Annotated in this window: 39 protein-coding genes, 3 pseudogenes and 1 riboswitch; of the genes and pseudogenes, 11 read left to right on the forward strand and 31 right to left on the reverse strand. The window is 66.1% G+C overall.

From position 1 onward, the window contains the following. The first annotated feature begins 477 nt into the window (after positions 1 to 477). Positions 478 to 609 carry a hypothetical protein gene (locus OC159_RS15935; RefSeq protein ID WP_265502157.1) on the forward strand — a complete coding sequence of 44 codons (132 nt, stop codon included), beginning with the start codon at positions 478 to 480 and terminating at the stop codon, positions 607 to 609. Between the two features lie 512 nt (positions 610 to 1,121). On the opposite strand, the gene OC159_RS15940 is transcribed toward OC159_RS15935, so the two are convergent. Next, positions 1,122 to 1,547: a MerR family transcriptional regulator gene (locus tag OC159_RS15940; RefSeq protein WP_265502158.1), complete on the reverse strand. Its 426-nt coding sequence runs from the start codon at positions 1,545 to 1,547 to the stop codon at positions 1,122 to 1,124. 78 nt (positions 1,548 to 1,625) lie between these two features. Between OC159_RS15940 and OC159_RS15945 the strand changes: the two genes are divergently transcribed. Continuing rightward, positions 1,626 to 3,863 carry a heavy metal translocating P-type ATPase gene (locus tag OC159_RS15945; protein ID WP_265502159.1) on the forward strand — a complete coding sequence of 746 codons (2,238 nt, stop codon included), beginning with the start codon at positions 1,626 to 1,628 and terminating at the stop codon, positions 3,861 to 3,863. Positions 3,864 to 3,920: 57 nt separating this feature from the next. On the opposite strand, the gene OC159_RS15950 is transcribed toward OC159_RS15945, so the two are convergent. From OC159_RS15950 to OC159_RS15975, 6 genes are all read right to left on the reverse strand, one after another. Continuing rightward, positions 3,921 to 5,282 carry a PepSY-associated TM helix domain-containing protein gene (locus OC159_RS15950; protein ID WP_265502160.1) on the reverse strand — a complete coding sequence of 454 codons (1,362 nt, stop codon included), beginning with the start codon at positions 5,280 to 5,282 and terminating at the stop codon, positions 3,921 to 3,923. A 56-nt stretch (positions 5,283 to 5,338) separates the two neighbouring features. Further along, positions 5,339 to 5,707 carry a hypothetical protein gene (locus tag OC159_RS15955; RefSeq protein ID WP_265502161.1) on the reverse strand — a complete coding sequence of 123 codons (369 nt, stop codon included), beginning with the start codon at positions 5,705 to 5,707 and terminating at the stop codon, positions 5,339 to 5,341. A 104-nt stretch (positions 5,708 to 5,811) separates the two neighbouring features. Further along, entirely contained in the window at positions 5,812 to 5,937 is a 126-nt protein-coding gene (locus OC159_RS15960) for a hypothetical protein (RefSeq protein WP_265502162.1), read from the reverse strand. 124 nt (positions 5,938 to 6,061) lie between these two features. Further along, positions 6,062 to 6,826, reverse strand: coding sequence for an ABC transporter ATP-binding protein (locus OC159_RS15965; RefSeq protein ID WP_265502163.1), 765 nt, complete (start codon positions 6,824 to 6,826; stop codon positions 6,062 to 6,064). Then, entirely contained in the window at positions 6,823 to 7,878 is a 1,056-nt protein-coding gene (locus tag OC159_RS15970) for a FecCD family ABC transporter permease (protein ID WP_265502164.1), read from the reverse strand. The genes OC159_RS15965 and OC159_RS15970 overlap by 4 nt, the downstream gene beginning before the upstream one ends. Beyond that, positions 7,875 to 8,879: an ABC transporter substrate-binding protein gene (locus OC159_RS15975; RefSeq protein ID WP_265502165.1), complete on the reverse strand. Its 1,005-nt coding sequence runs from the start codon at positions 8,877 to 8,879 to the stop codon at positions 7,875 to 7,877. The genes OC159_RS15970 and OC159_RS15975 overlap by 4 nt, the downstream gene beginning before the upstream one ends. Before the next feature lie 152 nt (positions 8,880 to 9,031). After that, positions 9,032 to 9,247, reverse strand: a riboswitch (cobalamin riboswitch). 157 nt (positions 9,248 to 9,404) lie between these two features. On the opposite strand from OC159_RS15975, the gene OC159_RS15980 reads away from it, so the two are divergent. Beyond that, a complete protein-coding gene (locus OC159_RS15980; RefSeq protein WP_265502166.1) occupies positions 9,405 to 9,605 on the forward strand; it encodes a hypothetical protein in 201 nt (66 codons plus the stop codon). A 311-nt stretch (positions 9,606 to 9,916) separates the two neighbouring features. Here the strand turns inward: OC159_RS15980 and OC159_RS15985 are convergent, their stop codons facing one another. Next, positions 9,917 to 12,112 (reverse strand): methyl-accepting chemotaxis protein, encoded by a 2,196-nt coding sequence (locus tag OC159_RS15985; RefSeq protein WP_265502167.1) that lies wholly within the window; start codon positions 12,110 to 12,112, stop codon positions 9,917 to 9,919. A 206-nt stretch (positions 12,113 to 12,318) separates the two neighbouring features. After that, positions 12,319 to 12,696, reverse strand: a complete 378-nt coding sequence (locus OC159_RS15990) for a glucose dehydrogenase (RefSeq protein ID WP_265502168.1) — start codon at positions 12,694 to 12,696, stop codon at positions 12,319 to 12,321. Between the two features lie 164 nt (positions 12,697 to 12,860). Here OC159_RS15990 and OC159_RS15995 point away from each other — a divergent pair, with 164 nt between their 5' ends. Beyond that, positions 12,861 to 13,049 carry a DUF3008 family protein gene (locus OC159_RS15995; RefSeq protein WP_265502169.1) on the forward strand — a complete coding sequence of 63 codons (189 nt, stop codon included), beginning with the start codon at positions 12,861 to 12,863 and terminating at the stop codon, positions 13,047 to 13,049. A 202-nt stretch (positions 13,050 to 13,251) separates the two neighbouring features. Here OC159_RS15995 and OC159_RS20225 read toward each other — a convergent pair. From OC159_RS20225 to OC159_RS16085, 19 genes and pseudogenes are all read right to left on the reverse strand, one after another. After that, a pseudogene (locus OC159_RS20225) lies at positions 13,252 to 13,701 on the reverse strand (transposase); the annotation flags it as partial. After that, positions 13,698 to 13,886: pseudogene (locus OC159_RS20230) on the reverse strand (transposase); the annotation flags it as partial. The pseudogenes OC159_RS20230 and OC159_RS20225, both read right to left, overlap by 4 nt. A gap of 562 nt (positions 13,887 to 14,448) precedes the next feature. Continuing rightward, positions 14,449 to 15,579, reverse strand: coding sequence for a metal ABC transporter permease (locus OC159_RS16005; protein ID WP_265502170.1), 1,131 nt, complete (start codon positions 15,577 to 15,579; stop codon positions 14,449 to 14,451). Further along, positions 15,579 to 16,706: a metal ABC transporter permease gene (locus OC159_RS16010; RefSeq protein WP_265502171.1), complete on the reverse strand. Its 1,128-nt coding sequence runs from the start codon at positions 16,704 to 16,706 to the stop codon at positions 15,579 to 15,581. The genes OC159_RS16005 and OC159_RS16010 overlap by 1 nt, the downstream gene beginning before the upstream one ends. Position 16,707: 1 nt before the next feature. Further along, on the reverse strand, positions 16,708 to 17,502 hold the full coding sequence (locus tag OC159_RS16015; protein WP_265502172.1) for a metal ABC transporter ATP-binding protein: 795 nt from the start codon (positions 17,500 to 17,502) through the stop codon (positions 16,708 to 16,710). A gap of 51 nt (positions 17,503 to 17,553) precedes the next feature. Continuing rightward, on the reverse strand, positions 17,554 to 18,534 hold the full coding sequence (locus tag OC159_RS16020; RefSeq protein ID WP_322626738.1) for a metal ABC transporter solute-binding protein, Zn/Mn family: 981 nt from the start codon (positions 18,532 to 18,534) through the stop codon (positions 17,554 to 17,556). Positions 18,535 to 18,871: 337 nt separating this feature from the next. After that, entirely contained in the window at positions 18,872 to 19,333 is a 462-nt protein-coding gene (mntR, locus tag OC159_RS16025; protein WP_265502173.1) for a manganese-binding transcriptional regulator MntR, read from the reverse strand. Between the two features lie 1,661 nt (positions 19,334 to 20,994). After that, entirely contained in the window at positions 20,995 to 22,164 is a 1,170-nt protein-coding gene (locus OC159_RS16030) for a hypothetical protein (protein ID WP_265502174.1), read from the reverse strand. Beyond that, the gene (locus OC159_RS16035; protein ID WP_265502175.1) at positions 22,158 to 22,775 is read right to left on the reverse strand and encodes a hypothetical protein; all 618 of its coding nucleotides are present in this window, start codon (positions 22,773 to 22,775) and stop codon (positions 22,158 to 22,160) included. The genes OC159_RS16030 and OC159_RS16035 overlap by 7 nt, the downstream gene beginning before the upstream one ends. After that, complete coding sequence (locus OC159_RS16040; RefSeq protein WP_265502176.1) at positions 22,772 to 23,662, reverse strand: vWA domain-containing protein; 891 nt, start codon at positions 23,660 to 23,662, stop codon at positions 22,772 to 22,774. Before OC159_RS16040 ends, OC159_RS16035 begins: the two co-directional genes overlap by 4 nt. Then, entirely contained in the window at positions 23,659 to 24,597 is a 939-nt protein-coding gene (locus OC159_RS16045) for a VWA domain-containing protein (RefSeq protein ID WP_265502177.1), read from the reverse strand. The genes OC159_RS16040 and OC159_RS16045 overlap by 4 nt, the downstream gene beginning before the upstream one ends. Further along, positions 24,594 to 24,941 carry a hypothetical protein gene (locus OC159_RS16050; RefSeq protein WP_265502178.1) on the reverse strand — a complete coding sequence of 116 codons (348 nt, stop codon included), beginning with the start codon at positions 24,939 to 24,941 and terminating at the stop codon, positions 24,594 to 24,596. The genes OC159_RS16045 and OC159_RS16050 overlap by 4 nt, the downstream gene beginning before the upstream one ends. Then, positions 24,938 to 25,762 carry a DUF58 domain-containing protein gene (locus OC159_RS16055; protein WP_265502179.1) on the reverse strand — a complete coding sequence of 275 codons (825 nt, stop codon included), beginning with the start codon at positions 25,760 to 25,762 and terminating at the stop codon, positions 24,938 to 24,940. The genes OC159_RS16050 and OC159_RS16055 overlap by 4 nt, the downstream gene beginning before the upstream one ends. Continuing rightward, the gene (locus OC159_RS16060) at positions 25,756 to 26,724 is read right to left on the reverse strand and encodes an AAA family ATPase (protein ID WP_265502180.1); all 969 of its coding nucleotides are present in this window, start codon (positions 26,722 to 26,724) and stop codon (positions 25,756 to 25,758) included. Before OC159_RS16060 ends, OC159_RS16055 begins: the two co-directional genes overlap by 7 nt. A 114-nt stretch (positions 26,725 to 26,838) precedes the next feature. Beyond that, on the reverse strand, positions 26,839 to 28,128 hold the full coding sequence (locus tag OC159_RS16065) for a PQQ-dependent sugar dehydrogenase (RefSeq protein ID WP_265502181.1): 1,290 nt from the start codon (positions 28,126 to 28,128) through the stop codon (positions 26,839 to 26,841). A gap of 427 nt (positions 28,129 to 28,555) precedes the next feature. Further along, entirely contained in the window at positions 28,556 to 30,130 is a 1,575-nt protein-coding gene (locus OC159_RS16070; protein WP_265502182.1) for a GMC family oxidoreductase, read from the reverse strand. Positions 30,131 to 30,141: 11 nt separating this feature from the next. After that, positions 30,142 to 30,663, reverse strand: a complete 522-nt coding sequence (locus OC159_RS16075) for a Twin-arginine translocation pathway signal (RefSeq protein WP_265502183.1) — start codon at positions 30,661 to 30,663, stop codon at positions 30,142 to 30,144. Between the two features lie 57 nt (positions 30,664 to 30,720). Beyond that, positions 30,721 to 31,116 (reverse strand): VOC family protein, encoded by a 396-nt coding sequence (locus OC159_RS16080; protein WP_265502184.1) that lies wholly within the window; start codon positions 31,114 to 31,116, stop codon positions 30,721 to 30,723. Between the two features lie 90 nt (positions 31,117 to 31,206). Beyond that, positions 31,207 to 31,497, reverse strand: coding sequence for a ribbon-helix-helix domain-containing protein (locus OC159_RS16085; protein ID WP_265502185.1), 291 nt, complete (start codon positions 31,495 to 31,497; stop codon positions 31,207 to 31,209). A gap of 150 nt (positions 31,498 to 31,647) precedes the next feature. Here OC159_RS16085 and OC159_RS16090 point away from each other — a divergent pair, with 150 nt between their 5' ends. Together OC159_RS16090 and OC159_RS16095 are read left to right on the forward strand one after the other, a co-directional pair. After that, entirely contained in the window at positions 31,648 to 31,833 is a 186-nt protein-coding gene (locus OC159_RS16090; protein ID WP_265502186.1) for a hypothetical protein, read from the forward strand. Positions 31,834 to 31,878: 45 nt separating this feature from the next. Next, complete coding sequence (locus OC159_RS16095) at positions 31,879 to 32,184, forward strand: hypothetical protein (protein WP_265502187.1); 306 nt, start codon at positions 31,879 to 31,881, stop codon at positions 32,182 to 32,184. 320 nt (positions 32,185 to 32,504) lie between these two features. On the opposite strand, the pseudogene OC159_RS20235 reads toward OC159_RS16095, so the two are convergent. Then, positions 32,505 to 32,811, reverse strand: a pseudogene (locus OC159_RS20235) (CoA transferase). A gap of 349 nt (positions 32,812 to 33,160) precedes the next feature. On the opposite strand from OC159_RS20235, the gene OC159_RS16100 reads away from it, so the two are divergent. Both OC159_RS16100 and OC159_RS16105 read left to right on the forward strand, forming a co-directional pair. Next, positions 33,161 to 33,730: an FCD domain-containing protein gene (locus OC159_RS16100; RefSeq protein WP_265502188.1), complete on the forward strand. Its 570-nt coding sequence runs from the start codon at positions 33,161 to 33,163 to the stop codon at positions 33,728 to 33,730. Then, positions 33,727 to 35,136, forward strand: coding sequence for a hypothetical protein (locus OC159_RS16105; RefSeq protein ID WP_265502189.1), 1,410 nt, complete (start codon positions 33,727 to 33,729; stop codon positions 35,134 to 35,136). Before OC159_RS16100 ends, OC159_RS16105 begins: the two co-directional genes overlap by 4 nt. 150 nt (positions 35,137 to 35,286) lie before the next feature. Here OC159_RS16105 and OC159_RS16110 read toward each other — a convergent pair whose 3' ends face one another. Then, a complete protein-coding gene (locus OC159_RS16110; protein WP_265502190.1) occupies positions 35,287 to 36,450 on the reverse strand; it encodes a mandelate racemase/muconate lactonizing enzyme family protein in 1,164 nt (387 codons plus the stop codon). Between the two features lie 178 nt (positions 36,451 to 36,628). Here OC159_RS16110 and OC159_RS16115 point away from each other — a divergent pair, with 178 nt between their 5' ends. Further along, a complete protein-coding gene (locus OC159_RS16115) occupies positions 36,629 to 37,537 on the forward strand; it encodes a LysR substrate-binding domain-containing protein (protein WP_265502191.1) in 909 nt (302 codons plus the stop codon). Here OC159_RS16115 and OC159_RS16120 read toward each other — a convergent pair. Next, a complete protein-coding gene (locus tag OC159_RS16120; RefSeq protein ID WP_265502192.1) occupies positions 37,534 to 38,433 on the reverse strand; it encodes a LysR family transcriptional regulator in 900 nt (299 codons plus the stop codon). The genes OC159_RS16115 and OC159_RS16120 overlap by 4 nt on opposite strands. Positions 38,434 to 38,606: 173 nt before the next feature. Here OC159_RS16120 and OC159_RS16125 point away from each other — a divergent pair, with 173 nt between their 5' ends. Together OC159_RS16125 and OC159_RS16130 are read left to right on the forward strand one after the other, a co-directional pair. Further along, the gene (locus OC159_RS16125) at positions 38,607 to 39,569 is read left to right on the forward strand and encodes a tripartite tricarboxylate transporter substrate binding protein (protein ID WP_265502193.1); all 963 of its coding nucleotides are present in this window, start codon (positions 38,607 to 38,609) and stop codon (positions 39,567 to 39,569) included. A 12-nt stretch (positions 39,570 to 39,581) separates the two neighbouring features. Next, entirely contained in the window at positions 39,582 to 41,603 is a 2,022-nt protein-coding gene (locus tag OC159_RS16130) for a tripartite tricarboxylate transporter permease (protein ID WP_265502194.1), read from the forward strand. Positions 41,604 to 41,778: the final 175 nt, after the last annotated feature.

Below are 41,778 nucleotides of genomic sequence, written 5' to 3' on the forward strand. Positions count from 1 at the left end.
GGCCAGATCCAGATGCGGAAGATCGACCGCTGGGAAAACGCTTTCTCAGCCTCTCGAGCCGATGTCTCTTGACCCCGCGGCCTGACTGGAGCCAACCTCACATGCCCGGAGCCCGCTGCTCGGCAATTTCCACCACATTCGCGACACGACCAGTAGACTGGCCGCCGGTGTCACCGTCAGACTGGTGGAATGCTGCGGCGGTCAGGCGGCTGTGTATGCGTCGCCGCAAGCCATTCCGACCCCGGTAACAAGACCTGTCACGGGATGTCACGGCTGTTGATCTCTCGCTGCCGCACGGCCGATATGTCGGAGACGCCGGACTTTCTAACGTCGCCGCGCCCGAAGATATCGGATATGGCGGCGCAAGCCGCCGAAAGCGTGCGGCTCGCTTGACGTTCTGGATTGGCTTAACAGTCCGTCAGGGGCGTCCGGTCCCAGATTCGGCGGACGCTAGAAGGCGCAGAAAGCCCTTGCCAGATGTCGCTGTTGGCAGAGGATACGCTGACGGCCACGACAGAGGCGGAAGGATCGGCCTGCGCCGACGCGAAGCGCAACGCCTATATCCGACCGACCGCGCCCGCTATGAAGCTGATGATCGTCGGCTGGTGATATTCCGGGCGTTTCTGGATTGGCCGTGGAGGACGCGACGTCCAAGGGACATACGCGGGGTCGCGAAGAAGACAGGGTATCCGAGTAACGCGCCGCAGCCGCCATCAATATCGCGGGCAGCGCATTCATGGGTCGCATCGGCCCATATTCATCTGCCCGGGCTGTCCGCAAGAAGGCGCCATTGCGAAGATCCGGCCAACGGATGCCGAAGCGGAGACTGTCGGCCAGGAAGGGTTTCGCTGCTGCGCCCATTGCGGATGGCGCCGAAGGCCTCGATCGCAGTCTGGAGCAGGACGATGCGTTCCTGAGGTCGGGACCAGATTGTTTGGCTCTCGCCGAAATCGGCGGGCATCCCATCTGCGATCAGCAGCTCGGTTGCTGGCTGACGGTGCGACGAGTCGCAACATCCCGCACGGTACTCCGCCGGCGGTTGTCTAGAGGTCCTGTACAGGCCCGATGTCGGTGGCAGGCGGTCGCGGACTGTCGATCCCGCTCGATATGGCCGGCATATGTCAAACTTCCCCATGATCCGAGTGAAGGCAGTTTTGGTGGTCGCTGAGAACCTCGATGACCTTGCAGTCCGAGATCGTGCCGCAGGCGCATTGATCCAGCATGCGCTCCAGCTCTTGCTGCAAAGCCTGGAGGCGGATGATGCGGTCGCGGACCGAGACGAGCTGGCGCTTGGCGATGACGTCTGCGGCAGCGCAGGACATTTCCGGTCGGTCCGAAAGGCTGAGAAGTTCCCGGATGCAATCGAGCGGAAATCCAAGCTCGCGGGCATGGCGGATGAAGGCAAGCCTTTCCTGCGCCTTCAGGTCATAAAGCCGCTGATTGCCTGCGCTCCGGTCCGCCTCTGGCAAAAGGCCGATGCTCTCGTAATAGCGGATCGTCGGCACCTTGACGCCGGTGGTCCCGCTCAGTTTTCCGATGCTCAGCATGAGAAACCCCTTGAACCTCTAGTTGCTAGAGATCCTATCTTCCTGGCTGAGTAAAGGAAAGGCTTGGCGGGAAGCGACATGACAGGCGAGACAACGGAACGGCGGGAATGGACGGTCACGGGGATGGACTGCGCAGCCTGCACCACGAAGGTGGTGCGGGCCGTCGAGCGGCTGCCGGGCGTCAGCGAGGTCAGGGTTGCGCTGATGACGGAACGGCTGTCGCTGAACCTCATGCCGGACATCACGCAGCCCGAGGCCATCGAGGGTACGGTACGGAAGCTGGGCTTCGGGATTGCGCCGATGGGGCAGGCGGCCCCGCGCAAGAAGGTCTTCGTGCTGCCGGGTGCGGCACCGACCCCGGCGGCAGCGGATGGCGAACACGAACATCCTGATCCGGCGTCGGGCGATGACCCTGCTGCACCTGCAGCGCGGGACAGATCGTGGCATCAGACGGCGAAGGGGCGGCTTGTCAGTCTGACGGGCGCGCTGCTTGCCATCGCGTGGCTCATCGAGTTGATGACCACTGGCGAGGCCGGATACTGGTCCTTCGTCGCCGCGTGCCTGATCGGCGTGGCGCCATTGGCGAAGCGGGCCATCGAGACCCTTCGCATGGGCCAGCCCTTCACGATCGAAGGGCTGATGACCATCGCTGCCGGCGGCGCGCTGCTGATCGGCGCCGCAGAGGAAGCCGCGCTGGTCGTCTTCCTCTTCGCGGTCGGAGAGGTGCTGGAGGGCGTCGCGGTCGGGAAGGCCCGGCAAGGCATCCGAGCGCTGGCGGACCTGGTCCCCAAGACCGCGCTGCTGGAAATCGGGAAGGGTACCCGGACCATCCCGGCCGCATCGCTGCAGATCGGGCACGTTGTCCGCGTGCGCCCCGGCGACCGCATCCCTGCGGACGGGGAGATCCTCGAGGGCACGAGCGGCATCGACGAAAGCCCCGTGACCGGAGAGAGCATCCCGCGAAACAGAGGCGTCGGGGAGCCGGTCTTCGCAGGCTCCATCAACACCGAGGCTGCCCTGCGGATCAGCGTCACCAAGGAGCCGAGCGACAACACCATCGCCCGTATCATCCGGCTGGTGGAAGAGGCCGAAGAGGCCCGCGCGCCCACCGAACGGTTCATCGACCGGTTCTCGGGCATCTACATGCCTGCCATCATTGCCCTGTCGGCGCTGGTTATTTCTGTTCCGCCGCTGGTTTTCGATCAGGACTGGACCACCTGGATCTATCGTGGGCTGGCGCTGCTGCTGATCGGCTGTCCCTGCGCGCTGGTGATCTCGGTCCCGGCCTCCATCGCCTCGGCGCTTTCGGCGGGGGCAAGGCGCGGGCTTCTGATGAAGGGCGGTGCCGTCATCGAGGCGGCGGCGAAAGTCACCCATGTCGCCTTCGACAAGACGGGCACGCTGACGCGCGGCGTGCCGGTGGTGATCGATCTTCTGCCCGCTGCGGGCGTCGAGCAGGAGGAGCTTCTGGCCGTCGCCGCCGGGGTGGAGGGCGGTTCAAGCCATCCTCTGGCGCAGGCGATCCTGCGCCGTGCAGAGGCCGCCGCCGTGCCGGTGCCAGAGGTGCGTGCTGCGCGTGCGCTGCCCGGACGCGGCGTCGAGGCCATCGTGGACGGGGAACCCGCATGGGTTGCCTCACCCTCGTATGCCGCGGAAGCCGGCGGCCTTGCCGGGACGGATCTGCCTCAAGCGACTGCGCTCGAGAATGAGGGAAAGACGGTCGTGGCAGTGTTCCGCACGGGCCGACCACTGGGGTTGATCGCGCTGCGGGATGAACCGCGCGACGATGCCGACGCGGCGATCCGGCAGCTGAGCGCGATGGGCATCGGTGCGACGATGCTGACGGGCGACAACCCCCGCACGGCCGCCGCCATCGCCGGAGGTCTCGGGTTCGACTTCAGGGCGGGCATGATGCCCGAGGACAAGCTGGCTGCGATCCGCGATTTGAACCGCGCCGGCAGCGTGATGATGATCGGCGACGGCATCAACGACGCCCCCGCGCTGAAAGAGGCGCGGATCGGCATCGCGATGGGATCGGGCACCGACGTCGCGCTGGAAACCGCCGATGGCGCGATCCTGCGGGACCGGGTGTCCGACGTGCCCGCGCTGATCCGGCTTGCGCGGGCGACAATGGCGAACATCCGCCAGAACGTGGCGCTGGCGCTTGGGCTGAAGGCGGTCTTCCTGGTGACGACCATTTTCGGCATCACCGGCCTCTGGATCGCCATCCTGGCCGATACCGGCGCGACGGTTCTGGTGACGTTGAACGCCCTTCGCCTGCTGCGTTACAACCCCACCGGGCCGCAAGTCCGTTGATGCCATGCCTCTGAAACGGCCGAGGGCTTGGCGGGGTGCCTTCGCAGCGCCGGATCGTCAGGATTGGCACCGTGGGTTCGGACTGGTCCGGCGCGTGCGCCCGATGTCGACGGCAAGGAAGAGGCCCAGACTGATGCCCAGCACCGGCAGCGCCCAGCCTGCAAGGCAGGCCAGCGCTACGCAAGTCAGGCGCGTCCTGACCGGTAGCCGCGTCCAGCCGGACGTCAGCGTCTCTGGAACAGCCGGTCTGCGCTGCCACCAGAGGAGATAGCCGTAGGCGATCGTCACCATCAGCGCGACAGCAATGGCCGCCATCAGGATCTGGTTCGGCAGTCCGAACAGCACGCCCATGTGCAGGTCGATCCCCCAGCGGATCAGCTTCGGCACCAGGGTGAAGCTGTCAAAGTTGGCGCGGTCGGTGGTGGCGAAGGTGGCGGGGTCAAGTGCGACCGTGTCCACCTGCGTCGGCCAGCGGCGATCGTATTCGCGCACGGCCCAGGCCTGTTCCGGCTTGGGCAACCGTATCTCCATGAAAGGTGAGTCGATCCCCGCGGCACGGGCGGCCGCCGCGACGGCGTCCAGATCCCACATGCGATCCTCTCGGACCGTCAGGTCGGCCGCCTCATGATGTCCGTGTCGATGCGGGGCTGTCTGGTTGCCCATGTCCAGCGACAGGCTGACGGACGGCGTCACCAGGCCGAGCGCGCCGCGCAGGCTGTCGATGCGGGCACCTGCCGCCTGCGACCAGGTCAGGCCGGTCACCGACAGGAACAGCATGCCGGCCGCCGTCGCGATGCCGATCGTCGCGTGGATCCAGCGCCGCCGCTGTGCCCCCGGCATGTCGGCAACCCGGCGCCGCCGCCGCGGACCGGTTGCCCAGATCACGACGCCACCCAGCACCACAACCCAGAGCCAGGACGCCGCAAGCTCGCTGTAGTAGCGACCCCAGTCGCCCAGCATCAGGTTCCTGTGCAGGTGGTCCAGCGCCATCCGGAAGGGCAGGATGCCGCTTGTGCCATAGGTGCTCAAGTCGCCCTTGATGGCGAGCGTGGCGGGATCGACGAAGACCGTCCGGTTCTCGGACGGCCCGAGGTTCGGATCAGAGAAAAGCACGCGCGTCGTATCCCCCATCGCGGGTGCAGGGCGGACGGCCGAGACGTAAAGCGCGCCGTCCAGATAGGCGCGAGCAGCCCCGGCCTGCGCCGCCAGCGGCTGCGCGGGATCGACGCTTTCGGTAAAGAGCGCGTCGGCATACAGACGTTGTTCGATCTGTGGTGTCAGGACATAGAGCAGCCCGCTGAAGGCGGCGACGAAGATGAACGGTCCGACGAACAAGCCGGTATAGAAGTGCAGCCGGATCAGGAAAAGACGCAATGCGGTCGTTGCCGTCCTGCCGGACGGCGGGCGAGCGACGCTCATGGAAGATCACCTGTCTGAAGGCGCCGCGAAGGGCGCAGGGAAGCCGTGAAAGAGGATCAGCCTTCGCGGGCAGGTGGTCCGCGCAGCGGTGTGGCAGGGTTCTTCGGGCGCAGGCCCGCGCGCCTGACCTGGGGGAGGATTATGCTGGCCAGAACCCGCCGTTCGATCGCGATCGGGGGAGGGTCGGCCGAGGGTAGATCAGTTCCGGCCACCAGGTGACAGAGCGCGCAATGTAACACCTGCTCGTGTCCGTCCTGATCGTGACGGCACAGGTCCGCCACGGATCCTCCTGACAGAAGAAACGCTTCCAGCCGCACTTCGCCTGCGGACGGCACACCGCGCACCGCAGTTGCCGAAGCAAAGGCGACACCGACCATTGCCAGCACCAGCAGGCAAAGCATGCGGAGGGGGATCGGGCGGCTCATGCCGGCTTATCCGCATGATCCCGAACTTACGCAAGTCGCATATTCGCGGCATTGTGGCCGGCGCAGCGCACCGCAGTCCTGAACGAAAGGTCCGGGTCGTGCCATCACTGGTACGTTGCGTCGGATTGATCCATCGTCTCACGTTCCGGACCTGAAGGCTTCGGAAAGCCGGCGCTTTTGGTCGTGCCGACCAACATCTCCATGGCGATGGACAGCGGGAACTCCAGCATGATGCCGGAAGTATGGTTTTGCAACCTGTTCCCCGAGCGGTGGCATCTAAAATGGCAGATCTTGAATATCGTGGCTAGGAATGCGTGACATTTTCAGCGAAGGGCAAGCCGCATCTGCGCTGCGTCAGCCGATGGGCTGGAACCGCATCAGGCGGCTGCCATCGTGGGAATCGATCAGGACAGTCGCCTGCACGCCGAAGACGCGCGCCAGGATGTCGGCCCGCAGAACCTCTTCCGGCGGGCCGATTGCCGTCAGGACACCATGCTGCAGCACCGCCAGGCGGTCGCAGCGCATCGCCTGGTTCAGGTCGTGCAGCGCGATCACCGTCGAAAGGCCAAGATCCGCAACCAGGTCCAGAACCTCCAGCTGGTGGCGGATGTCCAGATGGTTCGTCGGTTCGTCCAGCAGCAGGATCTGCGGGTTCTGGGCAAGCGCACGAGCGATGTGGGCACGCTGGCGCTCTCCGCCGGACAGGGTTGACCAGTCCCGGTCGCCAAGATGGGCCAGGTCCACGCGGGCAAGTGCGCGCGCGACATGCGCCTCATCGGCGTCGGACCACGGCCGAAGGGCATCAAGCCAAGGCGTGCGCCCCAGTCGGACGGCGTCGCGGACCGTGATGCGGTCCGCCGTCTCGGCGTTTTGCGCGACAAGCGCGATGCGGCGCGCGATCTGCCGCCGCGGCATCTGGTCCAGTCGCCGACCGTCCAGCGTCACCTGGCCGCTGTCAGGTCGCACCAGCCCCGCCAGCAGCCGAAGAAGCGTCGACTTGCCTGACCCGTTGGGCCCGATCAGGCCGAGGATCTCGGCCGGTGCAAGCGTCAGGTCGATGCCGTCGAGCAGGGAGCGTCGCCTGACGCGCAGGCCAATGTCATGTGCCTGCAAGGTCACGGCGCGCACCTCGCGCGGACCAGGATGACGGCGAAGGCGGGCGCGCCGATCAGGGCGGTCACCACACCGATCGGCAGCGTCTGGCCCGGAACCAGAATTCGCGCGACGACGTCTGCCACGATCAGGAACACCATGCCGATCAACGCCGTCACCGGCACCAGCCGCGCGTGTCGGCTGCCGACAAGAAACCGCGCCGCGTGAGGAACGACCAGACCGACAAAGCCGATGGCGCCTGTGATCGAGACCATCACGGCGGTCGCGGCGGCCGTGGCCAGGACCAGCGCCGCCTGCACTCGCCCTACCGGCACGCCAAGCGAGGCCGCTGACTGCGTCCCGAAGGTGAACGCGTCCAGCGCCCGTACATGCCAGAATGCCGTGCCCACCGCGATGACCACGGCCGTCAGTGCCAGACCGACATCCTCCCACCGGACACCCGAGAGGTTCCCCAGCAGCCAGAACATGATGCCGCGGGCCTGTTCGGCATTGGCGGAACGCGCGATGATGAAGCTGGTCAAGGCATTGAACAGCTGCGACCCGGCGATTCCTGCCAGAACGATCTGCGCCGCGCCACGTGCGCTTGTGCCGCCGCCGGACAGCCGCGCCAACCCGACCACAAGACCGAACGCCGCCAGCGCGCCAAGCAGCGCGCCAGCGGACATGGGAACAAGACCCCCGCCCAGCCCGGCAATAACGACCAGCACCGCGCCGGTCGAGGCCCCGGCGGAAATGCCCAGCAGGTACGGGTCGGCCAGTGCGTTGCGCAGCAAGGTCTGCAGAACCAGCCCCGAAATCGCCAACCCGGCCCCGCAGGCCCCTGCGACCAGCGCGCGCGGCAGGCGATAGGACCAGATGATCCCTTGGTCGATCGGGTCCAGCGCATAGCCTGCGCCCAGGATCTGGTTCGCCAGCGCCTGCCACACGGTACTCAGCGGGATCGGTGTCTCGCCCATGGCAGCGCCCAGCAGCGGCGCCGCCACGATCAGCAGCGGCACCCACAACCATGGCGGGGCCCGCAGCCGGCGCGCCGCGTGCACCCCGACATCGGCGGTCATCTCGACAGCCCGTTCATGGCATCGGCCAGCGCTTCAAGCCCGTCGATCAGGCGGATGCTGGCGTGCATCGCCTCGGCATCAAGGATGACGATGCGGTCCTTCTTCACGGCGGTCATCTGGCTGGTGACCGGGTCCGATCTCAGGAACCGCAGCTTCTCGTCGACATCGTCGGCGGGGAAGCGGCGGCGGTCCATGCGTGCAATAACCAGAACCGACGGATCGGCGCGGGCGACCGTTTCCCAGCCCACCGTGGGCCATTCCTCGTCCGAGGTGACGACGTTGCGCAGCCCCAAGCGTTCCAGCATCCAGGCGGGCACGCCCATGCCGCCGGCCATGTAGGGGTCGAGCTCCATCTCGGCGGAGGAGAACCATACGGCAGCCGAGGCGTCCGGAATGTTCATGGCGCCAGCCCGTTCGACCACGGCCGCCTCGCGCGCCTGAAGATCCGCGATCAGCGCGCTGCCACGGTCCTGCGCATCCATGATGATGGCCATCTGACCGATGCTGTCCCACAGGGTCTGGATGTCGAACGGCGCGATCCGGGTGCCGTCAGAACCGACAAGATTGTCCTTGCCGTGACAGTCGGTTGGCATGACATAGGCAGTGATGCCCAGATCGGCGAACTGTTCTCGGGTACCGACAGCGCCCTGTGCACCGATCATCCATTCGAACATGGTGGGCACGAAACCGGGCCGCTTGTTCACGACGGACTCGAAGCTGGGCGTGTTGTCGCTGATCCGTTCGACACCAGCGTCCTGGTCCTGCAGTTCGGGCAGAACAGCGTTGAACCACAACGAGTTTCCTGCCATCCGGTCCGCCTGGTCGAGCGCGTAGAGGATCTCGGTCGTGGTTTGCCCGATCGAGACGACGTTGTCGGGGCGGGCAGGGAAGATCAGTTGGTGGCCGCAGTTGTCCAGGGTCAGGGGATATTCGGTCGGTTGCGCCCCGACGGCAGAAGCTGCCGTCAGGGCCAGTAGCGCAGCGAGAATTGGGCCGGTCATCGTGATCGTCCTCCATGACAGGAATGACGGGAACGAAGAAGGCGCACCAGCGAGATCGGGCGGAACCCGTCATCACGCTGCATCTGGCGGTCATGCTGGACAGGGACCGGACTACGGTTCATGCGATCTTTCTCCGGGGCACCCCGCCCGGGTTGGTTTCGGTCATGATGGCAGGTCTCCTGACTCGCGGGTCGCGGCCTTCCCCGCCTTCCCGGCGCAGGCGCGCCAGTGGCATCGTGGGGTCGGCTACCGCCTACAGTTGCGGGGGCAGTCGCGGATTCGGCGCCTGATGGCTACACCTGACCGCGTTCCCTTTTCACCCGCTCGGAGCCTTGGCCGACGCGGGAACCATCATCCCCGCGGATGACGTCGAAAGCGTGAGAAGTCAAGCCTGTTCGCGATGTGTGGCGCAGAGCATCTCGCAGCCGGGCGCTGCGCACCAGGCCGGATGGGATGTGCCGGCTGCTTCCCATACCGCTGGGTAATCCTTGACCCGGATCAACCAAGCCTCAAGGAGAAGCAGCCATGTATGCCGAGAGGGAAGGAAATATTGAAGACGTTGCTGTCATCGACCTCGACAGCCAATCACGGGATTTACTGTTCGCGGCTGAAGCCTGCCCTGTGGGGCGAGGAGCCGCCTCCGTCATCGTGTCGACCCAGACCCGGACGATGGTGCTGGTTTGCATCTGGCACCCAGATGGCTGGCGTCCGAACGATCAAGAATGACATGCAGGCTTCTCGGGACTCACCGAGCGGAGAGGCACGCGAAGCTTGACTTCTTTGATCGGACGTCGCGCAACGATACTGGCATCTGCGGAAGGTTGCAGCAGGATGGATCATGTTCCGGCCCCGCGAAGATGGCGCAGCGTTGCCGGTCCTTGAGCCCGCCGAACATCATTTCCGATATTCCGTAGCGCTGCAAGTCTTGCTGTCACCATTGCTTGCCCGGTTCTCGGCTGGCGATGCGGTGCTCGCTATTTCAACGATCCTCGCCGCCAGCCCCATACTCTCCTGCCCCGCAGCGATTGTATGGCTGGTCAGAACTCGACCAGCCGTGGGCGCGCCGCGGAAGATACGGGCCTCGCTTGCGTTCGCCGTGGAGCAAGGTCGTCCGAAGTCATTGCCCGTGGCTGCGGCGTCGGAACGTGTCGCTCTGCCGTGCCGCCGAAGTTGAAGGCGCGGATCTCTCGCGTCAGTTCCTCGGCCTGCTGGCGAAGCGAGACAGAGGCGGCAGTCGCTTCCTCGGCCACCGCCGCGTTCTGCTGGGTGACCTGATCCAACTGGTTCACGCCGGTGTTGATCTCGGACAGGCCGATCGACTGTTCACTGACGGCGACCGAGATCCCTGCGATCTGTTCCGACACGGCAGCCGCCTTGTGAAGGATTTGGTCGAGGCTCTGACCGGTCCGCCCGACAAGCGTCGATCCCGTTCTCACCTGCTCGGCACTTTCCGAGATCAGCGTCCTGACTTCGCGCGCGGATTCGGCGGCGCGCTGTGCAAGGCCACGCACTTCGGACGCCACCACGGCGAAGCCGCGGCCGGCGTCGCCAGCCCGTGCGGCCTCGACTCCGGCATTCAGGGCCAGAAGATTGGTCTGGAAGGCGATATCGTCGATGACGTCGATGATCCGGGAAATCTGCTCGGACGAGCGCTCGATCCTCTTCATCGCCTCGACCGCATCGCGAACGACCGTGGCGCTGTCGAGCGCGATGCTCCGGTTCTGGCTGCTGGCTTGCTCGGCCTCTCGGGCACGTTCGGCCGTCTGGCGCAGGCTCTCGTTCATCTGGTTCAGTGCGGCGGCCGACTGCTCCAGCGTGGCGGCCTGCGTCTCGGCGCGACTCGAGAGGTCGCCGGCGGCGTTGCTGATCTCGTCGGCGCCTCCACGTACCTGTTCGGCCACGCCGGCCATCCGCTGAATTGTTCCGGACAGGCGGGACGCGACGCTATTGAAGGACTGGCGCAGCGAGTCGTAGGCCTGCGGGAAGGGGTCGCTGTCCGGACTGGGAATGTGGTGCGTCATGTCGCCCGCTGCCAGCCGCTCCAGCCCTTCGCCGATCTTGCTGACCACACGCGATTGGCTTTCCGCCTCGGCCTTTGCGGCGGCCGCCGCTTCCTCCCGGCTTGCCAGGGCGGCCGCCTCGAGCCGCCGTGCCTCGCTGGCATTATCGCGAAAGACCGCCACCGCAGAAGCCATCGCTCCGATCTCGTCCCGGCGGTCCGCGTGCGGGATCGGGGCCTCAAGCTCTCCCTTGGCCAGCCGCTTCATGGCCAAGGTCATCGCCTCGATCGGCCGTGACACGACCTGCGCCCCCAGCCATAGCAGCACCAACACCGCGGCCAATGTCGCCCCTGCCAGCAGCATCGTGTGATTTCGGGTCGCGACGGCATGCGCCATGACCGTCGCCCGCGGCACGGTCATCACGATCGTCCAGGCATCTTCGATGCCGGCAAACCGAACGGTGCTGGTCAGCAGAAGAGCCCTTTCTCCGTCGATCGTGATGTCGTGCAGCGCGCCGTCGCCCGCCAGCCACCCCTGTTCGTCCCGTGAGAGAGGCTGTCCCAGCCGTGCCGCATCGCGGTGCGTGATCCATGTTCCGGATTGACCCACAAGGGCAATCCTACCGTCGCCAAACGGCTGGAACTGCGCGAGCCTATCCGTCAAGCTCTGGATCAGCATGTCGCCGGTCATGACCCCGACCTTCCGACCGTTGTGGCTGACCACGCTGCTGAGCGTGACCATCAGCGCATCCTTGCCCTCGACAGGATAGGTGTAGGGCGGCGTGAGCGTCGAAGCCTCTTCCCGCAGCGGGCGTTCATACCACTGCAGCTTGTCCGAGGGTCGAGACATGTCCAGCACCTCGACCGCGACGTTTCCGTCAGTGTCGATATAGAACCAGGGGGCGAAACGGCCCCTTGGATCGGCCAGTCTCTCTCCGATGCGATCACGGTCGCTGCCGATCGCATTCGGTTCGAACACAACCGCCATGCCCAAAAGCCTTTCGTCCGTCGTCAGAACGTTTCTGGCGATCTGCTCCAGAACGGCTCGGTCGCTCCCTGCGGCCAACGCTCCCTCGACGGCAGCGACGCCGGCGTTGAGGACGCCAAGAACCGTGTTCACCTCTTGCGCGACTGTGACGTTATATTCGCCCAGCAGTGCCCGCGCGCGCGCTTCCGCTTCCTGCACAGAGGCGCGAGTCATCAGGTAAAGGGTCATGGCGCTGACGACGATCACCGCGCAACTTGTCAGGGCGGCTGATGCAAGCGCCAGCTTCGTCCGGATGGTTGATGGCCCTATCTGCATTCTCTCTCTCCATGCGTGTCTTGACGCAGGAGCTAGCAGAAACTTCTTTCGGTACCGTTACCGCGACTGCCTGGTGGCAGCACTGCCTCGATGAGGCAAGTCCGGAACCAGTCAGACGCCCGGCACGCGCAAAGGTGTCAGATCGCAGGATTCGCACTCTGCCGGCGCAGCACCGGGATCAGTGCAAGGACCAGCAAGAGAACCACTGCGGGCGCGACGAGGCGCGGAACCTGGTACCAAGGGTCCATGCCGACTTCCCAGATCGCCCAGGCCACCGTGCCGAAAAATGTCAGAAGATATATCCACACCGCTGTCATCGACCGCCGAAACAAGAAGATCGCCGTCAGCAACAACCCGATTCCGGCGAAGATGTAGTACCAAGACCCACCTAGAACAGCGAGCCAGATGCCTCCGGCGAAGATCGGCGCCCCGAAGACCAGGACGACCACGCCAAGCGCAACGGGCAGCCAGCCGCCGCGTGTCCGTCCGTACCCGATGCTGTTCTTGCGGCTCATCCTGCCTCCGTCCTGTGGCGCATGCCCGGTGTGCCGGGTGTCACGACCAACAAACCTTATGAGGCGGCTTATGTTCCCACGTCCGCCTTTGGAACCTCACCTGCCGCGGCGCGGTTGCACCGAATGGCGGCGGGTGTGCCGTCGCGAGATGTGGGGAAGACAACATGCCAGCGAAATCCAAGGCACAGCAGAAGGCCGCCGGGGCCGCATTGGCGGCCAAGCGCGGCGACATGAAGAAAAGCGACCTGAAGGGTGCCTCGAAGAGCATGGAGAAGTCCATGTCCGAAACGGAACTGCACGACATGGCCGCGACCAGCCGCAAGGGCAAGCCCGAGCACAAGTCCGACAGCTGACTAGGTCATGTTGACAAATGGCGGCTTCAGAGGCGGTTTGAGGTGATGTCGATGAAGCCTGGGAAGCTCTTGGCGGTCTTGTCGTAGCGGGTAGGCGACGCGGCGGGCGTTTTCGAGCTTGTTGAAGCACCGCTCGACGAGGTTCCGCAGCCGGTAGGGCTTGCGGTCGACAGCCACGCAGCTTCCGTGACTTCCGCATGGGTGTCACGGGCACGACGTTGCGCGCCTCCATGGTTTCGCGAACCTTGTCAGAGGCATGGTCGCGATCGGACAGCAGGACGCAAGGTTCCGGCAGGTTGTCGTCTAGGACCAGATCGAAGCCCAGATGGTCCGACGTCTGGCCCGGCGAAATGTCCGACCTCAGGGGGAGGCCTGCACCGTTGACCCGGAGGTGGATCTTGGTCGTGAAGTGGAAGGTGGTCCAGAACGCAATCGAGTGGATCGTCTTCCCACCGGACGCTCTCGAACGGCCGAAACCTTGTCTCGGAGCCCCCCTTTTGCGCCCGCTGCCTGATGATGGGCGCGGACCACGGTGCTGCCGATCATCTGAAGGGCGTCGGGAACCAGCCCGCTTTCGTTTGATGCGCCCATGATCTGCTCCCGGAGCCCCGCGAGCGTCCACCGCCAAAACCGGCGGTGGACGCTGGACCACTTGCCGAACTTCTCGGGCAGGTCGCGCCAAGGCGATCCCGTCCGTGCGATCCAGAGAGTGCCATCCAGAACAGGACGGTTGTTCAGGGGTTTGCGGCCGTTCGGCGCGCGGACGGCCAGGATGGAGCGTTCATGGAACGCCCACTCCTCGTCCGGCATCAGGTCTCGTGCCAAGCTGATCTCCATCGCAGAGACCAGCTTGAACCATGATCAGCGCGATCTGTGGACACCTTTTGTCAACACAGCCTAGTCGCCGCACTTCCGGCCGCCATTTTGGGCCGTCAACTGGATCTGCAAACCGTAAGTCGACCCCTCGCTGCCTCTCGAACGGCTACTTGGGTGATGCGGACCATGCGCTTTTCTGCTACGACGTGAAGACCATTGTGACTCCGAGACTGCGGACCGGAATCGAGCACCTCCGGGCACGCCACGTGCTGGGGCGGCGGCGCTCGACCTGCTTCGGATCGAAGCAAGGGTGCAGAGGACTGTGGAAGGCTTCTCCTCGTAGCGTTGACGGTGTCGCTGCAGCATGATGCAGACGCAAGCCGCGTCAGGCTGCTGCTGGCCCAACCCCCGACCCATGACACATCCCGGTGACGAACGACTTCGGCGTCGATGCACAGATCAACGGTGAGGCTGGAATCGCCAGCACCCGGGATCCGCCAGGAGTGGCGATCACCGGTGTCGTTCGATAGGGCACCGTCGGCTGTCGGCAAGCCGTTCCCCAAAAGGGCAACGGCGTGCCGATTCAACCGCGCCAGGGTTCAAGGATCGACCGGGCTTCAGCGCGTCCCCTGGGGGTCAGGACCAGCAGGTTGCCCCTGCGCGCAATCAGGTCCTTCGTCAGCCCCTCGGCGATGACATCACGCGCGTGGCGGGCGGTCCAGCCGAGGTGGGTCTCCAGCGCGCGGGCCACGTTCTCTTCCTTCTGATCGGCGCTGTCTTCGTGGGAGTAGAGGTGGACCGCGACGGTCCGCAGTGCATTCGCCTGACGTTCGCTGCGCTGGCGGTGCAGCCGCGCGATTACGCCGTAGCGGGGGCCAAAGAGGAAGGCCAGGGCCAGGAACACCCCCGTCATCACCGCCATCATCCCGCCGATCGACACGTCCAGGACGACCGCCAGGTGATAGCCGCTGATGCTGGAAGCGATGGAAATGACCGCGCCATAGACCAGCATCAGCCACAGGCGGTCGGTCAGAAGGTAGGCCGCGGACGGGGGCACGGTCACGAAGGCGACGAACAGCACTGCGCCTACGGCATCGAATGCCGCAACGGCCGTCGCGCTGGTCAGGAACAGCAGCGCATAGAAGATCACGGCAGGCGCAAAGCCGAGCGCCGCCGCAAGCGCCGGATCGAAGGTGGTGATCTTCAGCTCCTTGTAGAGCAGCGTCACGAACAGCAGGTTCACCATCGTCATCATGAACATCGCGATCAGGGACTGCGGGATCTCGTATCCCAGCAGCACCACCGTATCCAACCAGACAAAGCCGATCTCGCCCAGAAGCACCGTGTGCTGGTCGATATGGACATCGCGGGCATAGAGATTCAGAAGCAGCACCCCGACCGAGAAGAGCACGGGGAACACAAGGCCGATGGCCGCGTCGTACCTGACGCGGCGGGTGCTGAAGAGCAGCTCGGTCAGAAAGACCGTCAGCACCCCTGTCATCGCCGCGCCGACGATCTGCATGGGGCCACTTGCCGCGCCCGTCACAAGCCACACGACCACGATGCCGAAGATGATCGAGTGGCTGATCGCGTCCGACAGCATGCTGTTGCCGCGCAGGACGAGGAACGTCCCCACCAACGTCGAGGCGCAGCCGACGAGGGCTCCGGTAAGGATGATCATCAGCGAGATGTTCATGAAAAAGGCTTCGATCATCAGCTGTTCTCACGGGATGCGTCGTCGATCCGCCGCGCCTCGGACAATCCCGCCGGCGTCAGTTCCCAGTGCGGCGTCGTCTCGGGTTCGTGCGTCACGGGCGCCACCAAACCGCGGCGTTCCAGCCGCTGCATCGTGCCGCGCGTGGGCGTGCCGTGAAAGGCGTCAAGCGCCCCAAGTTCGGTCGGATAGCCCTGGTTGCCATGCTCGGCCGCGAGGCCATAGAGCGTCGAGAGGACCTGCCGACCGGCGAGGCTGCGGCGGTCGCGGCGTCGCCTCAGGCTGGCCCAGACCAGCCCCCGGCCGGGCGCGAGCAGCAGCGAGACGAGGACGATGACCGAGATTGCAAGGACGATCAGCGGCCCCGTCGACAGCCCCCGCGCCGTCGCGCTGATGACCGCACCCGAGACCCCGGCAACGATCCCGAACAGGGCGGCGAGGACGACCATGGCGCCCAGGCTGCGCGTCCACTGCCGGGCCGCGACGGCGGGGGCGACGATCATCGCCGTCATCAGGACCACGCCGACCATCTGCAGCCCCACCACGACCGCCAGCGCAACCATGATGGTCATCGTCACCTCGAGCGCGACAACCGGTAGTCCTAGAGATGTCGCAAAGCCCGGATCGAACGAGACGAGCTTGAACTCTTTCCAGAGCAGCGTCACCAGGGCCAGCGCCGCCGCCGTGACGGCGCCCATGATCCACAGGTCGCTGCGCAGGATCGCCGCAGCCTGCCCGAAGAGAAACGAGTCGAGCCCACCCTGCGACGCGTTGCCACCGCCCTGGATATAGGTCAGCAGCACGACGCCTACCGCGAAAGACACGCTGAGCGCGATGCCGAGCGCGGCGTCCGTCTTCAGCCGGCTCATCCGCGTCAGCACCAGGACGACCAGCGCGGCCACGGCACCGCTGACCAGCGCCCCGGCAAGGATCGTGCCGATATCGCGCGACCCGGCGACAAGGAAGCCGATGCAGATGCCGGGCAGGGCCGCGTGGGACAGGGTGTCGCCCAGCAGGCTCTGCTTGCGCAGTACGGCAAAGCAGCCGAGGACGCCGCTGGAGATGCCCAGCAGCGCCGCCCCCATGGCGACCGTCTGGATCGTATAATCACCCAGCAGCGCCAGCATCCTAGACCGCGTCCCCGCTGGCCGGTGCCGCGTCATCTGCAAAGGTGTTGCGCTCGATCAGCGCGATCTGCCCGCCATAGGCCTTGCGCAGGTTCTCGGGCGTGTAGACCTGGGATACCGGCCCTTGGGCGACCGCCCGGACGTTCAGGATGACCATCCAGTCGAAATATGATCGCACCGTCTGCAGGTCGTGATGCACGACGATCAGCGTCTTGCCCTGCGACCGGAGGCGGTGAAGGATGTCGACGATGGCGCGTTCGGTCGTGGCGTCGACCCCTGCCATCGGCTCGTCCAGGAAATAGATGTCGGCCTGCTGCACCAGGGCTCGCGCCAGGAACACGCGCTGCTGCTGGCCGCCGGACAGCTGGCTGATCTGGCGTTCGGCGAAGTCCTGCATTCCGACCTGTTCAAGCGCCTGGAAGGCCGCGTCCCGTTCTCTCTTGCCCGGGCGGCGCAACCAGCCGAGACGGCCATAGAGACCCATTCCCACCACGTCCAGCGCAGTGGTCGGAAAGTCCCAGTCGACCGAGGATCGCTGGGGCACATAGCCGACGCGAAGGCGTTCGGCGGCATAGGGACGTCCGAAGATGCGGACATGGCCGGCTGTCGGCTTGACCAGGCCCATGACCGACTTGATGAAGGTGCTCTTGCCGGCGCCGTTCGGTCCTACGATGGCTGCCATGACGCCGGGCGGGATGTCGATGTCGATATCCCAAAGCACCGGTTTGCTTTCATAGCTGACCGTCAGGTCCTCGACATGCAGGGCCAGCTGCGGTTCATGGAGCGGTTCAGTCACGTTCGATGGTTTCCTTGAAGAGGCCGCGCGTGCCGACGCGATGCGGGACGGTCAGCGCGCCTTCGTCACAACGTTCCATTCTTCGGCCCAACCGGCAAGCGCCACGGGAAGCTCTGGCAGGGTGCCGCCAAGCGCCTCTGTGATCGTGCGCGTGTTCTCGAAGATCATGCCGATATAGGTGCCGCCAGGGGTGCCGTCCTCTCCCATCGCGTCGGAATAGAGCTGCCCGCCGATTTTGACATCCGTGCCCTGCTGTCGGGCGGCGTCAATGACCGACTGGACGGTGCGGGGGTTGATCGTGCTTTCGACGAAGAGCGCCGGCACGCCTGTGCGTGCCACGAGATCCGCGCTGGCCCGGATATCGGCGATGCTGGCCTCGGATTCGGTGCTGATGCCCTGGATGCTGGCGACGCGGATGCCATAGGCTCTTCCGAAATACGCAAACGCGTCGTGCGCCGTCACAAGTGAACGCTGGCCTTCCGGAATGGTGGCGATTGCCTGTTCAGCCCATGCGTCCAGCGCCGTCACCTGCGCGGCGTAGCGTCCGGCATTCGCCGCAAACAGGTCCGCGCAAGCGGGTCGCACCTCACCCAGGGCCTCGGCAATGGTTGGCGCGATCCGCGACCACAGGCCGGCATCCATCCACAGGTGCGGATCGACACCATAGGCGCCTTGGGTCTTGATCAAGTCCGTTTCGTCGATCGAGGTCGACGCGACCGCCACGGTAGGCTTGCGCTCGGCGAACTTTGCCAGGACCTCTGCCAACTGCCCCTCGAGCGAGTAACCAGAGTAGAAGATCACATCGCCCGCCTGGAACGTCCGCACGTCCGAGGCGCTGGCCTGGTAGAGATGCGGATCGACGCCCGGCCCCATGATCGTCATGACATCGACGCAGTTGCCGCCGACATTCTCGACAATGTCACCGATCATCCCGATTGTCGCAACGACTTTGACCGGCTTGTCCTGCGCGGACGCGGCACCAGCCCACAGGCCGAGGCCAATCATGGAAAGGGTCGACAGCACGTGCTTCATCCGTAAGCAGTCCCTAAATACTTGCGTCACGACTAATCAACTTAGCAAGTGCTATAAATCGGCTGACCATATGTCAAGCGCCGTCAGGACAACGCCCTGTGAGCCACGACTGTGGGCGTTGCCGTTGCTTCCTGCCTCGTGCGACTATGCGGCTTGGGTCGCTCGGCCGGCAGAATTCCGTGACCCGCGAGGACACCGGATGCGCAGTGGCAATGGCGTCCGCCGCATCGGGCGGAGGCACGGCGTCGTGCCGACCAGCCTTTGCGGCAGGCGCCAGGCCAGAACCCCATTCGGATCAGCGATGCGGATCTGCAATGCCGCAGGCAGATGCCTCCGTTCAGACGGTTCTGGTCGCAACGAATTGGGCAAATGCCTTCAAGGTCTCGGCGCTGACATGATGCTCCATGCCCTCGGCATCGTGTCGGGCCACCTCGTCACTGATGCCAAGGGCACGCAAAAAGCCCTCGACGATCTCGTGGCGACGCTGACATTCCGCAGCAAGAGCCTCGCCCGTCCGGGTCAGGAACACGCCACGATAGGGCTTCTGCTGGATATATCCATCTTCCGCCAGACGCTTGAGCATTCTTGCAACGGTCGGCTGCGCCACCCCAAGGCGGCGGGCGATTTCGACCTGGCGTGCCTCGCCCTCGCGGCTGATCAGCTCGGCGATCAACTCGACGTAGTCCTCGCACAGCTCTGTCCTGCGGGCGTTTCGGGTCTTTTGGAACCCTTCGGCATGACGTTCTGCGTCGATGCCTGCGTCTTCGGGGCTCGGCGATTGGGAAACGGGCTTGGTCATGTGATGCAGGCAATTCGCAAGGAATTTTTTTGGGATGCACCGGGATATATAGCCTGTGCTATGAAATCGCAATCTCCACGGATTCCCCGCGGAAAGTCGAACTCCTCACGGCCGGCGGTTCTGCCCAGAGGCGGCGGCGTGGTTCAGGCAGTCCACACGGCGACAGAACGCCGCAACCATCTGGGCCTGAACGATGCCTATCCGTCGCACCTCGACCGGGTTGCGTGACGGTCTGATGCAGCTCCGCCTTGTCTCGCGCGCCTTTGGATGGTCGACAGCGGCGCTGATGCTGTGGCCGCTGTTCGGCGCGGAAGGATCAGGTTGTCAGCGGCATTCGGACCGGCAGAGGACAACCACCTTTCTGGGGTGCGGCTGTGGCGGGGGCAGATCGCTCACCACCTGTTGCGCACCCTACCGCACGCTGACGTTGGTGACCGGAAACCCGCTCCGGGCCGTGCGCCCCGAGCAGGATCAGCGCGGATGAGATCGGCAGCCCCATCACTGACGTCATCGGTCACATGGTCAGCAGGCCGCGGCAGCAGCAACGGGTGACATCATCAGCGTTCGTCAGCAGGATTGCCGGAAGGTGGGCGCGGCAATCGCCGGCCACCTGTTCGCATCGTCCGCTTACCTGGTCGATAGCGATGTCGCGTAGCCGCTCGACAAGGGCCAGGATCGAATTGCTTGACCAGCGCCAGGTCGTCCTCGTGCCGAATTAGGGAGCCGGTTCGTGCGCTGATGCCCCGGGTGCTGCCATCCACTTCGTCGGCGGCGATGGCGAGAGCGCCACCGATTGCGTCGTTATCGCCTGTCGCGCGGGCGATCATGGCCCTCGGCGTCATCGGGCTCACCCCCGGGATAGTCAAGATGCCGTCAGGTATGCGCCCGGACGATGCCGCGACGAAAAGCGCATCTCTCTGGGGACGACCTCTCAGAGGCACGGCACCGGTTTCGCCGTCGCGACGTCGTATTCATCCCTGCGCGACAGCGGCACTCGCGGAGTCTCCTGAGACAGCTCACTGCCGCTGCATCCGGCGCTTCGATCTGGATCACGACCGCGTGCAGGCGAAGGCAGCCTTGAGATCAGGGTGAAGGCTGAGCCACCTTCGGCGTCGGCGGCCGGGTCGCTTTCGTTGGTCACGGACGCGTCGCAGCATAGTGTCCTTCACCACCCGGATGAGGCCGTTTCTGTGAACCGACTCACGGTCCCTTGGCGGCGGAGGAGCGTTTCCGGTCCGGGAAATCCACCTCGCCCATGATGGTGGAGGTGTCGCGCATGGTGAAGGCCATGGCCACCGGCATCTAGAACAGAAAACTGGTGAAGAGGATAACACGGCGAGGAGTCCCGTGACATCCAATTCGCGTCGAGGCTGCAGTTTGACGTCCAGGTCTGGTGATAGCTGCGACCGATATTCGTCTTGCATGTCGGACCGGCTGATCGCGCCTCCGTTGCCTGGCAGCCCCGTCTCGACGCATGCGGATGTCTCTGTGCCCCGTCCGGTTGCAGCAGGGCCAGTGTCCACCGTTTCCGCAGGTGCCGGATCGGTGTCGACAAGGTCACATGCGCCTGCTGGTGATCCAATTCCGCCGCGGTTGGGCAAACCCATGGCGGTTTATCTGGACGCCGAGCTTCACTGGCGTCTTGCAGCGCTGCCAGCCGATCAGGTGGCGCCGCTCCGCGAGGCAGATATGAAATCCGCCGCCCACTGTTGTGGATCGATCGAAGTCTGGCGGCTCGAGAAGATGCGATCATCCAGTGCGCGCAGCAGGGCCTGCTGACGACCGACAGGACCACCTTGCCATGCGGCCTGTCGGTCGGCCGCAGCGCGGAGCTGCTGCAGATCGCCCGTCCGGGCGGCTGACTGCAACGCCTCCAGGTGCGGGCTGCGGCGCATGCGGCGCAGCATCATCGGCACGCGCCCTTGCAGGCCCACCACAAGTGCGATCACCAGCCCTAGGCCGAATAGACCCGCCATCGCAAGTTGAACCTCTGGCCCCTCGGCCTGACGGTCGCCGAAGTTCGATCCGAAGCCGGCATAGCCGAAGGGGATCGGCTTCAAGGGCGCAACTTCAAGCTGGCGGTCGCGCGTGTTGAACCACTCCAAGGCGGCGGCGGGCAGGACGCCGGGTTCGCCGGTGCGGGGCCGCAGCTGCCATTCCCAGACCACCCGAGAGACGGGCCCGTCCGCCGTGGGGACCGTTTCACGGATCTCGGGCTGGGTGAAGCTGATCAGCCAGGGCTGCCGGATGTCGGGGCGCGGCGGCAGATGGTGGGCCAGCGCGCCGAGCGCCTCGATGGTGACGCGGCGGGTCAGGACCTCGTCCTTGGTCAGCCGGCCCGGCTCGGCCGACAGCTCGTCCGTCAGCACCAGGGCGCGGGCGGTCAACGGGCGGCCCCGGCCCGGAAACGGGCGCACCGCCAGCCGGGTGGGGGCCGAGGTCACGCGAACCTCCTCTCGGACGCCGTCGTTGCGGATGTTCGTCAGGTCGTGGTTTATCGGCGGGATCGTCAGCTCACCCGGGGCGCGCGGGAAGAGCGCGATGTCCCGCTCGAAGATCTGGATCATCCGGCCGCCGATGCGTTCCTTGAACCAGCGGTCCCGGTCGATCTGCATCCAGTCGTAAGCCTCGGAATCCGGAAACACCAGCTCCTCGAGCGAGACGGTCAGGTCGTATTCGCCGCGCAGCTTCAGGTGCACCATCTCGGCCACCACGGGGTTTCCATGATCGTGCAGGACCGTCAGCCGCGCCTCACCGGGGGCCAGCGGGACCTCGGCGCTAAGCGGCAGGGCCAGAAGCACCAGAAGCGCCAGGGCGAGGCGGATCACCACGGGTCGACCTCCTCGGGACGGATCAGGCCCAAGCGGGCGCGGCGTTCGTATTCGGCCGCGATACGCAGGCGCAGGAATTCGCCGGGGTCGTCTGCGATGGTTTCCAGCCAGGCGTCGCTTGCGGCCAGGCCGCGTGCGCCGATGGGACGGCGCCAGCTGTCGACGGCGGCGGCAGTCAGCGCAGCACCGATTTCCTCGGCCGCGGCAGGACGACCGCCGCGCCCGACGATGCGCCCCGGCGCGATGCTGTCGCCGACGGTGGGCGGATACATCGTTGCGACCAGATCGCGGTTGGCGCGCGCCTGCTCGTCCGCCGGATTGGCGAAGAGCACTGCATCGAAATAGGCGACCGCCAGCGGATAGTCGGCGGTTGCCGCCAAGCTGAGGCCGCGGTTGTAGGTCTGCGACCGACCGGCGGCCGCGAAGGCGGCGTCCGCATCGGCATGGCGGGCAAGGCGGAAAAGCGCGACCCCTTGCGTCGCTGGTTCATGCAGCAGGCGAAGCGCGGCTTGGTTCCAGCCGAACCGCAAGGCCAGTGAGCCAAGCGCCGCCGGTCCCGCCAGCACCAGAAGCACCGCCGCCAGTGCCAGAAGGATCAGACTCGACCTCATGTCCGCCGCCGCAGCATGAACAGAAGCGGCAAGACGGCCAGTGCCGCCAGGAACGGCCCCAGATCAAGATAGCCGAGCGCGCGCAGCATCGGGTCGCGCACAGCGTCACCGCCGGTCCGCAGGCGCGCGGCCAAGCTGTCGGCATTATCCGCCGCCAGAACGTCGCCGCCCTGTGTCAGCGCCTTCAGGGCGTCGGGATCCGGCACCGTCGCTTCAGCTGCCAATCCGGTCAGCCGAAGCGCCCAAAGGCGCACCCCCATGTCGGCCAGGCGACCGGCCTCGGCCATGGCCTGCCGGTCGACCCCGCCGCCGTCGGTGACGAGGACCACGTCCGCCTGCCGCGTGTCCGTCAGCATCTGCCCCGCCATGCCGATCGCGGCGGCAGGCCGGCTGCCGGTGGCGGGCATCGTCTGATGATCCATCACGGCAATCAGCGTCTCGAGCGTGCGGGGGTCGGTCGTCGGGGCCGAGGCGGCAAACGCTTCGCCGCCATAGAGGATCAACCCCACCGGCCGGCCGCCCACCCCCTGCAGCAGCGCGGCCACCGCCTGCTGGGCCTGTCCAAGGGCCGCGCCCTTGGCGACCGACGGGGACAGGTCGATGGCGATCATGACGCTGTCGGTTCGCGCCAGGACCGGCACATCGTCGCGTGGCAGCGCGGGACCCGCCAGCCCCAGCACCAGCGCAAGCGCCGCCGCCACCGGCAGGATACGCACCCACCGGCCACCCGCCCCGGTCAGTGCGCCCATGGCCTGCATCGCGGCCAGCATCTGCGGCGGCATGACGGATTCCCATCCGCCGGCCTCGGGGGCGCGGCGGGCGCTCCACACGGCCAGCGCTGCCAATGGCAGCAGCGCCACCAGCCACCAGGGGCGCAGCAGGATCATTCGCGCCTCCGCCAGATGGCCACGGCCAGCAGGATCAAGGCGCAGGCGGTCGGCCCATGCCACAGCTGCTGCTGATAGCGCAGCGGCGGACGGTCGCCCGGCGACGGCTCCAACCGGTCCAGCGACTGCGCCATCGCCTCAAGGTCGGCGGTGCCACGGACGCGGAAGATCTCTCCGCCCGCCATCTCGGCGATCTGGCGCAGCGTCGCGACGTCCACGGCATCGCGGGACGTCGGCTGCGTCTCGAGGTCTTCGGGACCAAGGGCGACGGTGTGGATGCGGATGCCGTGTTCGGTCGCCAGCCGCGCGACCTCGGTCGCGGGCACGCTGCCCGAGGTGTCGACGCCGTCCGACAGCAGCACGATCACGCGTGACCGGGCGTCGCTGTTGTCCAGCCGCCGCATGGCCAGCCCCAGACCGTCAGAGATGGCGGTGCCGCGCCCCGAGATGCCGATCTGCGCCTCGTCAATGGCCATCGCGACGGCGCCGACGTCGAAGGTCAGCGGCGCCGCGACATAGGCGCGGGCGCCGAAGATCACCAGTCCGACCCGATCCCCCTCGCGCCGCGCCACGAAGTCGGCGGCGGTCCGCTTGACGGCCTGAAGACGACTGACGGCTTGGCCGTCCAGGGTGAAATCCTCTTTCTCCATGCTGCCGGAGAGGTCCAATGCCAGCATGACGTCGCGCCCGCTGGACGGGATGACGTCGGCCTGCCGTTCGATCTGCGGCCCGGCCAGCGCCACGACCAGCAGGACCCAGGCCGCTGCGGCCAACCATGGATGCCCGGGCGCGGTCAACCCGCTGGACCTGAGGCCCGGGGCCAGGTGATCGGGAATCCGCAGGGCCGGTCGCGGGCGGTTCACCGGCGGGGTCAGCCAGCGCACCAGCAGCGGCAGGGGCAGCAGGATCAGCAGGAAGGGAAGCGACAGGCTCATCCCCACCGCCTCCAGCGCAGGCGAGAGAGGCGGGCGATCCGCTCGATCCGCCGGTCCGAAGGGGGCGTTGCGGCCCCGTAGGCGGCAGGCCGCAACGCCGGCGGCAGGTGCCCCAGCAGCCGCGACAGCGCCAGCATGCGCTGCGGCACCGGCATTGCGCGCAGGTCGCTCAGGCGCAGGCGGCGGTCTCCCCCGCGGGTCAGGGGCCGGATGATGGCGCTGACGGCGACGCCGACGATCAGGCCCAGGGCGACCAGGACCATGATCTCGTTCACGCCGAGGGACCCGAAGCTCGACGGCAGCCGCACGGGTGCAAGGGCGTCAAGCATCTGCTCGTGCGTCACGGCGCGACCTCGCGTGGGATTGCCCCCAGCCCGGCAAGCCGCGCCAGCTGCGGCGCGGTCTCCGCTGCGGCGATGCGCGCCAGTTGAACGCGGCCGGTGCAATCGACCGGCAGCGGGCGGGGCGGCGGCGACACCTCCAGCGGGTCGAGGATCAGCGCGACCTCTACCCGGCGCCCCTTTGCAAGCCGCGCCAGGGCGGGTTCGGCGTCGTGCCAGGCGTCCGGGGCCGTGGCCAGGACGACGCGGGCGCCGCGCGGGGCCATGCGTTCGGCCAGAAGCAGCCCCTGCGTCAGCGGCGGTTGGTCGGGGCCATTGAGCGCGGCGGCGTGGCGTTCGGCCAGCATCGCGCAGATCGCGGACATCTGGCTGTCGCCCTGGCCCGTCGGCAGCGATGCCGCCCCACCGCCCGCGACGACCAGCCCCACGGCCCCCTGTCGTGCCACGGCTGCCCAACCGGCCCCGGCCAGATATCGCGCGCCACGGACCGACCGCAGGCTGTCGCCGGTGCCCCAAAGCATCGGCGCGCGGAAGTCGGCGATAAGCACGGTGACGTCGTCGCGATCCTCGTGCAGGGCGCGGATATGGGGCGTGCCGGTCCGGGCCGTGGCCGAGGGGTCCATCCGGCGCGGATCGTCGCCGGGGACATAGGCGCGGATCTCTCTCAGGTCCATGCCGCTGCCGGCCCGGCGCGAGGGCAGGGTGCCCGCCCGGCGCGTCGCGGGGCGCGGCTGGCGGCCGGCGGCTGCATCGCGCAGCGCCAGCAGGTCCTGGCCCGCCAGCCGTATCCCGGGGGCCGTCCGCCACCCGGCGGCGCCTACCACGGGCGGATCTCGCGCAGCGCCTCGGCGATCAGGGCGCGCCCGTCGCGCCCCTCGCTGATGGCCTTCCAGTCCGGCACCAGCCGGTGGGCCAGGGCGTCGGCGGCCAGCGCCTCGGCATCCTCGGGCAGGCCGTGGTCGCGGCCGTGAAGCCAGGCCCGCGCCCGGACCGCTGCCGCCAAGGCCAGAGTGCCGCGCGGAGAGATCGGATGCTCCACCGCATCCGCCAGCGCCCCGCCGCGCCGCGTCGACATCACCAACCGAATGATGAAGTCCTTGAGAACGGGCGCCAGGTGAACGTCCGCCACCTCGGCGCGCGCCTGGCTCATGTTCTCGGCCGTCAGCCGGGTCACGGCAGCTGGTGCTGGGCTGCGCCCCTCGGCCTCGACAAGGTCGAGGATCGCAAGCTCGGCTTCGGCGTCGGGCAGGTCAAGCCGCAGGTGCAGCAGGAACCGGTCCAGCTGCGCTTCGGGCAAGGGGAAGGTTCCCTCGTGCTCGATCGGGTTCTGCGTCGCCACGACCATGAAGGGCTGCGGCAGCAGCCGCGTGACGCCCGAGGTCGTCACCTGCCCTTCGGCCATCGCCTCCAGCAGGGCGGACTGCACCTTGGGTGGGGCGCGGTTGATCTCGTCTACCAGGACGAGGTTGTGGAAGATCGGACCGGGCAGGAAATCGAAGCCGCCGGTTTCGGGGCGGAAGATCTGGCTGCCGGTCAAGTCCGAGGGCAGAAGGTCGGGCGTGCACTGGATCCGCGAATGTTCGCCCGGCAGATGCGCGGCCAGCTGTTTGACGGCGCGGGTCTTGGCGATGCCGGGCGGGCCCTCCAGCAGGACATGCCCGCCGACCAGAAACGCGATCAACAGGCGCTCGACCAGCCAGTCGTGACCGATCAGCGTCCGGCCGACCTCGTCGGCCAGCGTCCTGACCGCGAGGCGCGGCGTGAAGCCGTTCACTGCGTGATCCATTGCTCTCTCCCTGTGTCTGCAGATTGTGCAGGCACTGGGGGCAACCTTGCCACTGCGAAACCGCATTCTGCGACCAAAGTCGCGGCGACCACCGTGGCGGAACCCTCGGCGCCGCTAGGCTGCCGTCACCCGCCAGATGACGTCGCCCACGTCGTCGGCCACCAGCAGGGATGCCTTGTCCGCCCCGACGGCGACGCCGACCGGGCGGCCATAGGCGTGACGTTCGTCCGGCGACAGAAAGCCCCAGAGGATGTCCCGCGGCGGCCCCGACGGCCGACCACCTTCAAATGGAACGAAGATCACGCGGTAGCCGCTGAGGGTCGACCGGTTCCATGACCCGTGCTGACCGATGACCATGCCCCCGGGGAAGCCCGGCAAGGTACCCGTCGGCATCCAGCAGAGCCCGAGCGAGGCGGTGTGGCCGCCGAGCGCATAGTCCGGCGTGATTGCCTTCGCCACCAGGGCAGGGTCTTGCGGAACGCGATCATCGACGGTCTGGCCCCAGTAGCAATAGGGCCAGCCGTAGAATCCTCCGTCGCGGACCGAGGTCAGATAGTCGGGCGGCGTCTCGTCCCCCAGCCCGTCGCGTTCGTTCACGACCGTCCACAAGGCGCCCGTCGCAGGCTCCCACGCCATGCCGACGGCGTTTCTCAGCCCCGAGGCGAAGATCCTTGCGTTGCCGCTTGCGACGTCAAGTTCCCAAATGGCGGCCCGACCCTCCTCGGCGTCCATCCCCTTGTCGCCGATATTCGAGAGAGAGCCGACGCCGGCAAAGATCTTGCGCCCGTCGGGCGACGCGATCAGGCTGCGCGTCCAGTGCCCGCCGGGCCGGAAATCGACCAGCTTGCGGCCGGGCTGCGACGGACGGACGGCCCCCGCGTCATAGGGGAAGGCCGTGATACCGTCGGTGTTGCCGACATAGAACGTGCCGTCCGCCAGGGCCATTCCGAAGGGCTGGTTCTGGTTCTCCAGGAACACCTCACGGATCTCGGCCACGCCGTCGCCATCGGCGTCCCGCCACAGCGTGATGCGATTGGCGCTGTCGCCGATTGCCTTGGCGCGGCGCATCGTGGCCTGCGTCGCATGATCCATCAGCGTCTTCGGAGCCGAGGGCTGCTCCTTCGACTCGGCCACCAGCACGTCGCCGTTCGGCAGGACTTCGATCCAGCGTGGATGGTCCAGGCCGGTCGCGAAGGCATTCACCCGAAGGCCCGGCGCGGCATCGGGAACGTGGCCCGCAACCCAGCCCCTGGCTGTCGGCATCTTGAGGGTCATGATGCCTTGCCGCCGGGCCTCCGGTATGGTCGGCGTGTGCCCTACCGCTTGGGTCCTCGGCGCCTTGAAGCGCCTCAGGGCGACCATCGTGCCCCCCACGATCGCCGTCGCCCGTGCCATGAAATCCATGCGTCATCCTGCCGTTGTCCTGGGCCGACATTAGCGGCGTCCGCTGCGCCGTCAAACGCCACCTTGGGTTCGCCCCGATGCACCGGTCGCGGCACGGGGCTGTCCATCCCTTTATGCTGCCTGCAAAACCGATCCGGAATCCGATCCCCCGCCAAGCCGTCGAGGGTGAAGAAAAGACCTTTGCCAATGCATCCGCCTGTCATCGTCGCCGGCGTGCCGCGGAACTTGGCGAAGAAGCGTGGCGGGCGGACTTTCTGCGAGCGCATCAACAAGAAGAGCTTTGTCGACGTTCGGTCCTCGTGCGCGACGCTGAACAGCATTGCGCACCAGAAGTCATGGTGGACCCGACGAGACCGACGGGCGACAGCCCGATCGCGAAGTGTCGTTGCCGGTTAGCCCTGGCCGCTTGCGCAGCCAAGGCCGGTTGTCAGATGGCGCCGGCCGAAAGCTCTTTCGCGATATGGTCGGCCTGGCGGATCGCCAGCGCCACGATGGTGAGCGTCGGGTTTTCCGCCCCTCCGGTCGTGAACTGGCTGCCGTCCGAGACGAAGAGGTTCGGCACGTCGTGGCTCTGGCCCCAGCGGTTCACGACGCCATCCTCGGGGCGTTCCGACATGCGGTTGGTGCCGAGGTTGTGGGTCGAAGGGTAGGGCGGTGTCGGCAGCGTGCGCGTCGCGCCGACGGCCTTGTAGATGGCCTGCCCGCGATCATAGGCGTGGTTGCGCATGGCGATGTCGTTCGGGTGATCGCTGAAATGGACGTCGGCGACCTTCAGGCCGAACTTGTCGACGGTGTCCGACAGGGTGACGCGGTTCGTCTCCTGCGGCATGTCCTCGCCCACGATCCACATGCCGGCCATGTTTTCGTAGGCGTCCAGCGCAGTCGTGAACTCCCGGCCCCAGCTGCCCGGGTCGAGGAACGCGGCCATGAAGGGCAGGCCCAGGCTCAGCGTCTCCAGCTCGTATCCGCCGACGAACCCGCGCGAGGGGTCGTGGCGCGCCTCGTCCTGGATGATGCCTGCCATGGTCGTGCCGCGCCACATCCGCACCGGCTTTTCGAAGGTCGCATAGATCGACCCCGTCGTGTGGCGCATGTAGTTGCGCCCGACCTGGCCCGAGCTGTTGGCAAGACCGTCCGGGAACATGCTGCTGGCGCTGTTCAGCAGCAGCCGTGGGCTTTCGAAGCTGTTGCCGGCGACGGCGACGATGCGGGCCGCCTGGAACTGCAGGTTGCCGTCCTTGTCGAAGTATTCCACGCCCGTGACGCGGCCTTGGTCGTTGTGCAGGATGCGCGCGACATGGGCGTGGTCGCGAACCTCGAGGTTGCCGGTCGCCTCGCCCCTGGGGATGTCGGTATAGGCCGCCGACCACTTCGCACCCCATTTGCAGCCCTGAAAGCAGAAGCCGGTCTGCTGACAGGCCGGGCGGTCGTCGTTCTCGATGCTGTTGATGGCCATGCGGCCGGTATGCACTTCCTTATACCCAAGCGCCTTGGCACCCGCGTCGAAGACCTTGAAGTTGTTGCTGCCCGGAAGCCCGGGGAAGTCGCCGGTGCGGGTCACGCCCAGCTTGGCCTCGGCCATCTGGTACCAGGGCGCCATTTCGACGCCGTCGATGGGCCAGTCCAGAAGGTTCGCGCCCTCGACCGCGCCATAGGTGGTCAGGGCCTTCCATTCGTGGTCCTGGAACCGGATCGACGCTCCCGCCCAATGCGTCGTCGTGCCGCCGACGGCCTTCACGATCCAGGCGGGCAATCCGCTGAAGTCGCGCGCCACGCGCCAGTCGCCGCTTGTCGTGCGCGGATCGGTCCAGGCCAACTGCCCGAAGCTTTCCCATTCGTCGTTGATATAGTCCTCGGGCAGGTAGCGTCCGCCGGCCTCCAGCGCGACGACCTTGACGCCCTTCTGCGCCAGTTCGTTGGCAAGCACACCGCCGCCCGCGCCAGTGCCGACGATGACGACCACGCTGTCGTCGGTCAGTTCGAATTTCGCTGCATTCGCCATGGTGCGTCCCCCTACAGCCAGTCGATGTCGTCGAAGCCGCGGTCGATGTAACCGCCCTGGGAAAAGCTCTCTCCCTCATAGCCGAAGATCGGCCAGACCTCTTTCTGGTTATAGAGCCCGGTCACCAGCCCGCCGCGCACCGTCTGGAAGAAGTCGCTGTCCTCGATGCCGCGCAGGATCGCGACGCGGTCGGCTTCCCATCCGACGCCAAGGTAATTCCCATGCCCCGCGGCCTGCGCCGCCGCATCCAGGGCGGCGATGCCCTCGGCCACCATCGCTTTCTGCTCCGGCGTGTCATAGCCCTTGATCGCAATGGCATAGAACCGGTCGCCGACGCGGTCGTGCGGATAGATGTCGCGCGCCATCTGCAGCAGCGTCGCCATCTCGTGTTCGCTGATCGCGCTCACTTCGACCGCCCATGCGGCGTCCGGCGCGGCGATGAACCCCGCGCCGGCGACCGCAAGCGTGCCTGCCGCCATGGCGCGCGACAGAAGCGCACGCCGGGTCAGGCCCTTCCCCTTCAGTTGGGACATTCGTTCCTCCTCCCCTTGTTGCCGCGTGGGGTCCCCTCCCAAGGACCGGCACGGGTCTTACTTGTAGCGGCCCCCCCGCCGCAGGACCTCGATCTCGTATCCGTCGGGGTCCTGGATGAAGAAGAACCGGGCGATCACCTCGCCGCCGGGGGCGAAGTCGACCAGCTTGCGAGGCGACAGGCCCTCGGACTCCAGCCGGGCGTGCAGCGCATCGACGTCATCGACGGAAAAGGCGACGTGGCCATAGCCGTCGCCCAGGTCATAAGGCTCGGTCCGGCCCTTGTTGACGGTCAGCTCCAGTTCGCTCTCGCTTTCGCCGTTGGCCAGGTAGACCAGCGTGAACTTCTCGAAGTCCAGCCGCTCGGCGACCTTCAGGCCGAAGCAGCGGTCATAGAAGTCGACCGAACGCGCCTCGTCCAGAACGCGGATCATCGAGTGGATGTACTTGGCCATCGGGCGTTCCCTTTCCTTGCCGTCATCACAAGGCTAGGGGGCTTTCCGCGGCGCAGGTAGTATCGGATTACTACAGGCGCGATTTTTGGATCACTCTGCCGCGATGGCCGGCTGGATCGCCTCGTCCTCGCCCAGGTGGAGCGTGCAGGCGCAGCGCAGCAGCGAGGTGAAGTTCCGGGCCTCTCCGTGCAGCTCCAGCACCTCGGCGTGCAGCTTCGAGATGAAGGCCGGTGTTGACACCCCTTCGCGCGCCGCGATGCGGTCGAGGATGTTCCAGAACGCGCGCTCCAGCCGGATCGAGGTCGACTGCCCGTTCAGGCGCAGGCGGCGGGTTACGGTCTCGTATCGGTCCGGGTTCTGCCCGGCGAAGATCTGGCACATCAGCTTGATCTCGTCCTTCTCTGGACGCCCATTTTTTCCGTTCGGCCCTGCGCAGTCAACGCGACATTCGGGGCAGGTGGCGGTGCGGCAACGCCGTGGCTGGAACATCGTCCCACCGGACCGGTTCAGGACACGTCAAAGGAGGATACCATGTCCAAGACCATGCCACCCGTCCCGCCCGGCAGCCAGAGCGACAAGGGCCCGAAATCGCCACGCAACGATGCGCCGACGGATGCCCGGATCCCGGACCCGCACCAGCGCAACCTAGCCGAGCAGGGCCGGCAGGGCAACGTCAAGCAGAACACCACGAACAAGGGCCATCAGCAGGACCGCTAGGCCTGTAGCCGCGTCGAAGGTTCGTGCCGGTCATCCGGCGGCGACGTGGGGCGTGGCTTCCGGCTGACTGACCCGTTTTCAGTCGCAGCCGAACCAAAGGGCAAGCTGCGCCGGGCCGAGGTCGCTGTGCTAGTCGGCATTGCCAAGTACCGGTCGATTTTCCGCGGCGGGTTGAAAGGGATCTCCGGACGAGAGACCTGCCAAGAACTGGGCCGCCGCCGCTCCGAGCGCGGCTTGATTGCCTTCGAGTTGCGCGAGCGACAAGGTGCATCTCATACCGTCGTCACCACCGCCGGATTTCTGGCAGCCGTGGCCTTGGTGTCCTTCCCGGTCTGCCGGCTCCTCCGATGACCGGCTGGCGCAGGCGGTGCAGCAAAAGCGCTGAACCGTGAAAATGCCGCATGACGTACCGCGGTCGGCCGCAGCAGAACGGCATGAAGCGGAGCTTCCGCCAGAAAGAGAAGGGGGAGCGCGGCTGTTGGTCGTCCCAGAGAAGCACGAGCGCCTACGGTTCTTGAGGCTTCGGCGCCAAGAACCGTTGACGTGGTGCAGCTTCGACATCGGCTCGCTGGCCGAGGCAACGCCTGGCCGCGCCGCAGAGGAATCGGTCTGGCCGAAGCCCAAAACCGGGCGATGACCAGCGGGGGTTTAGCTCGTGCAACTCGGGCGGGTCATGCCGCAGTTTTCGAGGTGCCAGGCGTGAGGTTCTCGATCAGCACGTCCGCATCGCTGCTGAGCCTGCTTGCCAGTTCCTGCCCGCGCGGGTCGCGCAGGTTGGTTGAGATCGCCTTCTTGTTGCGCGCCGTGATTGGCCAGATGAGTGCTTTCCCGGTGCTTGGGCTGGCCGCGGTTGCGGATCGAGTTATTCACCTCCGTCGGCCCGATCTTGACGACTTCCGCCCCGCAATCTGCACAGCGGGTGCCGACAAAGGGCCCGGATAGAAGCCGGCCCATCGCGGGCACCTGCAGACCTGCCAGCGGACCGAACGGACCTGCCCGTTTCTCGGTTACCGCCCTCTCCCCGACTTTCTATTAACAGGACACTGCCAAGTGCAGCTTGATTTTGCATCCAGAAGAAGACGACATGGCGCCATGGAACCCTGTTCGCCGATCTTTCTGTGCTATTTTCCAGCCAAAGTAGCGGCGTGGAATTGTTCTCCGTCAGTCAAGATGATCAAAGGGCTGTTGAAGTTCAGCCAGCAGAGCAGAGGGCGCCGTAGATGCAGTCGGTGACAGGCGGAAATGCCTCCGAGCGCGCCTATCATGAATCGCGTGAGGCGACCGTTGAAGGCCATCCGCCCAGGACCGCAATGTTACGGAGCTTGATTTGGCAGAGATGCTTGTGATCTCAAGGACGCCCCTCCGCGAAGCTATCAAGCGCCTTCTGCTGGAGGGACTTCTCGAGCGTACGAAGGGGCAGGGGCACTGGTGCGCGCTGCCGGGCGAGGCGCAAGTCTGTAAGATCTTAGACCTGCGACTGCGACTTGAAGCCTATGCCGCAAGGCGGGCAGCCGCGCGCGCTTCGCCGCAGCAGATCATGGAACTGCAGCAGTCAGCCGCGCGCATGATCCTTCTGGCTCAGGCGGAACCGCCAGACGAGAAGTCGATCGTTCAGATCGACAAGGGAAATGCGCGTTTCCACACCTCGGTGATCGAGGCAAGTCAGTCGCAGCGACTGATGCATCTGATCAAGGCTGCGGTCGACATCTCGCTTGTCAGCCGGACGTTTCGCAGCTTCACGTCGGAGCAGCGCCGACGTCCGGCGCAGCACCATGTAGAAATCGCCGCAGGCTCGCCTCGATGGGCGGAACGAACTAGGGAAGTTCACATTCTGTCTGCCGCCGAGACGTTCGATCCTTTGCCGCCTGCCGTCCCTCGCGGTCGCCCGACACCGTGACGACGCCGATTATCCAAAGGCCCGTGACGCGCGCGGGCGGTTTCCTGGCCGCGGCGGCCATGCCGGCCACGGTGGCGGCAGCCTTTACCGGCCTGTCGGGTGCGACAGCTCTTGCCGCGGCGGCCTCTCTCGCGGCCATCGCCTGCTTCAGCATCGGCGCCGCTAAGGCGCGCCTGGTCTTTGTGCTGATCGGCCTTGTGCAGGTCCTCATGGCTGTTGCTGCACGGTCGGACGGCCTGCAGGCCGTTGGAACCGCATTGGGGCGCGGGGGCTTCGTCATCTCGCTCTTCACGGCTCTTGCCGCGATCCGGGCCGCGGCTTCCGGCTCCGCCGAGATCATCGCCTGCGGACGTTTTCTGGCAAGGCAGCCACCAGGCAGACGCTATGCTGCCTTGACGGCGGGCGGGCATATGTTTGGGCTGATCCTGATGTACGGCTCCATCTCGCTCTTGGGATCGCTCGCCGCCGAAACCACGTCCGGGCTTCGCGACCCGGAGCTGCGCAGCCTGCGTTTGCGACGGATGCTGATTGCAATCCAGCGTGGCTTCGCGGCGACCTTGTGCTGGTCGCCGCTGGCGTTCTCGATGGTCATCGCGACGTCGCTCGTGCCAGGCGCCACCTGGTCAGAGGCCGTCCTGCCCTGTCTGTTCAGCAGCTTCCTGATGCTGGCAGTCGGCTGGGGGCTGGACAGCATCTTCAAGCCGAAGCTGGCTCTTCCTCCACCCGCGCGCACCGCAGAGGGCGACGGGTGGCTTATCCAGCTACGGCCTCTGCTGCTCTTGCTGGGCGTAGTCGTGATCTGCGTTGTTGCCATTCATGCAGCGACTGGCGTCAGTGTCGTGCCCTGTGTCATGCTTGTGGTGCCGGCAGTCGCGACCGTCTGGATCGCTCGTCAGTTGCAAGCGGAAGGTCAGCGTGTGCTGGACGGAACGGCTGCCCGGATCCGCGACTTCGCTCTCGAAGAACTGCCACGCTTCCGCTCGGAGATCCTGCTGCTGTTCATGGCCGCGTTCATTGGCCACATGGGGGCCTATCTGCTGGTGCCGCTGGTCGAGCAGTCGGGTCTGGACCTGGCACAGCTGCCGCCGCCGGTCATCCTTTCCGCGGTCGTGTGGTTGATCCCGCTGGCGGGACAGATCGGGATGAACCCGATCCTCGCGGCGTCTCTGTTCGTACCGCTGCTGCCGGCACCCGCAGCACTGGGGATCGACCCTGCAGCGATGATCGTGGCTATCACCGGCGGGTGGGCGATCAGCGGCACGACGTCCCCATTTACCGCTTCCGTGCTGCTGGTCGGCTCCTTGTCCGGTCAGTCCGCCCGCAGGGTTGGCTTGTACTGGAACGGAGTCTACGCACTGGCAATGGGACTTCTGCTCGCTGGCTGGTCGATGATCGTCGCAGGATGAATGTCGCGGCCGTTCAAGCACGCTTCGAGGCTGCCGCCGTGGAATCGAGCCTGACGGCATTGCGGCAGCTTCACACGGATATCGTGACGAACGAGATCAGGCCGACCGGGACTTGCGCAGAGCGCCTTGCCAGGACAGTTCTTGCCGCGGTCACTCTGCGAGCGAGCGCATCACTTGCGCAAGGTCGCTTTTGCCCTCGAAGCCGATCCCGGGCAGGTCTGGCATCGTGATGTGGCCATCCTCCACCTGAACGCCGTCGGGAAAGCCGCCATAGGGCTGGAACAGGTCCGGATAGCTCTCGTTCCCGCCAAGACCCAGGCCCGCCGCGATGTTCAGGGACATCTGATGCCCTCCGTGCGGAATGCAGCGTCGCGGAGACCAGCCGAACTGCCGCAGGACGTCCAAGGTTCTGAGGTACTCGACCAGCCCGTAGGACAGGGCGCAGTCGAACTGGAGGAAGTCGCGGTCCGCGCGCATGCCGCCGTACCGCAGCAGGTTCCGGGCGTCCTGATGCGAGAATAGGTTCTCACCCGTTGCCATCGGTGCGTCATAGAACTCTGAAATCGCCGCCTGCAGGGCATAGTCCAGCGGATCGCCGATCTCTTCGTACCAGAAGAGCGGATAGTTCCGCAGCATCTTGGCATAGGCGATCCCGGTTTCCAGGTCGAAGCGCCCGTTCGCGTCGACGGCCAGCCTCGCCTCGGACCCGATCTCATCAAGAACGGCTTCGATTCGGGCGCGGTCCTCGTCCAGCGAGGCGCCGCCGATCTTCATCTTCACCACGGTGTAGCCGCGGTCGAGATAGCTGCGCATCTCGCTTCGCAAGGCCGTGTTGTCCTTTCCAGGGTAGTAGTAGCCGCCCGCGGCATAGACGAAGACACGTGGTTCGGCCTCGCGCCCATGGAGATCGGCAAGGTGACGGAAGAGCGGCTTTTCCTCGATCTTGGCTACCGCGTCCCAGACCGCCATGTCGATCGTGCCCACGGCGACAGAGCGTTCGCCATGCCCCCCGGGCTTTTCATTGCTCATCATCGCCGCCCAGATGCGCTGCGGGTCGAAGTTGCTGCCCGCGTCGTTCAGAAGGCTTTCGGGCCGGGCTTCCAGTATCCGGTCGCGGAACCGCTCGCGGATCAAGCCGCCCTGGCCATAGCGTCCGTTGGAGTTGAAGCCATAGCCGACGACGCGCCGCCCGTCGCGCACCACGTCGGTGACGACCGCCACCAGGCTGGTCGTCATCTTCGTGAAGTCGATATAGGCGTTGCGGATCGGCGAGGCGATCGGCTGCGTCACTTCCCGAATGTCGATGATGCGCATGCTGTCGCTCCTGATGCTGCTTCCATGGGATGATAAGGCGGCCGCAGTGCAGTCTTCAAATGCCAATGTCGCAGCCAATCATGTCGATTCGGCATAGAGTTGGGCAGCCGGCGATAACAGACGCTTGAAATCTGGCGCGATTAGCCGGAGGATTGGTGCCGGAGAGGCATGTAGACCCATGGACACGAACTGGCTCGAGGATCTGCGGGTCCTTTCCGAAACCCTCAACTTCTCGCGGGCGGCGGAGCGACGGAACATCACCCAGCCTGCCTTCGGCCGGCGGATTCGTGCGCTCGAGCACTGGTGCGGGGTGTCCTTGTTTGATCGACGCGGCCACCGGATCGCACTGACGGCGGCCGGTCAGATGATGCTGGAGGCTGCCACCGACGTGACGCGTCGGCTGGAGCGTGTGCGGAACGAGCTGGATCAGGGGCGGGCCGCCGCTGCGACGCTGACCTTCGCGGCCACCCATGCGCTGTCGTTCAGCTTCTTCCCTACCTGGATCAGAAGCCTCGGGGCCGCTGCCTCGGGGCAGCCGATGCGGCTGCTGTCCGACAACATGAAGCAATGCGAGGACATCATGCTGAATGGCAGGGCGCAGTTCCTGCTCTGCCACCACCACCCGACAAGCCCGGCGGGACTTTCGCCCGACCGGTTCGACCACGTCATGCTGGCCCGCGATCTTCTGGTGCCAGTCGTCGGCACAAGGGGGGGGCAGCCTCTGCACCGCTTGCCGGGTGGGAGGGACGCTCCGGTACCGCATCTGTCCTTCGAGAAAAGCTCCGGCATGGGCCGCATTCTGTCCCGGGCGCTGCTTGATCGCGCAGGTGACCTGTACCTTCGCCCGGTGATGAGTTCGCACCTTGCTATCGCGCTGAAGGCGATGGCGCTGGAGGGCAGGGGCGTCGCCTGGATCCCCGAGAGCCTGGCGCGGGACGAGCTTGGTGCGACCGGACGTCTTGCGCTTGCAGGCTCCAGCGACTGGCATGTCGACGTCGGAATCGTCATGTTCCGCCCCCGCGACCGCATGCCTGACAAGGCCGAACGGTTCTGGGAACTCGCACGGGCATCCGCCGCCGCGGGCTAGGGAAGCTGCAGGTCGCGCGTCCGCTCCTTGATGCGGTTTCGCAGGACATCGATGAACATGCGCACCTTGGCGGACAGGTTCAGCCGCTCGGGATAGACGGCCATGATGTCGGCGCGCATGGCATAGCGGGGCAGCACCACCTCGAGCCGGCCCGCCCTCACATGCCGCGCGATGTCCCATTCGGACCGCAGCATGATGCCGCGGCCTTCCAGGACCCACGACACGGCGATCTCACCATCGTTGCTCGACAGGCCACTGGTCACGCGGACGCTGTCGGTCTCGCCGAAGCGCCAGACGTCATAGGCCGCATGCTCCTGTCGCAGGACGATGCAGGGATGCTGGGCCAGATCCGACAGGCGCCGCGGACGACCACTGCGTTGCAGGTACTGGGGCGAGGCGATGAGCACCCGGCGGTTTCGCAAGAGAAGGCCCATCACGTGGCGCGTCGCGGTCGGCTCACCAAAGCGGATCTGAAGGTCGAAGCCTTCTTCGACGATGTTCAGCGGCGCGTCGGTCAGGACAAGTTGCGCCTGCACATCGGGGTACTGTTCCGTGAAGGCCGACAGGGCCGGCGCCACATGCTCTCTGCCGAACTGGAAGGTTGCATTCACCCGCAACGGGCCGCGCGGGGCGCTGCGGGTGGCCGAGATCTCCTCCTCGGCCGCCGTGATGCGATCCATGATGTCCAGCGAGGCCTTCAGGTACGCTTCGCCTTCGCTGGTCAAGGCCAGCCGGCGCGTGGTGCGGTTGACCAACCTGGCACCGAGCCGGTCTTCGATCCTGGCAAGCCGTCTGCTTGCGGCAGAGGCGGTGATGCCCAGTTCGAGCGCGGCTTCCGCAAGGCTGCTCCGCTGCGCCACGACCGCGAAGAAGTACATGTCGCTGTCCGCCGCCATAGGCCGTCCATTCGTTCCCAAAATTCAATAATGAAGTGAACCGGGGGAAATTCACAGCGTCAAATTCAGTAGCTAAGCTGATCGAAGGGCTCTGGAGGAGAGGCCTGTCCATTGCGCAGTCGGCAAACGGTTCCGAGGGGTCGCGGAATGCGCAGCCAGTCAGGGAGGAAACCATGAAGATCAGAACGACATTTTTCGCGACGGCGGCGCTTGCGCTGCTTGCGGCCATGCCCGCCGCCGCCCAGTCCGCCGAGGAATTTCCGACAAAGGCGATGACCTATATCCTGCCCTTCGATGCCGGCGGAGAGTCCGACATCGCCGCACGGTTCCAGCAGTCCGTCTGGAATAAGCACACCGGACAGGATGTCATCATCCAGTACCAGCCGGGCGCCGGTGGGGCGCAGGCCTGGTCGCAGCTCAACGACATTGCGGGCGACGGCTATACCGTCATGGGCATCAACCTGCCACATACGATCCTGCAGCCCCTGGAAGGCAATGCCGGCTATCAGACCGACGAGCTGACGCCGGTCCATTATTTCCACTATACGCCCAACGCCATCTTCGTGCCGTCGGACAGCGAGTTCGAGACGCTTGACCAGCTGGTCGAGTATGCGACGGCAAATCCCGGGCTGGTCACCCTGGCGGGATCGGGCTCGAAATCGGCGAATAACCTCGGGCAGATGCAGTTCGACCAGGCCGCGGGCATCACCACGACCTACGTGCCGTTCTCGGGGACGGGTCCGTCGATCACGGCGGTTCTGGGTAATCAGACCGTGGGCGGGTTCAACTATGCGACCTCTGCCATGGCGCAGGGGGATGCGCTGCGGATGCTGGCGGTTGCCTCGGAGGAACGCATGCCCGCCTTCCCGGATGTGCCGACCTTCAAGGAGCTGGGCTATGACATCGTGGGCGGCGCCTATCGGGGGATCGCGGTTCCGGCCTCGACGCCCGAGGACATCCGGCAGCGCATTTCGGACATCGTGTCCGAGATCAACGCCGATCCCGACTTCATCAGCAAGATGGAGGAAGGCGGTTTCGTCCTGACCGACATCCCCTACGAGGAGATGCCGGAATTCGTCGCCCAGATGAAGGAGGAATACACCGCAGGCGCGAAGGCGCTCGGCATCGGCGACTGAGGGGGCGGGTGAATGGAACTTCTCGGCTATTTCCTGCACGCGCTGACGCCGCTGAACCTGGGGCTTGCCTTGGCAGGCGTGGTGCTGGGCACGATCATCGGCGCCTTGCCCGGCCTGTCGGCCACGATGGCGGTGGCGGTTCTGGTTCCATTCACCTTCGCCATGGAGCCTGCTTCCGGCCTGATCGCGCTTGGCGCGATCTATACCGGTGCGATCTACGGCGGCGCCTTTGCGGCGATTCTCGTGAACACGCCGGGAACGCCGTCGTCGATCGCCACGACCTTCGACGGCTATCCCATGGCGCAGAGGGGCGATGGCGGGCTGGCGGTGACGCTGGCGACGCTGGCATCCGTGTGCGGCGGGCTGGTGGGCGCGCTTGCCCTTCTGGCACTTGCCCCTCCGCTGGCCCGGGTGGCGCTGGCTTTCGGTCCGCCCGAATACTTCTGGCTTGCGGTCTTCGGGCTGACGCTGATCGCGGCGCTTTCGGTCGGCAACACGCTGAAGGGCCTGATCGGCGCCTGCCTGGGGCTGCTGCTGTCGATGGTCGGTGTGGCGGTCGTCGGCGGTGACGTGCGTCTGACGGGCGATCTGCCGGCCTTCCTGGGCGGGATCGACGTGGTCTCGGCACTGATCGGTCTGTACTGCGTTCCGGTGATCCTCGATCTGGTCGCCACCCGGGCGGCGCATCTCAAGGTGCTGGCCGACGATCAGGGCTATCGCCTGAAGGAAGCGGCAGGGATCGCGTGGCGGTCGAAGTTCAACGTCATCAGGTCGTCGATCCTGGGCACGGTGATCGGCATCCTGCCCGGCGCGGGCGGCTCGATCGCGGGCCTGGTCAGCTATACCGAGGCCCGCCGCGCCTCGCCACGCTCGGCCAATTTCGGCAAGGGCGAACCTGACGGCGTCATCGCGACCGAGGCCGCGAACAATGCCACCGTCGGGGGCGGCTTCATTCCGACATTGGTGCTGGGCATACCGGGGACGCCCCCCGACGCGATCATCCTCGGCGCACTTCTGGTTCAGGGCATCAAGATCGGCCCGCAGCTGTTCACCAGCGAGGCCGACACCGTCTACACCTTCATCTATGGCCTCTTGATCGCGACGGTCCTGATGCTGCCGGCCGGCCTGCTCATCGGTCGCTATGCATATCGCTCGATCATCTCGTTTCCCAAGGCGCTGCTGGTGCCGACCATCGCCTTCCTGACCGTCGTCGGGTCCTTCGCAATCCATTCGAACGTTCATGACGTGCAGGTGATGTTCGTGCTGGGCGTGATCGGGTGGATCCTGAACCGCTATGGCTTCCAGCCGTCGCCCATCGTCCTGGGCCTGGTCCTGGGGCAGATCGCGGAACAGGGCTTCGTGCAGACCTATCTGATCGGGAACGCCACGGGCAACCTGGCGGGCATGTACTTCGGCCGCCCGATCAGCATCGGCATCATCGCCGCTGCGCTTCTGTCGCTGTGCTATCCGTTCTATGCCGAATGGCGCGCAAGGCGCCGGAATGCACTGCCGCTGACAGAGGCCGCCGCCGAGGCCGACAGTCACCCCGTCGAACCAGCCCCCACCGGCGCCGCCGCCGTCCGCGTGAGGGAACAGGGTGCCATCGTGCTCGGTCTCATATTCGTCGCCCTGGGCTTCATCGCGCTGCGGGATACGGTCGGAATAAGCCCGATGGGCTCTATCTTTCCGCGCGCCATCGCGGTCCTGCTGATCGGTCTGTCGGCGCTGCTGGCGATCCTTGCCCTTGCCGGCCGCGGCGTTCGCGCAGCACCCCCCGAAGCCGCGGCGTCCGGGCGGCGCCGGTTCCTCCTGGCCGTCGTTTTCGGCCTTTGGGTGTTCGCGATCCCTCTGCTGGGATTGGGCGCCGCGTCGCTGTTGGGGTTCATCGCGATGATGTTCATTGCCGAACACGAAAGCCAGAGCAGCACGGTCTGGCTGCGTCGGGCGATCATCGCTGCGGTGGTCGTCGCCGCCTTCTGGCTGCTGATGTCCAGGCTGCTGCTGCTACGCATGCCCGCCGGGCTGTTCTTCTAAGCTTCATCGGTCGCACCGGCGACCATACGACAAGGGGTCTACATGAGCGCCAACCACGCAAGGATCGCCGTCATCCCGGGCGACGGGATCGGCAAGGAGGTCATGCCCGAGGGCATCCGCGTCCTCGAGGCCGCTGCCGGCCGCTATGGGCTGAACCTTCGCTTCGACGACTTCG

Origin of the sequence: Paracoccus beibuensis, assembly GCF_026162625.1 — a bacterium.
Classification (GTDB): Bacteria; Pseudomonadota; Alphaproteobacteria; order Rhodobacterales; family Rhodobacteraceae; genus Paracoccus; species Paracoccus beibuensis.

What these genes read in the sequence shown, in the direction of transcription:
- OC159_RS15935 (WP_265502157.1), top strand. Translation starts at nt 478, where the DNA reads ATGTCGCTGTTGGCAGAGGATACGCTGACGGCCACGACAGAGGCGGAA.
- OC159_RS15940 (WP_265502158.1), bottom strand. Translation starts at nt 1,547, where the DNA reads ATGCTGAGCATCGGAAAACTGAGCGGGACCACCGGCGTCAAGGTGCCG.
- OC159_RS15945 (WP_265502159.1), top strand. Translation starts at nt 1,626, where the DNA reads ATGACAGGCGAGACAACGGAACGGCGGGAATGGACGGTCACGGGGATG.
- OC159_RS15950 (WP_265502160.1), bottom strand. Translation starts at nt 5,282, where the DNA reads ATGAGCGTCGCTCGCCCGCCGTCCGGCAGGACGGCAACGACCGCATTG.
- OC159_RS15955 (WP_265502161.1), bottom strand. Translation starts at nt 5,707, where the DNA reads ATGAGCCGCCCGATCCCCCTCCGCATGCTTTGCCTGCTGGTGCTGGCA.
- OC159_RS15960 (WP_265502162.1), bottom strand. Translation starts at nt 5,937, where the DNA reads ATGCTGGAGTTCCCGCTGTCCATCGCCATGGAGATGTTGGTCGGCACG.
- OC159_RS15970 (WP_265502164.1), bottom strand. Translation starts at nt 7,878, where the DNA reads ATGACCGCCGATGTCGGGGTGCACGCGGCGCGCCGGCTGCGGGCCCCG.
- OC159_RS15975 (WP_265502165.1), bottom strand. Translation starts at nt 8,879, where the DNA reads ATGACCGGCCCAATTCTCGCTGCGCTACTGGCCCTGACGGCAGCTTCT.
- OC159_RS15980 (WP_265502166.1), top strand. Translation starts at nt 9,405, where the DNA reads ATGTATGCCGAGAGGGAAGGAAATATTGAAGACGTTGCTGTCATCGAC.
- OC159_RS15990 (WP_265502168.1), bottom strand. Translation starts at nt 12,696, where the DNA reads ATGAGCCGCAAGAACAGCATCGGGTACGGACGGACACGCGGCGGCTGG.
- OC159_RS15995 (WP_265502169.1), top strand. Translation starts at nt 12,861, where the DNA reads ATGCCAGCGAAATCCAAGGCACAGCAGAAGGCCGCCGGGGCCGCATTG.
- OC159_RS16005 (WP_265502170.1), bottom strand. Translation starts at nt 15,579, where the DNA reads ATGATCGAAGCCTTTTTCATGAACATCTCGCTGATGATCATCCTTACC.
- OC159_RS16010 (WP_265502171.1), bottom strand. Translation starts at nt 16,706, where the DNA reads ATGCTGGCGCTGCTGGGTGATTATACGATCCAGACGGTCGCCATGGGG.
- OC159_RS16020 (WP_322626738.1), bottom strand. Translation starts at nt 18,534, where the DNA reads ATGAAGCACGTGCTGTCGACCCTTTCCATGATTGGCCTCGGCCTGTGG.
- mntR (WP_265502173.1), bottom strand. Translation starts at nt 19,333, where the DNA reads ATGACCAAGCCCGTTTCCCAATCGCCGAGCCCCGAAGACGCAGGCATC.
- OC159_RS16035 (WP_265502175.1), bottom strand. Translation starts at nt 22,775, where the DNA reads ATGAGGTCGAGTCTGATCCTTCTGGCACTGGCGGCGGTGCTTCTGGTG.
- OC159_RS16040 (WP_265502176.1), bottom strand. Translation starts at nt 23,662, where the DNA reads ATGATCCTGCTGCGCCCCTGGTGGCTGGTGGCGCTGCTGCCATTGGCA.
- OC159_RS16045 (WP_265502177.1), bottom strand. Translation starts at nt 24,597, where the DNA reads ATGAGCCTGTCGCTTCCCTTCCTGCTGATCCTGCTGCCCCTGCCGCTG.
- OC159_RS16060 (WP_265502180.1), bottom strand. Translation starts at nt 26,724, where the DNA reads ATGGATCACGCAGTGAACGGCTTCACGCCGCGCCTCGCGGTCAGGACG.
- OC159_RS16065 (WP_265502181.1), bottom strand. Translation starts at nt 28,128, where the DNA reads ATGGATTTCATGGCACGGGCGACGGCGATCGTGGGGGGCACGATGGTC.
- OC159_RS16070 (WP_265502182.1), bottom strand. Translation starts at nt 30,130, where the DNA reads ATGGCGAATGCAGCGAAATTCGAACTGACCGACGACAGCGTGGTCGTC.
- OC159_RS16075 (WP_265502183.1), bottom strand. Translation starts at nt 30,663, where the DNA reads ATGTCCCAACTGAAGGGGAAGGGCCTGACCCGGCGTGCGCTTCTGTCG.
- OC159_RS16080 (WP_265502184.1), bottom strand. Translation starts at nt 31,116, where the DNA reads ATGGCCAAGTACATCCACTCGATGATCCGCGTTCTGGACGAGGCGCGT.
- OC159_RS16085 (WP_265502185.1), bottom strand. Translation starts at nt 31,497, where the DNA reads ATGTGCCAGATCTTCGCCGGGCAGAACCCGGACCGATACGAGACCGTA.
- OC159_RS16090 (WP_265502186.1), top strand. Translation starts at nt 31,648, where the DNA reads ATGTCCAAGACCATGCCACCCGTCCCGCCCGGCAGCCAGAGCGACAAG.
- OC159_RS16110 (WP_265502190.1), bottom strand. Translation starts at nt 36,450, where the DNA reads ATGCGCATCATCGACATTCGGGAAGTGACGCAGCCGATCGCCTCGCCG.
- OC159_RS16115 (WP_265502191.1), top strand. Translation starts at nt 36,629, where the DNA reads ATGGACACGAACTGGCTCGAGGATCTGCGGGTCCTTTCCGAAACCCTC.
- OC159_RS16120 (WP_265502192.1), bottom strand. Translation starts at nt 38,433, where the DNA reads ATGGCGGCGGACAGCGACATGTACTTCTTCGCGGTCGTGGCGCAGCGG.
- OC159_RS16125 (WP_265502193.1), top strand. Translation starts at nt 38,607, where the DNA reads ATGAAGATCAGAACGACATTTTTCGCGACGGCGGCGCTTGCGCTGCTT.
- OC159_RS16130 (WP_265502194.1), top strand. Translation starts at nt 39,582, where the DNA reads ATGGAACTTCTCGGCTATTTCCTGCACGCGCTGACGCCGCTGAACCTG.